This window comes from Acetonema longum DSM 6540 (assembly GCF_000219125.1).
In the GTDB taxonomy this organism is placed as follows: Bacteria; Bacillota; Negativicutes; order Sporomusales; family Acetonemataceae; genus Acetonema; species Acetonema longum.
The window spans coordinates 1-57,671 of record NZ_AFGF01000121.1 but is presented as its reverse complement, the minus strand read 5'-3'; the positions used below and the strand labels follow the sequence as shown (position 1 = coordinate 57,671).

At 49.3% G+C, this 57,671-nt stretch carries 49 protein-coding genes, 4 tRNA genes, 1 other RNA gene, 3 pseudogenes and 1 other annotated feature (1 of these 58 running past the window's edge); of the genes and pseudogenes, 5 read left to right on the top strand and 52 right to left on the bottom strand.

The features are described from left to right. The 25 genes and pseudogenes from htpX to ALO_RS13005 form a co-directional block, all read right to left on the bottom strand. Positions 1-549 carry the 5' portion of a zinc metalloprotease HtpX gene (gene htpX, locus ALO_RS13125; RefSeq protein ID WP_004096734.1) on the bottom strand. The gene continues 321 nt to the left of window position 1, outside the view, so the window shows 549 of its 870 coding nt (coding positions 1-549); its start codon is at positions 547-549; its stop codon lies off the left edge, out of view. A 180-nt stretch (positions 550-729) separates the two neighbouring features. Next, positions 730-1,170 carry a type II toxin-antitoxin system RatA family toxin gene (locus ALO_RS13120; RefSeq protein WP_004096732.1) on the bottom strand — a complete coding sequence of 147 codons (441 nt, stop codon included), beginning with the start codon at positions 1,168-1,170 and terminating at the stop codon, positions 730-732. A 23-nt stretch (positions 1,171-1,193) separates the two neighbouring features. Next, positions 1,194-2,447, bottom strand: coding sequence for an aspartate aminotransferase family protein (locus tag ALO_RS13115; protein ID WP_004096730.1), 1,254 nt, complete (start codon positions 2,445-2,447; stop codon positions 1,194-1,196). Between the two features lie 65 nt (positions 2,448-2,512). Further along, on the bottom strand, positions 2,513-3,451 hold the full coding sequence (locus ALO_RS13110) for a 3'-5' exoribonuclease YhaM family protein (protein ID WP_004096728.1): 939 nt from the start codon (positions 3,449-3,451) through the stop codon (positions 2,513-2,515). 57 nt (positions 3,452-3,508) lie between these two features. Next, positions 3,509-4,618, bottom strand: coding sequence for a Nif3-like dinuclear metal center hexameric protein (locus tag ALO_RS13105; protein WP_004096725.1), 1,110 nt, complete (start codon positions 4,616-4,618; stop codon positions 3,509-3,511). Further along, on the bottom strand, positions 4,609-5,298 hold the full coding sequence (locus tag ALO_RS13100; protein WP_004096723.1) for a tRNA (adenine(22)-N(1))-methyltransferase: 690 nt from the start codon (positions 5,296-5,298) through the stop codon (positions 4,609-4,611). Before ALO_RS13100 ends, ALO_RS13105 begins: the two co-directional genes overlap by 10 nt. Positions 5,299-5,431: 133 nt before the next feature. Further along, positions 5,432-5,506 (bottom strand) — tRNA-Glu (locus tag ALO_RS13095). 10 nt (positions 5,507-5,516) lie between these two features. Then, positions 5,517-5,591, bottom strand: a tRNA-Ile gene (locus ALO_RS13090). 50 nt (positions 5,592-5,641) lie between these two features. After that, positions 5,642-5,716: transfer RNA gene (locus ALO_RS13085), tRNA-Asn, on the bottom strand. Positions 5,717-6,066: 350 nt separating this feature from the next. After that, positions 6,067-6,801 (bottom strand): annotated as a pseudogene (gene rpoD / locus ALO_RS13080) (RNA polymerase sigma factor RpoD); the annotation flags it as partial. Positions 6,802-7,767: 966 nt separating this feature from the next. Then, a pseudogene (locus tag ALO_RS13075) lies at positions 7,768-8,172 on the bottom strand (RNA polymerase sigma factor region1.1 domain-containing protein); the annotation flags it as partial. Positions 8,173-8,228: 56 nt separating this feature from the next. Continuing rightward, positions 8,229-10,025, bottom strand: coding sequence for a DNA primase (gene dnaG, locus ALO_RS13070; RefSeq protein WP_004096716.1), 1,797 nt, complete (start codon positions 10,023-10,025; stop codon positions 8,229-8,231). Between the two features lie 201 nt (positions 10,026-10,226). Beyond that, entirely contained in the window at positions 10,227-11,222 is a 996-nt protein-coding gene (locus tag ALO_RS13065; RefSeq protein WP_004096713.1) for a deoxyguanosinetriphosphate triphosphohydrolase, read from the bottom strand. Between the two features lie 83 nt (positions 11,223-11,305). Continuing rightward, positions 11,306-12,154 (bottom strand): pyruvate, water dikinase regulatory protein, encoded by an 849-nt coding sequence (locus ALO_RS13060; protein ID WP_050807014.1) that lies wholly within the window; start codon positions 12,152-12,154, stop codon positions 11,306-11,308. Positions 12,155-12,310: 156 nt separating this feature from the next. Beyond that, positions 12,311-13,051 carry a DNA repair protein RecO gene (gene recO, locus ALO_RS13055; RefSeq protein WP_004096709.1) on the bottom strand — a complete coding sequence of 247 codons (741 nt, stop codon included), beginning with the start codon at positions 13,049-13,051 and terminating at the stop codon, positions 12,311-12,313. Between the two features lie 9 nt (positions 13,052-13,060). Then, on the bottom strand, positions 13,061-14,317 hold the full coding sequence (locus ALO_RS13050; protein ID WP_238528270.1) for a hemolysin family protein: 1,257 nt from the start codon (positions 14,315-14,317) through the stop codon (positions 13,061-13,063). A gap of 84 nt (positions 14,318-14,401) precedes the next feature. Beyond that, positions 14,402-14,989 (bottom strand): DUF502 domain-containing protein, encoded by a 588-nt coding sequence (locus tag ALO_RS13045; RefSeq protein ID WP_004096704.1) that lies wholly within the window; start codon positions 14,987-14,989, stop codon positions 14,402-14,404. 60 nt (positions 14,990-15,049) lie between these two features. Then, on the bottom strand, positions 15,050-15,958 hold the full coding sequence (era, locus tag ALO_RS13040; protein WP_004096702.1) for a GTPase Era: 909 nt from the start codon (positions 15,956-15,958) through the stop codon (positions 15,050-15,052). Between the two features lie 20 nt (positions 15,959-15,978). Next, a complete protein-coding gene (locus tag ALO_RS13035) occupies positions 15,979-16,338 on the bottom strand; it encodes a diacylglycerol kinase family protein (RefSeq protein ID WP_004096699.1) in 360 nt (119 codons plus the stop codon). Between the two features lie 4 nt (positions 16,339-16,342). Then, complete coding sequence (ybeY, locus tag ALO_RS13030) at positions 16,343-16,816, bottom strand: rRNA maturation RNase YbeY (protein ID WP_004096696.1); 474 nt, start codon at positions 16,814-16,816, stop codon at positions 16,343-16,345. Further along, positions 16,791-18,899, bottom strand: coding sequence for an HD family phosphohydrolase (locus ALO_RS13025; protein WP_004096695.1), 2,109 nt, complete (start codon positions 18,897-18,899; stop codon positions 16,791-16,793). Before ALO_RS13025 ends, ybeY begins: the two co-directional genes overlap by 26 nt. A gap of 36 nt (positions 18,900-18,935) precedes the next feature. Then, the gene (locus tag ALO_RS13020) at positions 18,936-19,910 is read right to left on the bottom strand and encodes a PhoH family protein (protein ID WP_004096694.1); all 975 of its coding nucleotides are present in this window, start codon (positions 19,908-19,910) and stop codon (positions 18,936-18,938) included. 51 nt (positions 19,911-19,961) lie between these two features. Beyond that, positions 19,962-21,131, bottom strand: a complete 1,170-nt coding sequence (gene yqfD / locus ALO_RS13015) for a sporulation protein YqfD (protein ID WP_004096691.1) — start codon at positions 21,129-21,131, stop codon at positions 19,962-19,964. An 11-nt stretch (positions 21,132-21,142) separates the two neighbouring features. Further along, the gene (gene yqfC, locus ALO_RS13010; protein WP_004096689.1) at positions 21,143-21,421 is read right to left on the bottom strand and encodes a sporulation protein YqfC; all 279 of its coding nucleotides are present in this window, start codon (positions 21,419-21,421) and stop codon (positions 21,143-21,145) included. A 131-nt stretch (positions 21,422-21,552) separates the two neighbouring features. Continuing rightward, positions 21,553-23,082, bottom strand: a complete 1,530-nt coding sequence (locus ALO_RS13005; RefSeq protein ID WP_004096688.1) for an ATP-binding protein — start codon at positions 23,080-23,082, stop codon at positions 21,553-21,555. Positions 23,083-23,197: 115 nt separating this feature from the next. Between ALO_RS13005 and ALO_RS22125 the strand changes: the two are divergent. Further along, positions 23,198-23,296: pseudogene (locus tag ALO_RS22125) on the top strand (IS3 family transposase); the annotation flags it as partial. A 482-nt stretch (positions 23,297-23,778) separates the two neighbouring features. Here the strand turns inward: ALO_RS22125 and floA are convergent. The 21 genes from floA to ALO_RS12895 form a co-directional block, all read right to left on the bottom strand. Further along, complete coding sequence (gene floA, locus ALO_RS12995; RefSeq protein WP_004096683.1) at positions 23,779-24,777, bottom strand: flotillin-like protein FloA; 999 nt, start codon at positions 24,775-24,777, stop codon at positions 23,779-23,781. Continuing rightward, entirely contained in the window at positions 24,777-26,108 is a 1,332-nt protein-coding gene (locus ALO_RS12990) for an NfeD family protein (protein ID WP_004096681.1), read from the bottom strand. The genes floA and ALO_RS12990 overlap by 1 nt, the downstream gene beginning before the upstream one ends. Positions 26,109-26,563: 455 nt before the next feature. Beyond that, on the bottom strand, positions 26,564-27,013 hold the full coding sequence (locus ALO_RS12985; protein WP_004096680.1) for a GatB/YqeY domain-containing protein: 450 nt from the start codon (positions 27,011-27,013) through the stop codon (positions 26,564-26,566). Between the two features lie 111 nt (positions 27,014-27,124). Beyond that, positions 27,125-27,304, bottom strand: coding sequence for a 30S ribosomal protein S21 (gene rpsU, locus ALO_RS12980; RefSeq protein ID WP_004096679.1), 180 nt, complete (start codon positions 27,302-27,304; stop codon positions 27,125-27,127). Positions 27,305-27,404: 100 nt separating this feature from the next. Continuing rightward, positions 27,405-27,752: a histidine triad nucleotide-binding protein gene (locus tag ALO_RS12975; protein WP_040293417.1), complete on the bottom strand. Its 348-nt coding sequence runs from the start codon at positions 27,750-27,752 to the stop codon at positions 27,405-27,407. A 123-nt stretch (positions 27,753-27,875) separates the two neighbouring features. Further along, complete coding sequence (mtaB, locus tag ALO_RS12970; RefSeq protein WP_004096677.1) at positions 27,876-29,168, bottom strand: tRNA (N(6)-L-threonylcarbamoyladenosine(37)-C(2))-methylthiotransferase MtaB; 1,293 nt, start codon at positions 29,166-29,168, stop codon at positions 27,876-27,878. A gap of 2 nt (positions 29,169-29,170) precedes the next feature. Further along, complete coding sequence (locus ALO_RS12965) at positions 29,171-29,905, bottom strand: 16S rRNA (uracil(1498)-N(3))-methyltransferase (protein WP_004096675.1); 735 nt, start codon at positions 29,903-29,905, stop codon at positions 29,171-29,173. Between the two features lies 1 nt (position 29,906). After that, the gene (prmA, locus tag ALO_RS12960; protein ID WP_004096673.1) at positions 29,907-30,851 is read right to left on the bottom strand and encodes a 50S ribosomal protein L11 methyltransferase; all 945 of its coding nucleotides are present in this window, start codon (positions 30,849-30,851) and stop codon (positions 29,907-29,909) included. A 30-nt stretch (positions 30,852-30,881) separates the two neighbouring features. Then, complete coding sequence (dnaJ, locus tag ALO_RS12955) at positions 30,882-32,021, bottom strand: molecular chaperone DnaJ (RefSeq protein ID WP_004096670.1); 1,140 nt, start codon at positions 32,019-32,021, stop codon at positions 30,882-30,884. Positions 32,022-32,047: 26 nt separating this feature from the next. After that, positions 32,048-33,910 carry a molecular chaperone DnaK gene (gene dnaK / locus ALO_RS12950; protein WP_004096665.1) on the bottom strand — a complete coding sequence of 621 codons (1,863 nt, stop codon included), beginning with the start codon at positions 33,908-33,910 and terminating at the stop codon, positions 32,048-32,050. A 23-nt stretch (positions 33,911-33,933) separates the two neighbouring features. Further along, positions 33,934-34,473, bottom strand: coding sequence for a nucleotide exchange factor GrpE (gene grpE / locus ALO_RS12945; protein WP_004096663.1), 540 nt, complete (start codon positions 34,471-34,473; stop codon positions 33,934-33,936). A gap of 31 nt (positions 34,474-34,504) precedes the next feature. Beyond that, the gene (locus ALO_RS12940) at positions 34,505-36,097 is read right to left on the bottom strand and encodes a TCP-1/cpn60 chaperonin family protein (protein WP_004096657.1); all 1,593 of its coding nucleotides are present in this window, start codon (positions 36,095-36,097) and stop codon (positions 34,505-34,507) included. Between the two features lie 95 nt (positions 36,098-36,192). After that, a complete protein-coding gene (gene hrcA / locus ALO_RS12935; protein WP_004096655.1) occupies positions 36,193-37,218 on the bottom strand; it encodes a heat-inducible transcriptional repressor HrcA in 1,026 nt (341 codons plus the stop codon). Positions 37,219-37,358: 140 nt separating this feature from the next. After that, entirely contained in the window at positions 37,359-38,537 is a 1,179-nt protein-coding gene (gene hemW / locus ALO_RS12930; RefSeq protein WP_004096654.1) for a radical SAM family heme chaperone HemW, read from the bottom strand. Between the two features lie 3 nt (positions 38,538-38,540). Continuing rightward, complete coding sequence (gene lepA, locus ALO_RS12925) at positions 38,541-40,337, bottom strand: translation elongation factor 4 (protein ID WP_004096653.1); 1,797 nt, start codon at positions 40,335-40,337, stop codon at positions 38,541-38,543. A gap of 88 nt (positions 40,338-40,425) precedes the next feature. Then, positions 40,426-40,890 (bottom strand): hypothetical protein, encoded by a 465-nt coding sequence (locus ALO_RS12920; protein ID WP_004096652.1) that lies wholly within the window; start codon positions 40,888-40,890, stop codon positions 40,426-40,428. A gap of 207 nt (positions 40,891-41,097) precedes the next feature. Then, positions 41,098-42,177 carry a stage II sporulation protein P gene (gene spoIIP / locus ALO_RS12915; protein WP_004096651.1) on the bottom strand — a complete coding sequence of 360 codons (1,080 nt, stop codon included), beginning with the start codon at positions 42,175-42,177 and terminating at the stop codon, positions 41,098-41,100. 136 nt (positions 42,178-42,313) lie between these two features. Continuing rightward, positions 42,314-42,928 (bottom strand): L,D-transpeptidase family protein, encoded by a 615-nt coding sequence (locus ALO_RS12910; RefSeq protein WP_004096649.1) that lies wholly within the window; start codon positions 42,926-42,928, stop codon positions 42,314-42,316. A 207-nt stretch (positions 42,929-43,135) separates the two neighbouring features. Then, on the bottom strand, positions 43,136-44,107 hold the full coding sequence (gene gpr, locus ALO_RS12905; RefSeq protein WP_004096648.1) for a GPR endopeptidase: 972 nt from the start codon (positions 44,105-44,107) through the stop codon (positions 43,136-43,138). A gap of 120 nt (positions 44,108-44,227) precedes the next feature. Next, positions 44,228-45,613: a C40 family peptidase gene (locus ALO_RS12900; protein WP_004096647.1), complete on the bottom strand. Its 1,386-nt coding sequence runs from the start codon at positions 45,611-45,613 to the stop codon at positions 44,228-44,230. A gap of 3 nt (positions 45,614-45,616) precedes the next feature. Continuing rightward, positions 45,617-46,375: a C40 family peptidase gene (locus tag ALO_RS12895; protein ID WP_040293421.1), complete on the bottom strand. Its 759-nt coding sequence runs from the start codon at positions 46,373-46,375 to the stop codon at positions 45,617-45,619. A 219-nt stretch (positions 46,376-46,594) separates the two neighbouring features. Between ALO_RS12895 and rpsT the strand changes: the two genes are divergently transcribed. Beyond that, a complete protein-coding gene (rpsT, locus tag ALO_RS12890) occupies positions 46,595-46,855 on the top strand; it encodes a 30S ribosomal protein S20 (RefSeq protein ID WP_004096644.1) in 261 nt (86 codons plus the stop codon). 49 nt (positions 46,856-46,904) lie between these two features. Here the strand turns inward: rpsT and holA are convergent, their stop codons facing one another. The 4 genes from holA to leuS all read right to left on the bottom strand — a co-directional run bounded on the left by holA (position 46,905) and on the right by leuS (position 53,522). Next, entirely contained in the window at positions 46,905-47,945 is a 1,041-nt protein-coding gene (gene holA / locus ALO_RS12885; RefSeq protein ID WP_004096641.1) for a DNA polymerase III subunit delta, read from the bottom strand. Positions 47,946-47,952: 7 nt separating this feature from the next. After that, positions 47,953-50,316 carry a DNA internalization-related competence protein ComEC/Rec2 gene (locus tag ALO_RS12880; protein WP_004096638.1) on the bottom strand — a complete coding sequence of 788 codons (2,364 nt, stop codon included), beginning with the start codon at positions 50,314-50,316 and terminating at the stop codon, positions 47,953-47,955. Beyond that, complete coding sequence (locus tag ALO_RS12875; RefSeq protein ID WP_004096636.1) at positions 50,316-50,909, bottom strand: ComEA family DNA-binding protein; 594 nt, start codon at positions 50,907-50,909, stop codon at positions 50,316-50,318. Before ALO_RS12875 ends, ALO_RS12880 begins: the two co-directional genes overlap by 1 nt. Positions 50,910-51,041: 132 nt before the next feature. After that, positions 51,042-53,522 carry a leucine--tRNA ligase gene (gene leuS, locus ALO_RS12870; RefSeq protein WP_004096634.1) on the bottom strand — a complete coding sequence of 827 codons (2,481 nt, stop codon included), beginning with the start codon at positions 53,520-53,522 and terminating at the stop codon, positions 51,042-51,044. Between the two features lie 65 nt (positions 53,523-53,587). Further along, positions 53,588-53,787 (bottom strand) — a binding site (T-box leader). A gap of 128 nt (positions 53,788-53,915) precedes the next feature. On the opposite strand from leuS, the gene ALO_RS12865 reads away from it, so the two are divergent. Continuing rightward, positions 53,916-54,314: a hypothetical protein gene (locus tag ALO_RS12865; protein WP_004096632.1), complete on the top strand. Its 399-nt coding sequence runs from the start codon at positions 53,916-53,918 to the stop codon at positions 54,312-54,314. 112 nt (positions 54,315-54,426) lie between these two features. Further along, positions 54,427-55,122 (top strand): metallophosphoesterase, encoded by a 696-nt coding sequence (locus ALO_RS12860; protein WP_004096630.1) that lies wholly within the window; start codon positions 54,427-54,429, stop codon positions 55,120-55,122. Positions 55,123-55,420: 298 nt separating this feature from the next. On the opposite strand, the gene rnpB is transcribed toward ALO_RS12860, so the two are convergent. Next, an RNA gene (rnpB, locus tag ALO_RS20955) (RNase P RNA component class A) lies at positions 55,421-55,771 on the bottom strand. A 158-nt stretch (positions 55,772-55,929) separates the two neighbouring features. Between rnpB and ALO_RS12855 the strand changes: the two genes are divergently transcribed. After that, positions 55,930-57,540: a peptide chain release factor 3 gene (locus tag ALO_RS12855; RefSeq protein WP_004096628.1), complete on the top strand. Its 1,611-nt coding sequence runs from the start codon at positions 55,930-55,932 to the stop codon at positions 57,538-57,540. Between the two features lie 52 nt (positions 57,541-57,592). Here ALO_RS12855 and ALO_RS12850 read toward each other — a convergent pair. Then, positions 57,593-57,667: transfer RNA gene (locus tag ALO_RS12850), tRNA-Asn, on the bottom strand. Positions 57,668-57,671: the final 4 nt, after the last annotated feature.

The window sequence follows — 57,671 nt, the reverse complement described above, 5'->3', positions numbered from 1 at the left end:
AAGGATGCCGCCAATGCCGTTATCCTCGTTGTCATTGCCTCGCCCGAGACCGAATATGGCCGCCCATTGGGCAATATTGGCAATCATGGTGATGACACCCGCAATGGTGGCCACCACCGTACTGATTAAGGTGTCTCGATTTTGGATATGAGCCAGTTCGTGAGCCAGCACCCCTTCCAGTTCCTCGTAAGTCAAGGCGCGCATAATACTGGTGGTAACCGCCACTGCCGCATGCTCTGGATCCCGTCCGGTGGCGAAGGCGTTGGGAGTATCCGTGTTAATAATATAGACTCGCGGCATAGGCATACCCGCGGTTTGAGTCAAACGGTCCACCATCCGTACCAGGTCAGGCGCCTGATCCATGGTAACCTCTCTGGCCCCATACATCTTTAGTACGATTTTATCGCTATACCAGTAGCTGAAGAAATTCATCAATACCGAGACCAAAAGCATAAAGGTCATACCTTGAGTCCCGCCAAATAAATTCCCGATGGCCAGCAAGAGACCGGTTAATGCAGCGAGCAAAACAGTCGTTTTCAATGAATTCAACCGCTGAACACCTCCAAACAAGTGATGTCTGTCAATTTATCAAAAGCAAGGTTTAGCAACTCGTCGGTTTCGCAGCTATCCCTCCCATCTGTGTACGTATTTCAATTATAAGTGTTTTACTCAGATTTCACAAGACTCCACAGGATAAATATCCGCTCAAAATTCGCCTTGGCAACCATTTTAGATAGTCTGTTCCATTCTTTCTTTGATAGCAACGAGCATGTTCATGCTATTATCCCTTACCTTTTTTTTGAGAATGGGGTTTAACAGACCGGCAATCATCGGGATGCCAAACTCAAAATCCACGGTCAGCTTGATCTCGGTTCCGTCGTCAATGGGGGTCAAAACCCATTCTCCTTCAAATTTATTAAGGTCTCCTTCAATTTGGCGATAGGAGATATGCATATTAGGATCATCGAAAACATCCTGTTCCGTCCAGCGGATAATCCGGCCATCCACATTGGAAACCCATTTGGTGAGGGTGGTGTTGTCTTTTCGCTCCAAAACCTCAACACTTTCCAGGTCCTTCATGAATTGAGGGTATTTCTCCATATCTTTAATGATCGGGTAAATTTTTTCCCGATCGCACCGGACTGGCAGGGTAACTTCCACATAAGGCATTGTCCTCACTCTCCCTTCTGGCACTATAAGTCTTCTAACATTTGATCCGCCAATCCCGCTGTGGCCGCAAGAGCTTCCGCGACAAAATCAATTTGTTCGGCTTGAATGATTAAAGGTGGTTCAATTCGTATCACCTTGGGATTATTTAAGGTATATGCCACCAGAATGCCGCGATTAACCATCTCAGACATGACCAACCCGCCAATCCCTTCTTTGGTGAGTTCAATGCCGATCATCAGCCCTTTACCGCGAACTTCTTTAATAACATTGGGATATTCAAGCTGCAGCTGTTTCAGTTTAGCGGTAAAATAGTCTCCCAGCCGGGCGGCCCGTTCCGACAAGTTTTCATCCTGCAGCACCTGAAGGGTAGCGCAGGCAGCAGCACAGGCAAGAGGATTGCCGCCGAAAGTCGACGTGTGCAGGAACGGACTGACAATCAGGCGATCCCAGACTGCCGGACGAGCGGTAAAGGCGCCAATCGGCATGACTCCGCCCCCCAGGGCTTTGGCAGTAGTGATAATATCCGGAACAACTCCATAATGTTCGGAAGCAAACATCTTGCCAGTACGCCCTAAGCCGGTCTGAACCTCATCACAAATCAATAGCGCGTGATAGTGGTCACATAATTCTCTGATGCGGGGAAGATAATCATCCGGGGGAACAATAATGCCGCCTTCACCCTGAATGGGTTCCATAATAACCGCAGCCGTTTCCTTGTCGATGATCTTCTCGAGCGTCTGAATGTCACCGAAAGGCGCATGACAAAAGCCCTGCATGAGAGGCTGAAAAGGCTCCCGAAACAGGTCCCGCCCGGTAGCGCTTAATGCGCCGAAAGTTTTGCCGTGAAAGGAGTTAACTGTAGCGATCACTTTGGAGCGGCCTGTGTGCAGCCTGGCCAGTTTCAACGCTCCCTCCACCGCCTCGGCGCCGCTGTTGCAAAAGAAGCTGTACTGCAGGTCTCCCGGTGTGATAGCCGCCAGCATTTCAGCCAGATCAGCCATGGTTTTGCTGAACAATACTTTACTGGACAGGGGCATTTGATCCAACTGTTCCCTGACCGCCTCCACCACCTTAGGATGCCGGTGTCCCAGACTAAAAACGCCATAGCCGCCTAAACAATCCAAAAATTGTTTTCCATCTGTATCTCGGATGAATACGCCTTCCGCTTCCCCCTCCACTGAATTTAAGCCCATGAAGCGAAACAGTCTCGCCAGTGAGGGATTAATATACTTTTCGTATTTCTCAATGGTCAATTCAGTTTCATGACTGACACTCATTTTGATTCCCCTCCTGCTATTCCATTGTTTCATTATCTCCATGATACTGCCCATTTTATTCCATTTCAAGTTTTCTCTTGCGAGGTGACTCTAAGATACCGGTTCAACATCTTGCTGTACTGCCAATTGGACCGGTCATCGGACACATCAAATTGAGTCATGATGGCATTCAATTCATCCGCGTAGTGTACCACAAAACTCTCTTTCGTGGCGCAGGCCACTGGCGACCCTTTGTCCTGACTGCCGTGATGAGACAACAAAATATGCAGGAGACACAGGGCGTCCTCCTGGGGAAAATCCTTCTCTTGGGAGATGAACCGGTTCAACATCATGGTTCCCAGTGATAAATGGCCTAATAATTTGCCTTTTTCGGTATACTCAAAACCAAGAGCCGGGGATATTTCATGCAGTTTGCCAATATCATGCAGCAAACCTCCCGCCACTACCAAATCCACATCGATATTGCCGATTTCCAGGGCAATGACTTTGGCCAGTTTAGCCACATCCACGGAATGTTCCAGCAGACCTCCCACGTAGGCGTGATGAAGCCGCATAGCCGCTGAATGAACTACATATTTTTCATAAAGTACACCGGATAAAATCGTACGCAGCAGAGATTTCAAATGGGGTTTGGCAATCCCTACAAGCAATTCCTCCAGATATTGTTTGTATTGGTTTAGATCTTTGGGGCTGTAGGGGAGCAGATGCTCCAGCGAATCCTCTTTGGCCGGGTGCTCAGCTTTTGATATCACCACTTGCAGCGTTCCCTCATTGGCGTAACGATCGGCTTGTAAGACGCCGTGAATCCGTATGGCACTGACATTAGGCAGGCTTTTTAAAAAATCCACGGTTTCCCGTTCAAAGCAAATAAAGTTTAAGGTCCCGCTGTTGTCCTGCAGGCTGCCACGGGCGAATACCCCCCCATTAGAAGATGCTCCGGTTTTCTGCACGCGCAGTATAACGCAATGTTGTATTTCGTCGCCCATTCGATAGCTCATTAACATAAAAGTCCGCCACTCCCATAACATGCCGCAAACCGGCAAAAATTCATTTAATCACAATCAAACATATGTAAAAATATCGTTTTGGACAGCCGGTACGATTTGTACATCCCATTTCTTTTCATGGGCCAGCCGGCGTAATCTTCCGGTCAGATCCTCTACCACCGGATACTCGGTCCCAAAGTGGCCGGCGTCAATTACCGCTGCCCCCTGCTCCAGGGCTGTCAGAGCGTCATGATAATCCACATCTCCGGTTACCAGTACGTCAGCGCCGGCCTGTACTGCTTGGGTCAGCAGGCTGGCACCGCTGCCGCCGCAAATGGCAACCTTGTACACCGTTTTGTCAGAGAGACCGGCTACTTTTACCGCCGCTGCCGCCAAGGCCTGTTTTACCTGTGCGGCAAATTCCGATAAAGGAACCGGTTTTGCTAACGTTCCGATTCTACCCAAGCCTCCGGCCTGTTCGTTGGCCAGACAATATAAATCATAGGCCACCTCTTCATAGGGATGGGCATTGAGCATGGCTTTCAGCACGTTTGACCGCAGCCGGGCGGGAAAAACTGTCTCCAGTCGGCATTCAGCCACAGACTCTATTTTCCCCGGCTCGCCGATAAAGGGCTGGGTGCCGGGCAGTGGCTTAAAGGTTCCTGTCCCATGGATCTGGAAGGAACAATGACTATAGTTTCCGATATGTCCCGCCCCGGTTGCCGCAATGGCTTCCCACACTTGTGAAGTATGAGATTCCGGCACACATACCGCTAATTTATAAAGGATCTCCTTATTATTACTAAGAGCCTCACAATGTTCCAGACCCAGCTTGCCGGCTAAAACGTCATTCACTCCGTCCGGCGCTGCGTCCAGTGTGGTATGAGCGGCATAAACGGCAATATCATTCTGAACCAGACGGCAAAGAGTCTTTGTCCCCGGTAAATCGCCGCGAAGCTGCTTGATCGCTTTAAACAGCGGCGGATGGTGGGATATAATCAGTTGAGCGCCCTGTTCGATTGCACTTTCGAGGACCTGGGGAGTCACGTCCAGCGCCACCATGATTTTGTGAATAACCTGTCGCGGGTCGCCAACCAAAAGCCCCACATTGTCCCACTCCTCTGCATACTGGGACGGCGCGATTTCTTCCATAAGTTCAATGATTTCAGAACAAATTACAGGCATTGATATGCTTCCTCCAACATGCGAACTTTATTTTCATATTCCGTTATTTTGTCTGCAGCAGCCATTTGCCTGCTCTGGGATAATTGGGCGAGAATGCGCCGGTCATGTTTGATCCGCTGCCGTAAATAAGGCTTTAACAAAGAGTGGCGTTTTTGCCAAAGAACCGGACCGATCTCATATTCCGTCGCTCCCAGGAGTTGAGCGATGCCAGGCTGAGCCGCAATGATCTCATACAGTCGATCTTCTTCCGCTACCAGCTCTTCATTCACAATCGCCAAGCCATGTTCCTGCAGCCAGCGCCGCAGCAGGGGTGCGTCGACCATGGGCTGCAGAATGAGGTGGTTTAATTGCCGCACTAGCGTAATGTCGGCTTCCAAAATTGAAATCATACTGCCGCCCCCCATGCCGGCAATTACGACCACATCCACCTCACCCGGCGACAATACTGCTAATCCGTCGCCAAACCGGACAGAAATTTGCTGGGATAAGCCAGCCAAACACACTGCTTCCAATGCAGTCTGGTAAGGCCCTGAATGTACGTCACTGGCGACAGCATAAGATATCCGGTTACTGCTGACCAGATAAATCGGCAGGTAGGCATGGTCGGTCCCAATATCGGCGATCCGGGCCTGCTCCGGCACCATGGAAGCAATGGCTGCGAGGCGCTCTCTCAGTTTCAAACCCCAACGACTCCTATCCTCTTAATCTAATTCCATATCTCATTATCCAGTATTCCTCTAAAAAGACAAAAAATCCTTTTTAAGAATCAAATAGAAAAACCGGAGTTAACAACTCCGGTTTATACGACAGATATGGTGACCCGTGGGGGATTCGAACCCCCGTTCTCGCCGTGAAAGGGCGGTGTCTTAACCACTTGACCAACGGGCCATATACAATATGGTGGGCCCACCTGGGATCGAACCAGGGACCAGCCGGTTATGAGCCGGCTGCTCTACCGCTGAGCTATAGGCCCACAGATGTGAAAACAGGTTTTCCGAAGAAAGCCTGTTGTAAAAACGGAATTGGCTCCTCGAGTAGGACTCGAACCTACAACCACTCGGTTAACAGCCGAGTGCTCTACCATTGAGCTATCGAGGAATAACGTCAACGAAATATATTATATAACATCGATATATGTTACGTCAAGACTTTTTTTATTTTCAGACCTTCGCGGAGATCAATCTATTTCCTCGAATCTGGGACCGCTCAAAGGGTCCAGATACCAGGTAAGAGCAACGCCTGCGTTGCCATACTGAAAAATGCAGGTGACTTTTCGGCGTATGAGAAACCATCCGCTACTACCGCTCTCCCGAAAAGTCACAAATTATGATAGCACACGAGGATGCGCGTGAGATTGTACCTTCAGAAAGGTGCGTCGATACTAGAAAGATGCGCAGCATGAATGGCGCGCCCGCAGGAGCAACGACGTAGATGGGCCGATCCCCTGGTTACTCTAAAAAGTCCTTCAGTTTCTTGCTCCTGCTGGGATGGCGCAGTTTGCGCAGGGCTTTAGCCTCAATCTGACGGATCCGTTCGCGGGTCACGCCGAAATGCTGTCCTACTTCCTCCAGGGTGCGGGCGCGTCCGTCATCCAGTCCGAAACGCAGCCGAAGAACTTTTTCTTCCCTGGGAGTCAGAGTCTCCAGCACTTCCTCCAGCTGTTCCTTGAGCAACATGAAGGAAGCCGCCTCCGCCGGCGCCGGCGCATCCTGATCTTCAATGAAATCTCCCAGATGAGAATCTTCTTCCTCTCCAATAGGAGTCTCCAGTGAAACAGGCTCTTGGGCAATCTTCATGATCTCCCGCACACGTTCCACGCTGATATCCATGGCCCGGGCGATCTCTTCCGGAACTGGCTCACGGCCCAGTTCCTGCAGCAATTGACGGGATACCCGGATCAGTTTATTGATCGTTTCCACCATGTGAACAGGAATGCGAATGGTCCTTGCCTGGTCGGCTATGGCTCTGGTAATAGCCTGACGAATCCACCAGGTTGCGTAGGTGCTGAACTTATAGCCTTTATTATAATCGAACTTTTCAACAGCCTTAATCAGTCCCAGGTTGCCCTCCTGAATTAAATCCAGGAACAGCATCCCCCGGCCCACATAGCGCTTAGCGATGCTGACCACCAGACGAAGATTGGCTTCCGACAGGGATCTTTTCGCCATCTCTCCCTGTTCGATATATTTATGCGTCAATACATCCAAACGGGAAATGTATTCGTCGATTTCTCCGGCAACTTCCGGAGCGACAGCATCGCACCGGGCGCATAGAATATGACATTCAGCCAACATTCGCTGGATCAGCGACAGATAGCTGCCGTCAAGAATTTCCACCCCGGCTTGATCCAAACCTTCGGTTACGGCGGAAAACCCTTTAGGCGTAAGCTGAGCCCGTTTTACGACTTCTTCCACTTCTTCCAGCGTCAGTTTGGCAAATCGCTGATAGGCCAGCTTGATCAGTCCCTGGAGCATCCCCCCGGCATCCTGTAAAGCAGTCGTAACCGCCTGATCCAGCAAGGATTCATTAGATCCCGTATCCCAGGTTCGACCCAGTTCGGGAACTTCGAGTTTTTCCGCAGCCAGAACCTTCATTAGCGATTTAACTTCTTCCTGGGTTAATTCGCGCATATTTTTTTGGACGAATTCAACCGTTGGCTTGCCGGATTTTGTGATAAACCCCACTAAGGACCGGAATACCTTACTGCTATCACGTAAAGAACCCAGCGTTTCTTCCTGCGCCAGATAATGTTTGACAAAGGATAACCTCTGTTTTACCTGCTCTGCCGGATTTCCGTTATCTATATGGATATTAGCGGCTGACAGCCGTTTATAAACTATATCCATTTCTTCCTGGGTAAGTTCAGCAAAATGACATCCTATCCGGATCTCGCCGTCTTCGATATGTCCGCCTGATTGCTTGGCCCGCAGAATCAAAGTATCAAGAATGTTGGTCTCAATGACTTTGACACCAGCCGTCTCCAAACCGGCGTCCACCTGCTGCATTTCATCCTCTTCCAGTTGAGCCAGCCGATAGTAATTACGCACTTCTTTGGCGGTAAGCTTTCCTCCCCGCTCTTTGCCGCGGCGAGTGAGGAATTCCAAAAGGTACTCGGTATCGCCCACTTCCACTTCCGCCGACCGTTCATTGGCCAATCGTCTGGCTTCGTTGCCTTTGCCCATCCTCTTAGCCAGTTTTATTTCATCTACGGCCGTAAGCAAAGAGACCCGTCCGATTTCCTTCAGGTACATCCGGACCGGATCATCAATGCTGATCCCTTCAGGAATACTCAGGTCAAGATCTACTTCTTCAGGCGCAGATTCAATTTCCGCGATATCCGGTCCCTCGATATTTTCCATATCCGGGACTTCATCCACAATTTCAATCCCTTTGGTCGTGAACATTTCGTACATATCGTCTATTTCGTCAGGAGACAAATCCTCGCCCTGGAAGGTATCCATTATTTCGGAGTAGGTAAGTACACCGCCCCGTTTTTTACCTTTATGCAAAAGTTCATTAACATGCTCAGTCGGTAGATTTTTCTTTTCTGTCATAATATCCCCCCTCCACAGCAGGATCCCCGTATTTAATAAAGTTAAGGTGTGTCTCGTTATTGATACAGTTTGCTAATTTCATCTTTAATTCGCTGACTTTCTGCTAATTCCTGCAGAGAGCGACTATCTCCTATACGCTCGAATTCAATTGCCTGCAATCGATGTTTTTCATACAGGTCTTTTAATCGGGAAAGGCGCAAAAATCTCAGGCAATCATCGGCTATACGCAACGGGTCGTCCACCTTAGACTCCATCACCATGATGCCGGATAATTCTATATGAGCCTGTTCACTCAAAAGCGGCGTTAAGACAGTGGGAAGATTCTCTCCCTTATTATAAGCATCAACCAGCAGCTGGATCAGCTCCCAGCGATGCGGATGCTGAAAATCTTCCGGCAGTAATCGGGGCTGTATCTGAGGAATTAACCCCGGATCATCCAGCATTAACCGGATCAGCTGCTTTTCCGCCGTCGAAGACGCATTGTTTACAGGGCTTGAAACCAGATGAACACTACTAGTCTGCCCAGGAATTACATTTTTATCCTTTTTGCTGAGACGTAAATATTTTGATAGTTCACTGCGAATCGCCGTTTCATCAATTGCCAGTATCTCGGATAAGCGGGAAATATAGCCGTTCATTTCCACAGCATTGTCCAAATCCGCTAAAACCGGAACGATTTGCGATACAGCCGCTATTTTTCCTTCCAGGCTGGCAGTATCGACAGCCTCTAAAACCCGCTTCATTTGATAATCCATGAGCAGTAAAGCATTCGTAACCTGACCGCGGAATTCATCCACGCCGTGTTTGCGAATGTATTCATCCGGATCTTTACCGTCCGGTAAGGACACAATCCTTATCTTGGCTCCTAATCTGCGGACAATAGTCAAAGCCCGCAATGTGGCATTCTGCCCCGCCGCATCGCTGTCGTAGGCAAAAACGATTTCTTGTCCCAGCTTCAGGAGCTGTTTGGCCTGTTCCTGCGTAAACGCCGTCCCCAGCGATGCAACAATGTTTTTTACGCCGGCGCTGTACGCTGTTATCAGGTCCAAATATCCCTCCACAACGATGGCTTGGCCGGTTTCTTTGATGTATTTATAGGAGTTGTGGAATCCGTACAATACGTTTCGTTTATTGAACAGTATTGTATCCGGGCTGTTAAGATATTTAGGCTGACTCTTTTCCAAAACTCTGCCGCCGAAAGCTATGATACGTCCCCGGACATCCCTGATGGGAAACATGATTCGCTGGCGGAACCGGTCATAGACTCCGCCTTGGGACCGGCTGACTGCCAGTCCTGCCTGCAGGAGATGTTCTTCCAGCACCCCGCGCTGCCTTAAAGCTTGAGATAATTTATCCCACTGCGGGGGGGCATAGCCTAGCTGGAATTCACGGATAACGTTCTGATCGATGCCCCGATTGCTTAAATACTCTAACGCCTGCTTGCCATGAGCTGTTTTAGTAAGGCAAGCGTGAAAAAAATTCCCGGCCAGTTCGTTGACCCGGTACAAAATAGCCAATTCCCGGGCACGCTGTTTATCGTATTCTGATTGTTGTCTTTCCGGCAGAGAAATATTCATTTTTTGCGCCAGGAGTTTTACTGCATCAATAAAGGATATTTGTTCAACTTTCATTAAAAAATAAAAAATATCTCCCCCGGTCTGGCAGCCAAAGCAATAGAAAAAACCTTTTTCTGCCGCAACAGAAAAAGATGGTGTTTTTTCCTGATGAAATGGACAGCAACCCCAATAATTTCTCCCTTTTTTTTGCAGCGATACGTAGTCGGATATAACGGCGACAATATCACACTCTGCGCGCAACCTGTCGATAAAGTCATGATCATACTGCTCTTTCATATTTCACCTATGATCCTGCTTATGGAACCTCAGTTGATCCGCCTGACATCTTATGCTTTTAAAGCAAAGTTTTGTTTTTATTCTACATATTCTAATCATAATCCTGCTTTAAGAATCGCTCCCTTAATCCATTCTCAGGATTTTAAGACTATTATTCAATAAAGAGAAGAAATATCCTCTTTTCTTCTTGACAAACTGCCGTCAGCTGCCTCCCCAGGTAGACGGGATAAACAAGTTTTTAAACAGATGAATCGCATACAAGTCGCTCAGTCCTGCCACGTAATCCACCACAATTGTTTCAAGGCTCCAGCGTTCGATCCGTTCCTGAAATTCCCGGGGCAACTTGTCGGGGTTGGTATAAAAATACTCGAACAGTTTTTTGATAACATGTTTCGCTTTTTTGCGTTCCTGTTCCAATTGAGGAGAACGATACACCGTTTCAAACATAAAGTGACGGAATTCGTTCATGGCGTCGGTAATCGGCTGCGACATTCGTATTTCATTGACCCCATCCGATTGGGTGATCATGTCCGCCACCATGGCCGTAATCATGCTGGAGGGATGAACGCCGAAAGTCCGGACGACATTTTGCGGCAAATCCTGTGCTTTCAGCATGCCCGCCCGAATCCCGTCATCATAGTCATGGCATAAATAAGCAACCCGATCGCAAATGCGGACAATATTACCTTCCAGCGTAAAGGGTTTCTGGCTGCCGGTATGGTTGAGAATGCCGTTTTTTACCTGAACCGTCAGGTTTAGGCCCGCTCCGTCTTTCTCCACATGTTCGAGAACCCGTAAGCTTTGTTCGTTATGATCAAAATGACCTAAAACTTCGCGCAAGGCATCCTCACCGGAGTGACCAAACGGAGTATGACCCACATCGTGGCCCAGAGCAATGGCCTCTGTCAAATCTTCATTCAGCACGAGACCTCTGGCCACGGTACGGGAAATCTGGGCTACTTCCAAACTATGGGTCATCCTCATGCGGTAGTGATCGCCAGGAGAGATATAGACCTGGGTCTTATGCTTGAGCCGCCGGAAGGACTTACTGTGAATAATCCTGTCCCGGTCACGCTGAAAAGCAGTCCGGAACAAGCAGGGAGACTCCGGCATTTCCCGCATTGCATCCCGGCTTTTTGTGGCAAAAGGGGACAAGAAATCTACTTCCCTCTGTTCAAATTTCTCCCGAACGGTCATGTTACCGTCTCCTCCCGCTAATCGGAACCGTTGAAAAAGGTCTGCGGATTCACGACTGCAGATTTATGGGACAACCGATGGGCCTATCGTTTGGAACGAATGATCTCAATAATGCTATTGGCGGTTTCTTCGATAGCTTTATTGGAAACATCGATAATCGGACAGCCGATTTTGTTCATCACTGACCTGGCATAGGACAATTCCTCGATAATTCTGTCCACAGCCGCATAGCTGGCTCCTGGGGCCAGCCCCATGATCCTCAGCCGTTCTGCCCGAATTTCATTGAGTTTGAGAGGGTTGAGAACCAGCCCCACAATCCGGTCAGACGGCATCTCAAACAATTCCGGCGGGGGACATATTTCCGGTACAAGGGGGACATTAGCTGCCTTGAATCGTTTATGGGCCAAATACATGCTTAAGGGCGTCTTGGATGTCCGGGAAACTCCAATCAATACAATATCGGCTTTCAGCAATCCATTGGGATTCTTTCCGTCATCATATTTAACGGCAAATTCAATCGCTTCTACCCGTTTAAAATATTCCTGATCCAGTTGGTGAATCAAGCCTGGTTTCAATTTGGGGATGAATCCGGTCACTGTCTGGACACTGTCGATCATCGGGCCCATGATATCCACCGTAGTGATGCTCATCTTGTCCGCCAAGTTTTCCAGAGCTACTCTTAAATCCGGCGAAACAATGGTATGACAGATAAGCGCCGGCTGCCCCGCTGCCGCTTGAAATATATTTTCGATTTGTTCGATGGAGCTAATATAGGGAACGCGTACAATGTCTATTTCACCGGATTCAAACTGGCTGGCGGTGGCTCGCGCTACTAATTCGGCAGTTTCACCGATCGAATCAGACAAGGCGTAAATAACCGGCCCCTTTCTCACAGCTGTTCCTCCCTTATAAAATGCAAAAAATACATCCATGGCTATCGCTAAATCCTCATATATAAGAATTCTGCATCCATGTTGCTTGTCCTCCAGTGGATTCTTTCCAGAAAAACAAAAAATCTCCCCACCGGTAACACAGGTTACAGGCACGAGAGATGCAAGAACCCCCTGGGCCTTTTTCAACGGTCCTTCCTAAACTGTTGAGATGGTCCGGATAAACGCTAAGGACTGCAGGGGTTTTTCTAAATACTGCAGCAAATAGTTTAACAATAATTTTTCCGCTTGCAACAGCACCTCCGCAGAAACGGAAAATCGTTCCGGTTCTTGCAGGTTTAATGTAAGCATACGCTGAATAAAGCGACTTACCGGCTCGTCCATCATACTCATACCGCTGTCTCTGCCGCAGCGTTTGCAGACCACACCGCCTGCCTGACTGTCAAAAATAGCAGGATAAACAATGGGAGAGCCGCACACAACACAATGTTCTGTTTCCGGACGATATCCGGCCATAGCCAAAAGCTGCCAAGCTGTCGCCATGGCTGCAATTCTGGCGTTTCGTTCCATAATCAGGTGAAAGGAATTCAGGAGCAGGTCAAAAACCAAAGGCTCCGGCTCCCGCTCCGGATACAGTTCAAGGGTTAACTCCGCTACCAAAGACGTATAGGCCAGACTGGTCAAATCTTCCCGGATAGCGCGAAACGAAGTCCGCACCTCACACTGTTTCAAGGTCTCATAGCTTCTCCCTGGCTGCAGGATCACATCCACATGAGAGAAAGCCTGAGTTCCGGCAGCCAAGCGATTCTTCGAATATTTAGCGCCATACGCAATGGCCACGATTTTACCGAATTCCCGGGAAAATAGGCTGACTTGCTTGTCGGATCCGTTCCATTCATGGACATGTAAAATGACTGCCTCTGCCTGGTATGGTTTCATAATATGTTTCTATTCCTCCGGCGGGTCTTGATCTGCCGGAGGAATCATGGTTGCCTTCACTCTTACGACCCGGAATCCGGCAACTTTGAGCACCTCAAAGCGATAATTATCGATGGCCAACTGATCGCCGATCTCCGGCCGGCGTCCCAACATGCCGAAAATATAACCGCCGATAGTGTCTTCCTCATGTTCCTCTAACTCCAGGTCCAATAGTTCCACCAAATCATCCAGCAGCACCCGGCCGTCGAATTCGTAGCTGCCATCAGAAAACCGCTGTATCTCAGTTTCTTCCATGTCATGTTCGTCCTGGATCTCGCCGACAATTTCTTCAAGAACATCCTCAAGAGCCACTAACCCTGCTGTGCCGCCGTATTCATCGGCCACTACCGCCAGGTGAGTCCGCTTGCGCCGCATCAGCTGCAACAGTTTGGCTACTGACATCCCCTCAGGCACCACTAAAATCTCCCGCATAATTTTCTTCAGGTCCTTTGTGCCAGAGCCGCTAAGATCCACTAAATCCCGGATATGAACCATTCCCAGCACGTGATCCTTATCCTCCAGACAAACCGGATAGCGGGTATGGCCGGACTCATGCACCACCTGCATATTTTCTTCGTAGGAATCGTCTAAAAACAAGCAAACCATATCCTGGCGCGGTACCATGATTTCCCGTGACAAGCGGTCAGCGAAATCAAATACATTATCAATGAGTTCACTTTCCATTTGATTTAATATTCCGCCCCTCTGACTGGCGCTTACAATCATCCGCAGTTCTTCTTCCGAGTGGGCAATTTCAGCTTCTTGAGCCGGATCAAAGCCCAAGAGCTTCAGCACGGCCCAAGCAGTACGGTCGAAAATAGTAATGATGGGATAACCGACCTTGTGGAAAATATAAAGGGGCCAAACAGCCAAAAGCGTCATCCTCTCGGCCTGCTGGATGGCGATAGACTTAGGAATCAGCTCACCCAGAACCACATGCAACAGAGTAATGATCGAAAATCCGACCGCTACGCTGATCGTATGCAACAACAAAGTAGAACCCGGGAAGTAATACATGACCGCCGGTTCGATGAGCGAAACGACCGCCGGTTCGCCGATCCAGCCCAATCCCAGGGATGTCAAAGTAATTCCTAATTGAACAGCGCTAAGATAGCTGTCCAGTTGGGCTTCAATCTTTAACGCCAGCTCGGCCCGCCCTTCTCCTTGCTGCGCCAGTTCTTCCAGACGGGTTTTGCGCACTTTCACCATGGAAAATTCAGCCAACACAAAAAACCATTCAAAAAAACAAGCAAAAGGGCAACGAATACTTTTAAGAGACTGTAGAAAAGCGAATCGATAAGACATCTCTCCCTATGATTTGGTCACATTATGACACTGGGGCATAATGGTCCCGGCAGTAATAACATATTGCAACGCACTCTCACTGGTGACATCTAAAGGTATTATATCCCGTTTGGGAACGATAATATTGACACCGGACGTTATATTCAGACTCCAGGGTATAAACACGCATATATGGTCTTCCGGCAAATGTTTCGTGATCGCCGGCGAGAGATCAGTCATGACGAAACCCAGGACTTTGCTTTGAGGATGAGGATAGGGTACGAGAACGGCATTTTTCAATAACTGATGCGATTGAAATACCGCCGTAGAAATTTTTTTAACACTGCTGTAAATCACTTTAATAACCGGGATAGACTCGACGATTTTTTCCCCTACCTCAAAAATTTGTTTCGCCAGCCAATGAGTCGACAGCCAGCCAATAATGATAATGAATGTAAAAACAGTAATCAGCGCAATGCCGGGAAAATCCAGCGGTATATACCGCCCAATAATCTTGTCGGTAATGGAAAAAATCTGTTGAATGACAAAAAAGGTAATGGCAATCGGTACAATGACAATCAGGCCATTGACGAAGTATTTAGAAACCCACTTCATAGGCCAATTCTCCTTCGTAAATAATACCATCTTCCAAGATGGCCGGTCAATAAAATGCAGTTACTGATAGCCAAACTCTCTGAGAACCCCTTCTTTATTCCGCCAGTCCTTTTTCACCTTAACCCAGAGATCGATAAAGACTTTTGACCCTAACAGCTTTTCAATGTCTTCCCGTGCCGCCTTGCCAATCTCTTTCAAGAGGCCGCCGCCATGTCCAATCACAATTCCCTTTTGGGATTCTCTTTCTACATAAATTACGGCGCGGACATATAGATCGCCGTTATTGCGGGTAGTAATTTCCTCCATATCTACGGCAATGGCATGAGGAATTTCCTCCCGGGTCATATGCAGGACTTTTTCCCGGATTAATTCGGCCATGACTAGCCGTTCCGGCTGGTCTGTTACCATATCCTCCGGATAATATTGAGGACCGGCCTCCAGATATTTTTTGATTTCACCAATCAGTCCTGGAAGATTATCCCGGTTTAAAGCCGAAATGGGCACGACAGCGTTAAAAGAGTGAGCGGTGTTGTAGGTCTCGATAACCGGCAGGAGGTCGGTCCGGGAAACCAGGTCGATTTTATTGATCGCCAAAATCACCGGTGTGTTTACAGCGGCAATACGTTCCAGGATATATTGCTCGCCCGCGCCCATCTTCTGGGTGGCATCCACCACAAAAAGAATTACGTCCACTTCCCGCAAGGTGCTTTCAGATGCGCGCACCATATATTCGCCTAATTTGTGTTTCGGCTTGTGTATACCAGGGGTATCAATAAATAAAATCTGTGCGTCCGGCTGCGTCAGAACACATAGGATCTTATTCCGCGTTGTTTGGGGTTTATCCGACATAATAGCGATTTTTTGCCCGATCAGACTGTTTACCAAGGTGGATTTGCCTACATTGGGACGTCCGACCACAGCCACGAAACCGGATTGATGTCCGTGGGGGGGATTCATATTTGTATTCATGGTTTAGCCACTCCTGTGTCCTATTTTATGAACGAAAGAATTTTCGGCACAAATAAGGCCCAGCCGATAAAGGCCGCTGCAACTGCCGCAATGAATACTGCTCCGGCCGCAACATCCTTGGCGACTTTCGCCAAGGGATGAAAACCGGGAGAAATCAGATCGATCACTGCTTCAATCGCTGTGTTAACCATCTCCGCCGCCAATACCATGGTGACGGTTAACACTAATATCCCTTTTTCAAGAGGAGAAAAATTCAAATACCAGCCCAACACCAAAACCGCTATTGCCGTCAACCCATGCAAGCGCATGTTTGGCTGTGTTTTCAGGCAATACACAAGACCCTGCCAGGCAAAACAAAAGGACTGAAAAATGCGTCCCATAGGATTATTCCTGCCTGACGATATCCAGACGGGACAGGATGCTTTCTTCCTCCTGACGCATGAGGATTTTTTCCGCTGCCTCTTCATGGTCATACCCCAGCAAGTGCAGCATGCCGTGGACCGTAAGGTAGGCAAGCTCCCGCTCCAGGCTATGCCCGTACTCCCTGGCCTGAGACTCAGCCATTTCTAAGGAAATAATAATATCGCCCAGCAGTGTTGCAATTCCGTCCGGCCCTGCTAAAATTTCCGGTTCATCTCCCTCATTCAAAGCAAAGGATAACACGTCTGTAGGCCTGTCCTTGCCGCGGTACTCCCGGTTTAACTCCTGGATGTACTGATTGTCAGCCAAGGTTACGCTGACCTCATGTCCCGGCGTCAGTTGGTAAACTTCCGCTGCCATCGCCAGGACCGAGGAAATAACCTTCGTAACCGAGGCAGGAACCGGGCTGTCGTCAAAACTGCTTATGATTATTTCCATTCTTTTTCCTCTTTTCCAACTCTTTCATATCAGGATACTCAATCCGCTTATGGAACATGCTCGATAATACTCTAATGAATACGTCTCCGATAGTCTGGAGATCATGCAGCGTCAGATTGCAGTCATCTAGCTGACCATCATGCAACCGCTCCCGGATCATTTTTCGCACGGTAGCTTCGATCCGGTTCACATTGGGTTTAGCCAGAGATCGTACGGCCGCTTCGCAGACATCTGCCAGCATGACCAAGGCGACTTCTTTCGTCTGAGGTCTGGGACCCTCGTAGCGAAAATCTTCCTCCACGATACATTCACTGTGCTCATTTTCCGTGGCCAGTTTATAAAAATAAGAAACCAGACTCGTTCCATGGTGTTGTTGAATCATATCAGCAATCACCTGAGGCAGTTTATGTTCCCGGCACAGATCCAGCCCGTCTTTCACATGAGAGGTAATGATCAGGGTACTGAGGGTGGGTGCAATCTTATCATGGGGATTTTCCGGATCCGTTTGGTTCTCAACAAAAAAGTAAGGACGCTTAATTTTGCCGATATCGTGATAATAGGCGCCAACCCGGGCAACAACAGGGTCCGCTCCGATCACATCGGCTGCCGTTTCGGCCAGGTTTCCCACCAAAATACTATGGTGATAGGTTCCCGGCGCTTCTAATAACAGCCGCTGCAGGAGGGGATGATTGGGCTTGGCGATATCCAGCAATTTAATCGGAGTGGTAATATGAAAGGTATTTTCCAGATACGGCAGGAGACCGGTGGCAATTACCGCCGCAGCGATGCCGCTAAACACACCTTTTGCCGCTTCACGCAGGACCAGCGCCGAGTCAATTTGTTCGATGCAGCCGGTTGCAATAATGATCAAGCAATTGATTCCTGCGATCCAAAATCCGGCTCGGGCTAGACTATAGCCGTGAGCGGTAAACCGGGAAACACTGAATACGCCGGCCACGCTGCCCATAAGGGCAAAGGTAACCACCCGCAGATCTTGGTCGGCAATCACGCCAAAGAGCACCGATAAGGCCACGCTGATGATCAGACCTACCCGAGGATTCACCAAAAGAGCCGTCAACACGCCGCCGACAGCTATTGGCGCCGCAAAGTCGCTATAGTAGTGAGCGACTTTCACCAGCAGCAAAGTAACCCAGGAAATCAATCCAATCAAAAGAAGCTTTGCCTCACTCTGATAGACCGGGTTGGCAAATTGGTAAAAATAAAAAACCAGCAAGGTAATGAGAACCAGAACCAGCACGGCCAGACCCGCGATCCGGCTTAGCTGGAGTTCTCCCTGGTGCAGACCCAGTTCTTCCATGATCTGAATCTGCTCCGCTGTTACAACGTCTCCCTTGCGGACCAGAACCTGCCCTTTCTTCACCGTCTCCCTTACCGGCTCTACACTGGCCAAAGCCGCTTTTTTCCGTTTATCGGTTTCCCGTTCATTGAAAATGAAATTTGGCTGCAGCAGATTTTGCGTCATACCGGCCACCACAGCTTCCTCTTTTGACGCCAATCCCAATTGCCCCACTTCCGCCGGAATCTGCTTGCGGATGATCTCTATCTCATTGTCGCGGATGCCTCGCTGCAGATATTGTCGCAAGAGGTTTTTTACGGCCGGTTCCGTTCCGTCCAAATCCCCGTGGCTCAGCTGCGCCAAGTCAGCAGCCAGCGTTCGCGGCAAAGGAACCGGAATTCTGGCGAGAATACTCTCGGTTTTTTGGGCTAATGTCAGACCGGCCTCGCCGGTTTGCTCCCGGACAACGCGATAGACTGCCGTCACGGTTTCTTCCTGTCTGGCGATAACGGATACATCCAAATCATATACAGCGGAAACTCCGGCCAACACTTCCGTCTCTAGCTTTTGGGTTTTGGCAGGATTCACATAGGACATGGTGCGAGAAGCAACAATATCCCGTTCGCTGACTTGTCCGATATCCACCGATACCTTCTCTGTAATCAAATCCGCAGATAAGACCATAACAAATAAGCAAAAAAAGACAGAGCCAGCCAGCCCGCGTCGTACAGCGGGAATTTGCAAAAGATTGGATACCGCAGGAATTTTTTCGAGATTTAGATTCATGCTCTTGTCATCTCCAAAATATCCCGAAAATATGGGTTATCCTTTAGTTTCCCGTTTATCGTATTCTTCATAAGCTTTGATGATTTTTCCAACCATTTCATGCCGTACTACATCACTTTCGTTAAGGTATATTGCATCAATCCCGTTAATGCCTGAAACCACACTAATGGCCGTCTTAAGACCGGACCTATTGCCATGAGGCAAATCAATCTGCGTAATATCGCCGGTAATAACCATCTTGGAACCGAATCCCATACGGGTTAAAAACATTTTCATCTGTTCCGGAGTGGTATTCTGAGCCTCATCCAGGATGATAAAAGAGTCATCCAAGGTTCTACCTCGCATATATGCCAGGGGAGCGACTTCAATAATATTTTTGCTCATATATTTTTGGAAGGTCTCACTGCCCAGGATATCATATAATGCATCATAAAGAGGCCGCAGATAAGGATCTACCTTTTCCTGCAGATCGCCGGGCAAAAATCCCAGCTTCTCGCCGGCCTCCACTGCCGGCCTGGTCAGGATAATCCTCTCCACTTCCTTATTTTTCAAGGAAAAAACTGCCATCGCCACGGCCAGATAAGTTTTCCCGGTTCCGGCAGGTCCTATCCCAAAGGTAATATAATTCTGGCGAATGGCTTCCAGATAGATTCCCTGTCCAATGGTCTTGGGACGAATTTGGCGCCCCTTGGCTGTGACCAAAACCAGGTCGGCAAGCATCTGATGCAAATGTTCTTCGCGTCCTTCCTTGATGGTCCGTATACTGTAACGCACATCATGGGATGTAACAGGGTTTCCTTTACGGTACAGATATAAAAGCTCGGTAAAAACCCGGTGCACTTTCTGAACATCATCAGCCGATCCGGTAATGGCAATTTCATCGCCCCGGGTTACCACCCGGCTGTCGAAATGCCGGTTGATGATCCCTAAGTGTTCGTCATTGCGCCCCAGGACCGCTATTGCTTCCTGATGATCGTTGAAAGAAATGCGTTTTTCCTCTTCCTGCAGCAAATAATGTCCTCCCGGTTGATTTTTTGCTTTGACTTCATCTAAGCCATCGCGTCATAATGGCGCTTTACTGGTGACTCCGATATCCTCCATTGCTTCCATAGTCACCTTCACCCGGATCAGATCGGTTTCCGGCGTTTGCAGCACGGTAACGGTACGGGTCAATATTTCGGCCGATTCCGGCAGAGTTTGATTAATGACCGCCAGAGCTTCGGCCTTGGCATGATCCTGTACTTGTTCCTGGGTATAGGTTATTACTGTGGCTGTAAGTTCATGATAGAGTTTTATAGTACATTCGACAGCTAAGGAGCTATTCCTCCACTGAGGCGCTTTTTTCCGGATGAACTCGGTTTCATAGAGAGCGAAAGGCTGATCCGCAATCTTATTGAAGATGATCTCTCTGTCCCCGCAATGTAGTATAACAGAAACCAGCCGTCTACCGGTCCGTTCCCGCTTCTCCTCCACGAATCCGGCCTCACTGTAACTTTCATACCAGGTGCGGGCTTTGATGATGCCTTTGGCGCGAACCGGCTGCTGCTCGGTCATGCCCCGAATCAGGACATCGCCTTTTCTGACGGTGTCTCCTTTTTTTACCATGGGTTCTCCAGTCAGCACAATGGCTTCGGTCACGATACCGTCCCTGAGGGCTACGATATCAGCGGGAGATTTGTCTTCCTCTTTAGCCGTCGTCTTTTCTACAATCTCGATCATTGCCCGGGTCCCCTGAAAGGTCAGTCCCACCCAGGCCACTTCCGGAATACTCGTCTCAATAGCATTTTCAACCGCTTTAACCTGAATATGATGTTTTACCGCGCCAATCCGTAAACCATTGGTAGTGAGAACGTTCTGCAGGGCCTCCCGGGATACGGTTTTCACGCCGGTTATATCAATAAACCAGATATAGGACGTGAGAATCTGCAAGACAGTCAGGAACAAGACAAAACCAACCACCATCATCTTGCGGCGTTTGATTCGTTTCATGAGAAAGGGCAAACCGCGATAACCCAGTACCCGGATACGGCACTGGCTCTTTTTTACCAAGGGCCGGATGCGGAAAAAATCAGGCAATAGCACATAGGCATATAATTTGTTCTCAGTTTCTATTATGCCCCATAAATAAATTTCCTGCGCCATGCATAAATTAATGAATCGTTCAGGCATCCTGCCGACAATTTCGATGCGAACCGAACCATTAGCATACATCCGCAATTTATGCAATAACACAGGCGCCCCTCCTAATCCCCATAGTGTAATTCCTTAATGCATCCCTCTATCAGCAATTGGTCATACTGGAGATTGCTTAACACCAGATCATTCCCTCGAATAATTAACCCTTCCTGGTGTAGTTGTATGCGGACCAGGGAAGGTGTATATTCCACAATTCCTTTATGATTCTCCACCAACAACTGCATGTTGCCCACCAGGGTGATCCGTGGCAGATCCAGCAGAATGTCCTGAGGAAATTCAAGAAGTCTGGCGATTTGCAGCAATCTTTTTTTATTATGGAATTGCATAACACTCCCCCTTATACACGAATATATGAATCTCCCCTTTAATTCATCACCTTTCCTTACATTATGCAAAAAGACCATCATATGCGATGGTCTTATCTCATCTATCTATTGCTTTTCTGCCATTATAGCCGCTATAGCGGCGCGTTTCCGGAAACGGCCGGCATGGCCTCCTGAGTCCACCTCTCCAGATAATCTTCCAGTTTATGCACCTTCACCGGAGCAGCGAACCGCATATAGTTTGTGGCTACGATCATTTCGCCGCAGTCCAGATTCTTTATCTCATTGCGCTGCTGCAAAATGTCTTTGCGGCACATAGCCTCCAGTTTATTGCGGTCGCCTTTGGCCGCCAGGCCCAGAATAAATAAGGTATTCAGCTGGGACAGCACTTTGTCGGCTAAGAGCCGGGGCTGCTGATCCACCACGCATAATCCCACGTTAAACTTCCTAGCCTCGCTGACTAATTGAGCAAAAGTGTTATTGCTGGTATACTCTTTTTTCCCTAAAAAGCGGTGAGCTTCCTCCAGCACGATCAATACCGGTTTGGCCTGGTCTTTTTCCTCCAATCCCATAGCGGCGCTGTGCTGAAGGATTTTGCGGGACAGAAGCGTCGATAAGGCTTGTTCTCCCACATTGGAGACATTTTTGAGTTCAACCAGAACCACTTTCCCCTGCCGCAGGTCTGCCAGAATAGAACCGACCGAGGACGGCCCCTCCGGCTCCATTTTAAACTCCTGCTGCAGATTCCAACAAACACTTTTAATCTTGCTCAAGGTTCGGGACTGAAATTTTTGCCCGGTGCATCCGGCCAGTTCGTCGGCAATATCCGCCACATCATACTGCAGCACATTGGATACCCACTGATCCTGCCAGACCGAGGATAATTTATACAATGCATCCATCTGGGGCTCCGTAAAAGAAGCGCAGGCAGTAATATCCTCCGGCTCAATGTCGGCAAAACCGACTCCCAGCTTCATTTCATGAGGGGAGTAAGGATTGACGTTATATACCGACAGGCGTTCCTGGGCCATGGGATGCTTGATTAAATCCTGAAAATATTCGTTATGCACATCAAAAATCAATAAACCGTAAGCGCCATTGCCTAACAGTGAACTGGCCAGTACTTTTACCAAGTTACTTTTTCCCGATCCGGTAGTGCCGAAAATCCCCATGTGTTCCGGAATGGATTTGGCCCCGTAAATACCCACCGGCAGGGAAATCACCCCGCGGCCGCTCTTCAATAAGCCAAATTCCAGATCTCCCTTTAATTCCGAAAGCAAAGCCGAGTCATCGCTGTCCAGCCCCCTTACTTCACAGAAGAAGTCAGGGCAGGTTTTGGGATTAAACAGGGAACCTGCGGCATCAGAATAGCACAATTGTTCCGCCATAGCGATTTTAACGGTATGATTGCCTCCCAGATAAAAGGCAAGCTCTTCCTGATCAGCCTGCCCGTTTTCATCCAGCTTGCTCATCAGATAATTGACCCCGTTAATGCCGGACCAGCGGGACTTAACCTTAAAATCATGAGCCCGAATATAGAACCTGTCGCCGTTTTTCCCTTCTACCACCAGTATATCGCCAAAATCAACCTCTTGATCAGGAGCAACGACAAATTCTACATAAGTACCTTTAGCGTAAGTCAGACGCCCTTTGTACCCGGTCATGCGCTCGCCCCCTTTTATTTTGCGGTCGGATGCAAATTACAGGCAATTATTTTTAGTGTGTGCAAAAAGATAAAAAAAATAACGGGGAAACCCCGTTATAGAAATGGCAGAAAAATTTCAAACGCGTGAACAGGCCCGCTCCGCAGTATTTGAATATGTGGAAATCTTTTATAACCGCCAGCGGATTCATGCCACCAACGGCTACCGAATTCCTGAAGGTACCTCATTACTTTTTACGGCTTTCATCTCACTATATCCAAAAATCATAATCACTAGCCTAAGCCTCTCTTACCGCTTCCGCCAATCACCCCGTGCCCGAAACGGCTTTATCGCCCGGGGCGCGGCAAGGATTTCAGCGTACATGACCGCATTGATCAAGGTTGCCCGGTCCATCTTTCCTGACCGAGCCGCATCCGACACTGCAGCGTCCTGTGGGTTGAATACAGGAACTTCAGGGGCGGCGGGCAGCGGCGAAGCCATGGGAATTGTGTGAGGTTCCGTGGATGTTCTGCTGTGTATTTTGACAGCATACCTCTCCCTAACTATTTCAGGGCTTCTGTCTGGCCGATCAGGCGCCTGAGGTCGGGGGTGAGGCTGGGGAGTTTTTTTCTTTTTGCCCAACCGTAAGAGTTCCGGCAGGATGTATAAGACAAACAACAGTAACAGTAGAAAATTTAAGTCCATAGAATCACCGCATTATGGCTTGGGCGGCGTGATTGTACTAGTCGCTGGCCCTTCCTTGGCAAGTGTTTCCCGCATTTTTGTATCGGCCAGTATGTTATTCATGTTGTAGTAATCCAATACTCCCATGCGGCCTTCCTGCAGCGCCATGGCCAATGCGTGAGGGATCTCAGCTTCCGCTTCCACCACTTTCGCCTGCATTTCCTGAGTGTATGCCTGCATTTCCTGCTCACGGGCAACCGCCATAGCCCGGCGTTCCTCGGCTTTTGCCTGGGCAATCCGTTTGTCGGCCTCAGCCTGGTCAGTGGTCAATTCTGCACCGATATTGCGTCCTACGTCCACGTCGGCAATATCAATGGACAGGATTTCAAATGCCGTGCCGGCATCTAAGCCTTTGCCAAGGACTGTACGGGAAATGTCGTCAGGATTTTCCAAAACGTGCTTATGATCTTCCGCCGAACCGACGCTGGTGACGATACCCTCGCCTACCCGGGCGATAATCGTCGCTTCACCGGCACCGCCCACCAGGCGATCGATATTGGCCCGTACCGTTACCCGGGCCTTCACTTTTAGTTCAATGCCGTTTTTGGCAACAGCGGATACTACCGGTGTTTCAATGACTTTGGGATTTACGCTCATTTGCACGGCCTCTAAAACATTACGGCCGGCCAGGTCAATGGCGGCGGAACGCTCAAAGGGAAGCGGTATCTGTGCGCGGTGAGCCGCGATCAAGGCATCTACCACCCTGTCCACGTTGCCGCCGGCCAGATAATGAGCCTCCAGCTGATTGACATTGACCTGCAGGCCGGCTTTATTAGCCTTAATCAAAGGCAGAACGATTTGAGAAGGCGGTACCCGGCGCAGCCGCATACCAACCAGATCAAAAATCCCTACGTGCACCCCGGCGGCAATAGCCGAAATCCACAGTCCGATGGGAACAAAATGCAAAAAGAGCGAAACACCGATGAAAAATAAGAATAGAATCACCACACTGCCGATTAAGCCACTTAACATTAATTCTGCTCCTCCTCATTAATAGTATTAGTATGGGGCAAAGGTTTAACCACGATTCGGTTTGCTGAAACATCCACCACCTTTACTATAGAACCGGGGTTAATAAATTGCCCCCCGGATATGACATCCAGCTGTACACCGTCAATTTCAACGGTGCCGGCCGGGCGCAATAATGTCAAAGCCTTGCCGGTGCGTCCGAGGTAAATGCTGTAATCAATGCCGCTCACATAGCCTGATTGAGTATCTTCTGACTCTTTCAGCACCATTTTGGCCCAGAGCCGGCTCGAGGGCAGAAATCGCAGGATCAGCAAAAATAAAAGCAAAGAGATGATAATGCTGACAGCCAGAATATTCAAGGCGCCGAGCCCTCCACCCAGAGTTAGGAACAAACTGACCAAAATGCAGCCAACGCCGGTTATACCGAACAGTCCCAGGCCGGGCGTATACAATTCAAACAGCACAAAGACAATGCCGAGTAAAAACAGTAAGATTTCCAGCCAGCCAGCCAGGCCAGTGATCCATTGACTGCCAAAGAACAGACCTGCCGCGACCAGGCCGACAATCGCCGCAACCCCCATTCCGGCTGTTTTTATTTCCGTCATGACGGCTAAAAAGAGAACAGACAGCAGCAAGGATTTAACTGTAGGGTTGGACAGTAACCCGGCCGCCCTCTCCTGCCAGCCCAGGACATGCTCTATGACCGGAACATCGCCTAATGAATAGTGAGCCAGGACAGTGGCTCTTTCGCTGGCGATCAGATCAGCGTAACCCACTTCTTTGGCCTGATAGTCGGTTAATGCCAATATCTTGCCGGGTTCTACATAGCCGGGATAACCCAGGGATTTGTCAACCATGGCTTCAGCAACTTGGGCATTGCGACCGGTTTTAGAGGCGGTGGCCGCAAATTCCGCCTTGAGGGCAGCAACCGTTTTTTCGGTGGTCGGAATCGGTTCTGCCGCGCCAATACTTCCTCCCGGCGCGATGGCGATATGTTTGTGGGAGAGAGAGATCAGCGCACCAGCCGACCATGCCCGGTTTTTGATATAAACAATCGTCTCAAGGGGTGAATCGATCACTACATCGCGAATCTGAACCGCCGCATCTACTGCCCCGCCAAATGTGTCAATCTCCATCAGCACAGCCTGGGCATTTCGGTCTTTGGCCTCATGGTAGGCGCGTTGCACGAGGGCTGCCTGCCCGGCATCAATTTCTCCCTTGATCTGAATGACGATGACCGGCCGCTGCTCCGCATAACCGGGATATGGCAGAAACAATAGGGCTAACCATAGAGAGACAAGAGAAAAGAATCGCAGAAATCGTTTTATTCTCAACGGTTGACACTCCTTGTTATCAACTTACAAGATTGCAATATATCCTATTTCGCCGCAAAATATACCATTCCCTTTCCCTGTTGAAGAAAAAGAGTACCTACAGCTTAAAAATCATGTAATGAATTATTTTGTCTTGACTTGTCGAAATACGTATGATAAACTGTTAATGAGGTTAAGTGAAGTTTGTCATTTCTAATATCCAGCTAATGTACTATCAATAATAGTTCTGTTCACACACTTTCTTGATTGCACTTGACAACCTTTCATACAGACTAAACAAAGCAATTTATGCGGCACGCCCATAGTATAACATCTTTAGCAATTATTACTCATGTATAATCTATGCTTCTACTTAACTGTTATAAGACAAGCTTCGGCTTGTCTTATATTTTTTTATTTTCCGCTAAATCAAATGATAACAAAATCCGGCGCCTATGCGGCGCCGGACCCGGAGTTTAACCTAACAATTCTTTTACTATGGAGTTGACCAGTTTGCCATCCGCACGGCCCTTGATTTTAGACATGAGCACGGCCATGACCTTGCCCATCTCTTTAGCGCCCTTAGCCTGGGTTTCCTGGATCGCGGCCGTAACCGCCTGACGCACTTCCGACTCAGTCATTTGCTGGGGGAGATATTGCATCAGGACCTGAACTTCCTGTTCCAGGTTTTCCACTAAATCAGGCCGGTTCCCTTTCCGAAACTCTTCCATGGCGTCCCGGCGCATTTTGACTTCTTTGGCCAGGACTTCAATGACTTCCTCATCGGAAAGCTCTTTTTTGCGGTCAATCTCAACATTTTTTATACTGGCTCTTGTCATGCGGATGACTGATAAGCGGAGTTTCCCCGCCTCTTTATCCTTCATGGCCTGCTTCATATCTTCGATTAACTGCTCTTTTATCGACATAGATACCTCCGAACCCTGAATCAGTATTATGAGGTAGGACAGCCCCTCAGTCCGGCGCCGGGATATGCGAAGGGATAAAGTTACCGTGTGTATGAACTATAGGAGATGCAATTATGCTTTGAACTTACGTTTACGAGCTGCTTCGGATTTCTTTTTGCGCTTTACACTGGGTTTTTCGTAATGCTCGCGCTTCCGAACCTCAGAAAGGACGCCAGCCTTCTGGCAGGTCCGTTTAAACCTGCGGAGCGCACTGTCTAATGACTCATTTTTTCCCACTTTGACTTCTGACATCTGATATCCCTCCCTCCACACAGACCTAGGGGAGCATATTTGTAACAATATACTCAAAAAATTATACACGATAGTGCCAATCATTGTCAACCGGAATCGCTCAGCCTGGCGGCCATTGCATAAATCTTCCACCCAGAATATGATAGTGTAAATGATGAACCGTCTGTCCGCCGTTATCTTTCGTATTAATGACCACGCGAAATCCATCCTGGGCAATTCCCAATTGTTCAGCGATCAGCGGGAGCTTTAGCATGATATGTCCAACAAGGGATTCATCCCCCGACGATAATTCCGTAAGATCGGCCACATGCCTTTTGAGTATTACCAGCACATGAACCGGCGCGGCGGGATTAATATCGTGAAAAGCCAGAATCTGTTCGTCCTGATAAACAATCTTAGCTGGTATCTTTTGGGCTGCGATTTTACAAAATAAACAGTCCTGCACCAGAGCACCTCCCTCCGTTCCGGGATATGCACGACCATGTATTATCTACATTCTGTTTCAAATGAAATTTTCCTGCCAAAATATTGTGAAAAAGATAGAGCCCGACTATACAGATCACGCTATAGGCTATAATTGACCCCATATCCCGTCCTGGAACGTTCTTGTCAGGCAAACTTTATCTACTCTGCCAGGCATAGAAGAATGACCGTCAGCATAAACCCGAATATAGTTGCCGGTCAGGCCCTCTAGTATACCATCCGTACAACCTTCCCACAGAACCTTCTCATGCTGTCCGATAAAAGTCTGGCGAAATTCAATGGCTATCTGCTCGGATGCCTCTTGCAACGCCAAAAAGCGGCATTTTTTTTCCGCTTCCGAAACCTGACCGGTAAAGTTCGCAGCCGGAGTACCCTTGCGGCGGGAATAGGGGAAAATATGGACTTTGGCGAAAGGCATTTGAGTAATAAAAGCCAGGGTCTCCCGAAAGAGTTCCTCAGTCTCACCGGGAAAGCCGATAATGACATCAGTGGAAATAGCGATATCCGGAACCTGCCGCTGAATCTGTCTGATCAGTTGAGCATATTGTTCACAGGTATAATGACGGTTCATGCGCCGTAAAATCTCATCACTGCCGGATTGAAGAGGCAGGTGCAAATGACGGCATAACCGCTCATCCTGCAGCATCAGATCAATCAGGGGCTGGTCAGCTTCAAGGGACTCCAGGGACCCCAGCCGTAAACGCGCCAATCCCTCCACGCCTAAAATCGACCGCACCACATCAGTCAAAGAAACATTCTCTTCCAGGCCTTTTCCGTAAGCTCCCAGATGGATGCCGGTTAAAACGATTTCCTGAAATCCGGCTGCCACCAGTTTACGGCACTCTGCCAAAATACTTTCCAAAGAGCGGGAGCGAAGGGGCCCCCTGGTATAGGGAATAATGCAATAGGTGCAGTAATTTCGGCACCCTTCCTGTATCTTAAGAAAAGCCCGCGTACGGTTTTGTTTAATATGGAGGGGAATATCCTCAAAATGGTCCGCTTCCATGATGCTTCTTACCGCATTGATCGGCAGGCTGGTTTTCACATGTTCTTCCACGATATCTACTATCTTCTGCCGGTCCTGGGTGCCCACCACCACGTCCACGCCGGGGATGCCGGCAATGGTTCCCGGTTCAATCTGAGCGTAACAGCCGGTTACCACGACTGCGGCAGCAGGATTCTGTTTACTGGCCCGCCGGATCAATTGGCGGGATTTTTTCTCGCCGATATGGGTCACGGAACAGGTATTGATGACATAGACATCCGCATAGTCCTGAAAAGCAACTAGTTCATACCCCCGGCTGACAAAGAGTCCTTCCAACGTTTCAGTTTCAAATTGGTTGACTTTGCAACCCAAGGTAGCAAAAGCGACGGTCGGCACTATTACCCTCCCAAATCTCCGCACTCATACATCACTGCGGTTATACCAGCTAAGGCAGCCGTTTCCGTACGCAGGGTCCGTGGCCCCAGAGTGGTTACATTCACATTGTGCTGGCGGCATAAATTCAGTTCATCGGCGCTAAAGCCGCCCTCCGGTCCCACCAGCAGTAAAAAGGAGTTTCGTTTCTGATCTGATAACACCTGCTTAAGGCCCAATACCCGTTCCTGTTCATAAAACATAATCTTTAGGGTATTCCGGTCTGCCTGCGCCAATATATCCGCTAAAGTCTGCACTGGTTCAACCGCAGGAATACGATTCCGTTTGCATTGTTTAGCCGCTTCGGCGGCGATTTTCTGCCATCGGCTGACTCTGCCGGCTTCCTTGTCCTTATTGTACTGCACTACACTATGCTGTCCGGTCCAGGGGATGATTTTGCCAACCCCCAGCTCGACAGTCTTTTGTATGATGAAGTCCATTTTATCCCCCTTAGGCAGACCTTGGGCCAATATGACTTCCACGGATGGTTCATGAGACCCTGCCAGTCTTGCCCGGAGCTGAACCTCCACTTCCTTGGGGTCGGCAGAAGCAATGGATCCTAACGCCGCTTCTCCGTCCCGGCCAACTATTTCGATGGTATCGCCGGGACTCAGGCGCAGCACTCGTGTGATATGGTGTGCATCTTCCCCATAAATATACACGGTGTCAGCCAGCAAGCTCTCCAGAAAAAAACGGTGCATATCAGCCCTTCCTCTGACTGGCGACAATGGCCGCCCATCCACCTTCTTCGATCACTTTTTCCATTTGAAATCCTTGCTCCTGCATGGCCGCAGTCACATCCGCCAGCCTTTCGACAATAATGCCGCTGGCGACAAAGAAACCGCCGACAGTTAACTTTTCTCTCACCATGGGCAGCATGTGAATAATCACATCGGCAATGATATTGGCGACAATCAGGTCAGCCTTGCCGCTGACGCCGGACAGCAGGTCTCCAGCCAATACAGTGACACGGTCCGTCACATGGTTGGCCGCGACATTCTCGGCGGCAACCCGCACGGCCACGGTGTCAAGATCGACTGCCTGAACCATTTTTGCGCCTAATTTGGCGCAGACAATGGCCAATACGCCTGAACCTGTGCCTACATCGAACACAGTCATGCCGGCTTCCGGCTTGACCAATTCTTCCAGCGCCCGGATACACATGGAGGTAGTGGCATGGGTCCCGGTGCCAAAAGCCATTCCCGGGTCCAGTTCTACCACGATATCATCAGGCAGCGGCTCTAATTCCTCCCAGGACGGTTTGATGACGACTTTTTCCCCTACTTTGACCGGATGAAAATAATTCTTCCAGGAAAGAGCCCAGTCCTCATCCTGGACTTCCCGGCGTTGAATCGTGCCTTGCCCTTTGTCAATATCATGCAAAGCTAACTCATTCACACGGTGCTCAAAGAGGCGAAGTTTGTCGTCCAATAAGTCGTCATCCGGCAGATACGCCTTGACAACCACATTTTCCGTGTCCTCGCTTTCGGGGATATCGCAATACTCCCAGGTCCCCGAACGTCGGTAGGAGTTGATCAGTTCCGGGTCTTCGATCACAACTCCGCTGGCGCCAATGTCGTGAAAAATATTGGCTACTGCTTCAGTAGCCTCATGGGTTGTCTGGATGCTGATTTCAGCCCATTTCATGCACATGCCCCCCTGTAGACCCGGTTCTCGCTACATCGACCCAAAAGCATCCTTCATTTTTTTAAAGAATCCTTTTTCTTCAGGGTTGATATTCTCGCCGCCGGCCTTCCCCAATTCCATAAGAAGTTCACGCTGGCGATCATTTAATTTTTGAGGGGTTACCACTTTGACCTTTACCAGCTGATCACCCCGTCCATTGCCTCGCAGAAAGGGAATTCCTCGCCCTTTCATCCGGAGAATGGTTCCGGATTGTGTCCCTTCCGGAATGCGCATAGTTACTTTTCCGTCCAGAGTGGGAACATCCATTTCGTCGCCCAAAGCAGCCTGCACAAAGCTGATAGGAACTTCACAGATCACATCGGCGCCTTCCCGTGTAAACAGTTTGTGCGGCTTAATGAAAATATAAACATATAAGTCACCGGAAGGACCGCCACGCAGTCCGGACTCGCCTTCGCGAGGAACTCTCAGCCGGGAGCCGGTATCCACGCCCGCCGGGATTTTTACGGAGATTTTCCGGTTGCGGCGCACTTTCCCCTGGCCGCGGCATTCCTTGCAGGGACTCGATACGATTTTTCCTTCGCCGTGACAGCGATCGCAGGTTTTTACATTCACCATACGGCCAAAAATCGTGTTTTGAACGACCTGTGTCTGTCCGCTGCCATGACAGACAGGACATGTCTCCGGATGAGTACCGGGCGCCGCGCCGGTTCCCTGGCAGGACGGGCAATCCTCGGTCCTGGGGAGCTGAATTTCAATTTCTGCGCCAAAAGCGGCTTGCTCGAAGGTAATTTCCATATCAAATCGCAGGTCAGAGCCTTTTTCCGGACCTTGTCGCCGGCCGCCACCGCCAAAGGGGGATTGGCCGCCGAAAAACATATCAAAGATATCGCCAAAACCGCCGGCATTCCCGCCGAACCCATTAGCGCCGCCGCCCTGAGACGGGTCAAACGCAGCATGACCAAACTGGTCATACTGCGCGCGACGCTGCGGATCGGACAAGACTTCATAGGCTTCATTGACTTCTTTGAATTTTTCTTCTGCTTCCTTTTTATTGTCAGGATTCACATCAGGATGGTATTGCCGGGCAAGCTTGCGATACGCTTTTTTCAATTCGTCGTCAGAAGCCTGCTTGGATACGCCTAATACTTCGTAATAGTCTCGTTTACTCACAGTATGCACACACCGTCCCAAGCGAATTATTTCTTGTCGTCATCCACCACTTTATATTCGGCATCAACGACTTTTTCGCCTTTGGCCGAGTCTTGCCCTTCGGCGCCGGCGCTAAACCCCTGAGACCCGGCCGCGTCGGAACCAGCGTTTGCGCCTTCGGCATTTTTATACATTTCCGCAGCCAATTCATACAACGGTTTGGACAATTCTTCGGTTTCGGCTTTGATCTTTTCCAGGTCGCTGCCTTCCATGGCTTTCTTCAGCCGGTCAACAGCTGTCTGAATGCTTTCGATTTTTCCCTTATCAGCTTTGTCGCCCATTTCTTTGATTGTTTTTTCGGCCTGATATACCAGGGAGTCGGCGTTATTGCGGACCTCAACCTCTTCTTTGCGTTTCTTGTCCGTCGCCGCGTTGGCTTCGGCTTCCTTGACCATGCGTTCTACTTCATTTTTATCCAAACCGCCGGAAGAAGTGATCGTAATCTTTTGTTCTTTGCCGGTACCGAGGTCTTTGGCGGATACATGCACGATACCGTTGGCATCGATATCAAAAGTCACTTCGATCTTAGGCACGCCCCGGGGAGCGGGAGGAATGCCGCCCAATTCGAACCGCCCCAGAGTTTTATTGTCGCGGGCCATTTCCCGTTCGCCCTGCAGCACATGGATGTCTACCGAAGGCTGACTGTCAGAGGCAGTGGAGAAGATCTGGCTCTTGGCCGTAGGAATAGTGGTATTTCGGTCAATGATCTTGGTAAATACCCCGCCTAGCGTCTCGATGCCCAAAGACAGAGGCGTAACATCCAGGAGCAGTACGTCCTTCACTTCGCCCACCAGTACGCCCGCCTGAATGGCGGCGCCCACAGCGACGCATTCATCCGGGTTAACCCCTTTAAAAGGCTCTTTGCCCAAAAACTTTTTGATAGCTTCCTGGACGGCCGGAATTCGGGTAGAACCACCTACCAGAATGACCTTATTAATATCTTTGGGCTCCAGACCGGCATCACGCAGGGCCTGGCGGGCAGGTCCCATGGTAGCTTCCACCAGATCAGCCGTAAGTTCTTCGAACTTAGCCCGGGTCAAATTCACGTCCAGGTGTTTGGGTCCGGTTTGATCCGCGGTGATAAAGGGCAGATTGATGTTGGTGGTCAGCACGCCGGACAGTTCAATTTTCGCCTTTTCCGCCGCTTCCCGGAGTCTTTGCATGGCCATACGGTCTCCCGACAGGTCCATACCGGTTTCCTTCTTAAATTCGTCAACCAGCCAATTCATAACACGCTCGTCGAAATCGTCACCGCCCAAACGGTTATTGCCGCTGGTAGCCTTCACTTCAAACACGCCGTCGCCCAGTTCCAGGATGGAAACGTCAAAGGTCCCTCCGCCTAAGTCAAAGACCAAAATGGTATGGTCTTCGCCTTTATCCAGGCCGTAAGCCAAAGCCGCCGCCGTAGGCTCATTGATAATCCGCAGCACTTCCAGACCCGCAATGGCGCCGGCATCTTTGGTGGCCTGACGCTGGCTGTCGGAGAAATAGGCCGGTACGGTAATAACCGCCTGGGTTACTTTCTGTCCCAGATAGTTTTCCGCGTCGGTTTTCAGCTTTTGCAGGACCATCGCCGAGATTTCCTGGGGGGTATATTCTTTGTCATCTATCTTTACCTTATGGCTAGTACCCATATGCCGCTTAATGGAACTAATGGTCCGGTCCGGGTTGGATACAGCCTGACGTTTGGCCAATTGCCCCACCAAGCGTTCACCGGTTTTGGAAAATCCTACAACGGAAGGAGTCAGGCGGCTGCCTTCTGTATTAGCGATGACCACCGGCTCGCCACCCTCCATAAATGCCACCACCGAATTGGTAGTCCCTAAATCTATTCCTATTACTTTTGCCATAAATTGTTCCTCCTTAATGTGCCCTAGTGGCCGACTACTTTTACCATACTGGGTCGAATAATTTTTTCTTTTACCATATATCCTTTTTGCAGTTCCTGAATGATCATGCCATCAGGCTGAGCCTCATCTTCCACTCGCATCACCGCTTCATGCAGCTTGGGGTCAAATTGTGTTCCTACAGACTCAATCAGTTTTACTTCCAGCTTTTCCAGGACGGCTTGAAGCTGGCGGTAAATCATCTCTATCCCGGACCGGATGCCGGCGGCATCCTGGCTTTGCCCTGCCGCCAAAGCTCTGTCAAAATTATCGATGACGGGCAGCAACCGGAAAACCAGGTCTTCTGTAACCACTGCCGACAACTCTTCCTTTTCTTGACGCGTTCGGCGTCGGAAATTATCGAAGTCGGCCTGAAGCCGCATATATCGATCATTCCAATCTGCCAGCAGACGGTCTTTTTCCTCGATTACGGCTGTCAACTCCGCCGAGTCGGTAACACTACCGGTTTCAGGGGGACAAGTATCAGAGCCTGCCGCCTGTTGCACTGTCTCTTCTTTTTCTGTCAAAGTTCTTCACCTCGTTATACAAGTTAAGAAGTCAAAAGTCCGGCATGCCGGTTTCTTTCATCTCGCTGCCCGCGCCTTTGGCCGCGTTAGCGCCTTCTTCCCGCTTTTTAATAATGGTATCAATGCGCAGGATGGCCACGGCCACCTCACCGGCCGCTCTCACTGCATGGACCTTTACTAATGTGGGATCTACCACCCCTGTTTCCAGCATATCAATAATCTGCCCTGTATCGCAGTCCACTCCCAGACTGTCCTTGCCGGATCTGACCTGGGAGACAGTTACGTCTTCCACTTTTTCCAGGGGATTGTAGCCGGCATTTTCGACGATCTGCGATAAAGGCTGCTTCAAAGCGTTTACGACGCAATCCACGCCATAAGCCGCCATGCCTTTCACCTGTTCCCGGTGCTTTTCCACCTCATGGGCCACCATAATCTCTAAAGCGCCTCCCCCGGGAACATAACCAGCCTTTACGGCTGCCTGCACACTGGAAGCCGCGTCTTTGGCGATTCGTTCCCGCTCGCCGACGATTTCCTGAGTTGCCGCCCCTACCACAATCGTGGCCATGGGCTTGCCCTTGCCGCCCAGGATGCGGATCTGCTCCAGTTTTTCATCTTCAAACACCTGGGAGGCATAGCCCAGATATTTTTCCATATCCTCCGGATCTTTCTTGAGACCGGTTCGTTTTACCATGCGGGCGCCGGTATGGTCCGCCGCCCGGCGCAAATCTTTGGCTGCCACTCGTTGGACCACCAGAACCCCTGCATCAGTCAGGATTTCCTCGGCCGCGTCATGGACGCCCCGGTCCACCAAAACCGCTTTAATCCCCATATCCACTATTTTACGCATATTGGCTTTAAATTCTTCCTGTAATTCTATGTAACGTTTAAATCCAGACTCCGTACCTAAGGCTTCATCGCTCATTTCTTCCGGCTCCAGCGCGTCGTCAATCAACAAAACCTTAACGTCGGTCAGTTTCACCGGCATTTCTTTATTCATTCTTTCCTTATCAATGACGACTCCCAGAAAAACTTCATTTTCCGCCCCTTCTTCCGCGGTAATGGTTTCTGACAGACGGAAGGCAGGCTCGGCTAATTTCTCTCTGCCGACCAATCGAGCAGCTTCCACCACCAAATCGGCGATATCGGTATGTTCCCGCCCGGCAATCATTGCAATCTGTCGCAGCACCAGACTGTTCAAATCGTCCATGGGCCGGCTGCGCGTTCGAATTCTTTCCAGAGCGGCCGCTACGCCATGTTTTACCCCTTCGATCACACGGGCTACCGGAACGCCGCGCATCACTTGATTTACGCCTTCCGCCACCAAACTTCCGGCCAGGAGAGTGGTCGTGGTTGTGCCGTCTCCCACTTCGGATTGCTGTGCCTTGGCAGTATTAATCAACATCTTGGCTGCCGGATGGTTGACATCCATTTTGTCAAGGATGGTAACACCGTCATTTGTGATGATCACTTCGCCGAAACGGTCTACCAGCATGGTATCCAGACCCTTGGGGCCTATCGTTCCTTCAATGGCAGCAGTGGTTGCTCTCACCGCATTGGCATTGGTCAGCAATGCCGCTAGCCGCTCATCAACCTCCGCTCCACTGCCGGCTTGCTTTAAGTTCATACTGTCATCCCCATTCTATGAGCTCAGCTGCGCCTCGAATCCAAGAACCGTTCATAGTTGAAGTACGCTGATGAGTCTTTCTCAACGGTTCCCTGCTATATGCCATATTTTTTGAGCACCTCCCCCAAATGACTATGCATAAAGTCTAATACCGCCATAATTTTAGCGTATTCCATCCGGGTAGGTCCCAAAATAGCCACAGCCCCCACGACCTGCCCATCAATCCGGTAAGTGGCCTGAGCCATGCTGCAGTTCTGGATGCCGCTGTATTTATTTTCGCCGCCAATGGTAACGACGACACCATCACTGTCATGCATTTGAAAGATGTCAAACAGTACTTTTTCTTCCTCTAAAGTAGCCAGCAGATTCTGCACTTTATCTACGTCGCGGAACTCAGGCTGATTGAGTAATTGGGCTGCGCCTCCCATGTAGACCTTTTGGTTTTTTTCACTCACTATCTGGCGAATGACTTCCAAGGCACCGTCCACCACCGCCGGATCAGGCAAAATATGCTGCTGGATTTCCTGAAACAGTGATTTTTTAATCTGATCAAAAGAGACTCCGTATAAGCGATCGTTAAAAGCGGCAGCAATGCGCTGCAGGTCTTGCAGCGAGGTGCCTTCCGGAATTTCCATCAGCTTGTTTTCTATTAAGCCGGTATTGGTTACAATCAGGACAATTACTCGCTGCTCATCAAAGGGCAGAAACTGGAGATATTTGAACGTACACTGATCCACAGGCGGCGCCAGCACCAAAGACACGTTACGGGTCATCCGGGACAATATTTTGGCAGTCTCTTGGAATACCTCGTCAACCCGTCTGGCTTTTGCCTGATACCAATGATTAATCATCACAATATCATTTTCTGAGATGCGATGGGGGGACAGCAGGCAGTCTACGTAAAAACGGTAGCCCTTGGCGGAAGGAATGCGTCCCGCCGAGGTGTGGGGCTGTTCCAAATAGCCTAAAAGTTCTAAATCCGCCATCTCATTCCGGATGGTTGCGGGGCTGATGCCCAATTCATATTTCCGCGCAATAGTACGGGAGCCTATCGGTTCGGCAGTGGAAACATAATCTTCAATAATCGCCTGCAAAATCTTGCGTTTTCGTTCATCGAGCATATTACCCACTCCCGTGCGCTCATTGTTAGCACTCAACTCAAACGAGTGCTAACGCCTATTAAAAAAATACCATTTGTTTGGGTCGATGTCAAGGATATTTCCGCAAATTCAATGGGTGCCCATTCTAAAGGCTCTTTGCGCTATTCTTCCGGCAGAAAATCGGCAAAAATTTGATTGCTGTATTTCAGTCCGGCGGATGATAAAAAAGCACTTCGGTCTGTTAGAATCAATAATTGTTTATTGATTAGCTTCGGCAGTACATCCCGGTAATATTCTTGAAAATCCATGCCAAAACGATCGGAAAAATCAGAGAAGCAGAGGCCCTGTATTGTTCTCATCGCCAAAAAGGTATATTCGGCAATCGCTATCGGGTTGGGAATGATTTCTGTCTCCGCCACCGGCGATGCCCCTTGGCGAATTCGTTCAATGTACTCCGCCACATGATCGTTATTGGCCATTCTTTTATCTCCCAGAAAGGAATAAGCGGCAGCACCTATACCGATGTAAGGTTGATAATGCCAATACTTCAGATTATGCCGGCATTCGTAATCGCTCTGGGCGTAGTTGGAAATTTCATAGCGATTATAGCCCAGCTGAGGTAAGACTTCCGTAACATACTCATACATGTCGGTTTCCGCCTCTTCTGCCGGAAGATGCAGTAGCCCCCGGCTGAGCTGGTTCGCCAGGATAGTGGTCGGTTCGACTGTTAAGGAGTAGGCTGATATATGCCGGACACCCAGACTGCAGGCTATGGCAATGCTATCCTTCAGATCGCTCATCACCTGCCCGGGCAATCCAAGCATCAGGTCAATATTGATATTATCAAAGCCGGCTTGGTGCGCCCAAACAACTGCTTCCCGTCCTTCTTGAGCTGTATGAATTCTTCCCAGCATCTTGAGCAAACGGTCCTGAAAGGCCTGTACGCCAAAGCTGATTCGGTTGATGCCCAGGCTGCGCAGGAGTTTTAATTTTACTCGATCAACCGTACCCGGATTGGCTTCCATAGAAATTTCCGCATTGTTTGTTAAATGAAAATGGCCGGAGAGAGTCTCCATGATCTGCGTCACCAAAGAATCAGTCAATAACGTCGGCGTACCGCCGCCAATATAGACAGTGTCAATCCGTCGGTGCGTGAAAAGACCGCCCTGGTCGGCGATTTCCCGACACAAGGCGGCGACATAATCCGGAAATATTGCCTCACTATCTGTATATGAAACAAAGTCACAGTAATAGCACTTTTGACGGCAAAATGGGATATGAATATAGAGTCCCAGATTGTTTTGAGCCGCTTCCATTGAATTTAGAATTTCTGCATTCATAGATCAATCCATTTTCAGGATGGCCATAAAGGCCTCCTGGGGTAGTTCCACGCTGCCCACCTGTTTCATTCGCTTCTTGCCTTCCTTTTGTTTTTCCAGCAATTTGCGCTTACGCGTGATATCGCCGCCGTAACACTTGGCCAGCACATCCTTGCGCATGGCTCTTACCGTTTCACGGGCAATGACCTTATTGCCGATAGCTGCCTGAATAGGTATCTCAAACATTTGGCGGGGAATTATTTCTCTAAGTTTTTCGGCCAGCATGCGTCCCCGGAAGGCCGCTTTGTCGCGATGGACAATAACACTAAGAGCATCCACCGGCTCACCGTTCAGCAAGATGTCCAGTTTAACCAAGTCAGATTTAAAATCACCGATCAATTCATAATCCAGGGAGGCATATCCCCTGGTAGAGGATTTCAGCCGATCAAAATAATCGTAAATGATCTCGCTCAAAGGGATATGATAGGTAATCATCACACGGGTCGTATCCAGATATTTCATATCTTTAAATTCGCCCCGTTTTTCCTGGGACAGTTCCATGACCGCTCCCACGAAGTCATTGGGTACGATGACAACAGCCTTAACATAAGGCTCATCGATATGGTCAATTTCCTGAGGAGTGGGCATCCGGGCCGGATTGTCAATATCCAGCACCTCGCCGTCAGTTTTATACACTTTATAAATAACACTGGGAGCAGTGGTGATCAGGTCCAGATTATATTCCCGTTCCAAGCGTTCCTGGATCACGTCCATGTGCAATAATCCCAGGAAGCCGCAGCGAAAGCCAAAGCCTAACGCAATGGAGGTTTCCGGCTCATAGACCAGAGAAGCATCGTTCAGTTTCAGCTTGTCCAAGGCATCCCTAAGAGTATCATAGTCTGTGCTGTCAACCGGATACAAGCCGCAATACACCATGGGAGTAATTTTCCGGTATCCTGGCAGAGCCGCTTGTGTTGGATTGTCAGCATCAGTCACCGTATCCCCGACCCGGGTATCCTTGACATTTTTAATGCTGGCGGCCACAAAACCTACTTGACCCGCTTCCAATTCATCCACATTCATTAAATATGGACGGAAAATACCTACTTCAGTAACCTCGAATCGTTTGTCAGTGGCCATAAATTTGATGGTCATACCGGGTGCAACTCGTCCTTCAAAGACGCGCACATAAACAATGACTCCTTTATAGGCGTCAAAGTGAGAGTCAAAAATCAAGGCCTGCAGGGGGTTGTTGACTTTACCGCCGGGAGGCGGGATTTTTTTGACAATAGCTTCTAAAATTTCTTCAATGCCAATCCCAGTTTTAGCACTGGCAAGAACCGCATCCGAAGTATCCAAGCCGATGACTTCTTCAATTTCATTTTTTACCTTTTCCGGTTCGGCGCTGGGCAGATCGATTTTATTAATAACGGGAATGATTTCTAAATCATGATCCAACGCCAGATACACATTAGCCAGGGTTTGAGCCTCAATGCCCTGTGCTGCGTCAACGACCAGCAAGGCGCCTTCACAGGCCGCCAGACTGCGGGATACTTCATAGGTGAAGTCCACATGCCCCGGTGTATCAATTAAGTTCAACATATAAGTTTCGCCGTTTTTAGCGGTATATGTGAGCCTTACGGCCTGGGCCTTAATGGTAATGCCCCGTTCACGCTCCAGGTCCATTTGATCTAAGATCTGATCTTCCATTTCCCGGGCCGACAAAGTACCGGTATACTCCAGCAACCGATCCGCAAGCGTGGATTTCCCATGATCAATATGGGCAATAATACAGAAATTGCGAATATGCGACGTATCCAACAGCCACAGACCTCCGTTTTAGCATTCAATACACTAATGAATTATACCATTTGCTGGACAAGGTCTGCAAGCATTGCCGCAATAAAATTCAGAGGCTTTTAAGCCAGACGGCGAAATTGAAGATCGCCTGCTCTATCACTGGTTTCAATGGACAGGACCATTCCCAGATATATTCCGCACCGGCGCGCATCTGTTTTTCGCACCAGCGAATGCCGCGTTCCAAGCCAGGCAGCCAATCAGAACTATCCAATGTTACTTTTGTGGGTATGAATATCCGATAGCCGCCGGCATCTACAATCAAATAAGAGTCCTGCTGGGTTAATCTCGCCATCTGATAAGAAACATGCACATCATAGTAATTGCCCAGCAGCCAGGCCGCATACCTCCCCATCACATCCCGTTCCACACGGCAGACTCTGACCGATTCCTGCCAATGGGTCAGGTTATTGATCTGCATTTCCGTCACAATCAGTCCCAGAATGACCACACAGAAAAAAATCGCTATCCCCCGGCCAAACATATTTAAATCCCGCATGTCCAAACGAACAAACAATAAAAGTCACTCCAATCGTTCTAGGAGTTTGTCCTATCCACAGCCTCGAAACAGGAATCGTTCAAAAAGGTTCAGATGTCAGGTAAGAGAAACGATGCTTGCGTTTCCGTACAGTGAGAATTCATATGACTTTTTACTTATGAAAGATCATCTACTATTACCACTCTCTGAAAAGTCATGAATTCTGATGCGCCTTTTAATGATTCCCTACCGAACGCCGTAATTTTTATTTTCCGCCAGTATATCTGCCAGCACATCCCCTAGCATTGCCATACTGCGCTGGGCTTCCTCCAGGGAAGTTTCGTGGCTCCCGACCTCAAGCAGTAATGCCCTGGGATGAAGATGCTGATTATATCGCCATTCCTGTACCTGGATTCCCCTGGACAATCCGGGAAAGTGCTTGTTCATTTTGTCATTTATGATTTTAGCAAAAGCATGATTTTCTTGCCAATGGGGTTGGACTAGATCTTCTTGTCCACGGGCAACAATGATGCCGATCCGGGCCACATATACCCCATCGATCTGGGCGACGGAATTTTCCCGTTTTTCTGCATCCCGGTGAATGTCAAATACCATTTGGATGCTGGGATTATCCGCCAGCATTTTCTTCAGGGTGTTTTCCGACGGAGTATAGGCTCTCATGAAGCTAGGGTAGTCATGCGCCTTTTTGCTTTGAATCGCCTGTATGCCGTGTGTAGCCAGACGATCAGCCAGAGTCTCGCCTACCGTTACGATGTCGCCCTGCTCCCCGGCTTTAGCGTGAGTGACTCCGGAGGTAGGAATAAATGACTCGGAAGTATGAGTGTGATAGATGGCAACCAGCGGCTTTCCCACCGGACTTGGCCGCTGAGGCTTAAAGTGCACAATGCTGGAACGAGGTATCCTTCCCTTGGAATCGCCGCTATCTTTCAATATATTAAGCAGCGGCAATTCCGCCCGAAACAGAGACCGTATGTCCGATACATCAATACGGGTCAGAAATAAAATACTGCGTCGAAGGGCCTGTTGCCAGGAAAATTGCTCGGTAATTTCCACAGAATGCTTATTGTTTTCCACAGTAGCCGCCAATCCCGGTATGCCGGCAAAAAGCGCCTCCCTCCACTGGGGAATCAGGTCCGTTTGGGGTTTCATCGCCTCCAGGCCAGCCACTGGCACGGCCTTCTGCCGGACAACAGTTTGCAGTCCGAAAAACAGCCCCAAAAGGGTTAAGCACACAAGGCTGAAATACAACAATCTGCGCACAAGCCGGTAAGGCGCTTTTCTGAACTGCCATCTCCTAATTGCCATTACTGCCTCCTGCCAGCCATCCGGAGGGATGACCTCCTTTTTGGTTACACATACAATGTATATGCCAGGCAGTATGAGGGTATGACCACCAAGGAAGGGCTGTTAAAAAAGCTTGGTTGTGAGATTGCCGGAAGGGTTACCCCGGGTATCCGAGAATGATCTGTGGCTTGTTATTTTTATCCAGCCACCGCAGCAGTTTCATCATGTCAGCTTCCGCCATCGCCACGCATCCTGCTGTGGGGGACGAAGGATCCCGCCACAAGTGAATAAAAATGGCGCTGCCTTTGCCGGCAATTACAGGGCGCGTATTATATTCGATAACGATACCATATCGATAGAGATGATCCTCCCGCAGCATTTTTTCAAAGGATTGGGCGGCAGGCGCGCCGCTTACCCAGGTATTGTACTGGGGAGAGACGCTGTCATCCACCCAGTAGTCCTGCGCGGTGCTCTGCCGGTAATCCAGTCCGGTATCAGCGGCGGCAGAGTAGCCGAAGGCAATACCTAACGGGAAAATGCCGATCGGAGTTTTCCCGTCTCCTTCTATCTTTTGTTCTAAGGGCGTGAATCCGTTGCGGCCAATTGTCACCGGGACCGAAGCGCCGGAAAATGCCAGAACCCAGTCAGCATCTTTTTTTTCGTAGGCGGCTAAAACAGCGCGATAGTCGGCCGGGTCTTGATTATAAACTACAAGCACCTGTCTGGAATCCGTATCTTTCATTAGCACCATGCCGCACCTCACAATAAACATTTTTTGTTCCTATTCTGTGCGGCGACGGCCTTTCCTGCTCTAGGAGACCGTTGAAAAAAGGCTCATCTGCGTCACTTCAGCCTCCTGCGGGCGCACGCCGTACCCTGCGAACGTACTGTCTGCGCGCGCGTCCTCGTCGCGCCTAGCATCTGAACCTTTTTGAACGGTCTCAGATTCGAGACTGCAGATGAGTTTTGCAACAGCCTCCTAGTGCAGGTACATATGGATATTCTCATAGTCTATGTTAGGATGCAGCGCTTGATTGATTCCTCCGGCGACTACATCGGCGACATCATCGATCATCCGGTCTACTTCTTTCGGAGTGACCATCAGATCACCTAGCGTCTCGGGCAGTACCTGATTGATAATTGTTCTCCTATCCACATCAGAAATATTCTGCAAGGACTTAAAATATTTTGAGAACGGAGAGTATTTCTGCAGAGTGTCAAGGGTATCCATAGCAATCGTGGAAGCATGGACCACGGTGGGAACACCCACAGCAATAACCGGTACGCCAAGAGATTTTTGGGTGAGGCCGAACCGTTTGCTGCCAATACCGGAACCGGGATGAATGCCGGTGTTAGCGATCTGTACCGTAGTTACCACCCGATGGGTGGATGCTGCGGCTAAAGCATCAATAGCAATGACCAGACTCGGCTGAACCTGCGATACAATGCCATGAACGATTTCGGCAGTCTCCATGCCTGTTATGCCAAGTACACCGGGAGAAATGGCGCATACCGCCCGGACTCCGTCTTGTAATTCAGGCGAAATCATACTTTTCAAATGACGGGTAACAACTACCTTTTTTACAGCCCGGGGTCCTAAAGCATCCGGCGTTACATTCCAGTTGCCCAGACCAACTACCAGAATGGTGGAATGTCGCGGTAGATCAATGATCTGTCCGAACTCCTGCGCGACAGCATGCATCATCTTTTCTTCCAGCAGCGCATTTTTGTATCGCATCCCCGGTGATTCAATCGTGACATATTTGCCCCGTTCCTTGCCCATCATTCGCTCGGCTTCCGGCGTGGAAATCTCCACCCGCGTAATGGTCAATTCCTCATCTTTCAGAGTTTCGACCCGCACACCGGGGACATCTTCCTTAACCCGCCGTGTCAGCATTTCCCGTGCCTCTACTGCCAAGTCGGTTCGCGGCGTCATATCATACTGCTCCATATTGTCACTTCACTCCCATTATTAAAGCTACTACTCATTCTAACCTTCCAGAAGATTTCCTATGCAAATGCAAACAGGAAAAATAAAAGAAGTTCCCGATGGAGAACTTCTTTATTCGTTCTATTCATATTGCTTGGCAGACGTAAGCACATCAATAAATGAGTAGCCGCCCGGGAGGGGCAAGGCCAAATCGGTCACCATGACTCCATTCAGGGTTTTACGTTCGGCGGAACCGCGGCTGCCTGTGGCGGAGAAATTGCCGGAACCCGAAACATCATGAATAATATAATGCCGGCCGTTATATTCCCCTAGATACAGCATAACATGCCCTTCCTTGAACAATACCGCGCCAGCAGCCATTTTCCCCAACGCAGCGTAACGAGCCGTTGCCGGCTGCCCGGATCCGAACACCAGGGTGCGTCCTGGTGCCGTTTCCTGCTCATCGGCATTGCGCGGCAACATGATCCCAAAGCTGCGGAAAATGTCTGTCACAAAGGCGGAACAATCTCGTGCGCCAAACATGCCCCCCCAGCCATACCGTTCCCCCTGCATTTTAAAGGCCTGCCTGATAATATTGGCCCTGGTATAAGGCAAATACCCTTCTGAAACATCACTGTAGATAGGAATCAGCGCCAGGTGAAACTGAAGTTCACGGTTTGCTCCCTGAACCGGAATCCGTACCACATAATTGCCGGCAGGCGATTGATGATCAACCAGCTCTGGAATTTGCGACGCATCAGCCAGCGCCAGTCTCGTTCCCATACCCAATTCCAGTCTGGATACAGCCGGAGAATAAGGGTTGTACCCCAGTTGCATTTTATTACCGGTTATTACTAGAAATTGTTTGGACCGAATATAGGCAGCCCATTTTTGTTTATCCTTTGTCACAGCCAGATCGTTCGCTTTCACCCAGCCCCGATAATTACCCGTCTGCACGAAATACCAACGGTCATCGCTGCTTCCATGCAATATCAGAAGCGGTTCTGCCGCCAGGACAGCCGTCTCCTGAAACCGGTCGAACTCCGTGTCCTTGGGCGTCTTGGTCACAATCTCGGCGGTGGGAAATGCCCGCAGATCTGTCCTGCGAACAGCAAAAGCATAGTGCACAGGATTTGTCGCCGCAATTTGGCCAGCATTCATGATTCGGTTAAGTTCCGCATAAAAACTGCTCTGAATCAATTGCCCCCGCAGATATCTGTTCTCATGGGGAAAAGGCCTTTCATTTAACAGCGCCTGTAACTCGCTATGGGACAAAACAGCGGGATAGTCCAATACATTATATACTGTCCTGGGTAAGTCCCTGATAACCGACTGATTATAGGCTGCAATTTGCTGATTGCTCAATATCACTTTATCAGGCTGAGCCAGCTTAACAATCCAAAAGTAGGCCGTCTGCATCGCCGCATGAACGGTGGGAAACGGACTTTGCGGCAAAGCAGCGGCTGTCGGCAAAAATGCCGTAATGCACAGACTGGCCAGCGTAAATAAAATCAGTACCCGTCGCATTGTTTAAACGACCCGCCTCGCTCCCAGGTAACGGGGTTTCCAGTAGGACTCATCCAAGCGGCTGATCATAACGCCTTTACTGGAAGAGGCATGAATAAACTGGTCCTTGCCGATATAAATCCCGTTATGGGAAGCTCCCGGTGCATATGTAGTAAAAAACACCAGATCTCCCGGGATTAACTGCTGGCGCCGTATGGCTTTGCCGGTCCTATACTGTACATCTGCCGTCCGCGGCAATTGTGCGCCGTGTTTGGCAAAGACAAATTGAACATATCCTGAACAATCAAACCCTCGCGGGGTTACCCCGCCAAATTTATAGGGCACGCCAATATATTGTTTGGCGGTTTGAATCAAGCCGCCGGTTTTCTTAGAAACCGCCTGTTTAGGCGGCGCTTCTCTGGCAGACGCAAGTCCAGGTCCCTTCTTTGGGATAGCCTCAGCAGCGGATTTTCCCAAGACTTTTGCTTTCCTGTCAGGAACTCTCTTTCTGGCCGCGAATAAGGCTTTATGGGTTCTGGAATCAACCATCCCGGTTATTTTTAACCGGTGAGCTTTTTGAAAACCTTCCACTGCCTCAGTGGTTTTAGCGGAAAAAACTCCGTCCGGCTTGCCGTGGAAATATCCTATCTCCTGCAATTTTTTCTGAATGTTAAGTACTTCCACACCTTTATCGCCCTGCTTATAGGTGTATTCCGCTGCCTGAGCAAAGGAACAGCTCGTGATTACCAGAAAAATAACCGCAATGCGTAGGAATCCCAGCATAAAATCCACCCTTCCCGATGAATCAGCTTCACCGACAATTTTTATCATTATTATAGTTTTTATTCCTCTCGGATTCGTTTTTTCCTGCCGTCAGTGCAGCGTAATTGTTCCCATTTTCTACAGCTTCAAGGATAGAATTTCAAAGAGCGGGTACTTGCTTTTTTCTTGGCGCCATGCTAGAATATTTTAGGTAAATGATTGTATTAGGAGGTGAAGCATTTGCCAAACATTAAATCATCGGAACGCAGCGTAATTACCGATGCTCTTCGTCGTTCCCGCAACACTTCCACCAAATCGGAAGTACGTACAGTAGTCCGCAAAACCGCAGAATCTGTACAGGGCGGCAACAAAGCTACGGCTGAGAACCTTCTTGTGGCTGCTTACAAAACCATTGACAAAGCTGTAGCCAAGGGCGTTATCCATAAAAATGCCGCAGCGCGCAAAAAATCCCGTTTAGCCAAAAAAATTAACGCACTGTAAAAACAAGGCTTCCTTCCTAACCAATAGGATTGAAGCCTTGTTTTTTCATCTACCCGCACATATTGATAAACAGCGTTTCTACCGCCGCTATGCCGGCGGTTCCGTTTTTTAGGCCCCTGTCGATTTCTGCCAAGTCGACTAAAGCCTGGCGCAAAGTGGTCCTGGAAAACCCTTTGGCCTGGTTAATTATTTTTTCGGCGATAAAGGGCGGTACACCCAGTTTCTCCCCGATGTCCCGGCTATACCCTCCCACCGCCTGCAGGTCTTTGGCATATAATAGATGGCGGAGCTGGCGAGCCAGCAGGGCGACAATACGCAACAGATTTTCCCCCGCATTCACCTGCACGGCCAAAAGCTGCAGGGCTTCCTTCACCCGTTTTTGACTTAAGGCTTCAATCATGCTGAAAATAGACACTTCCGGACTAGCGGATAAGACCGACTGGAGATGGCGCGGAGTAATCTTGGCTTCTTGTCCGGCATATAACAAGAGCTTATCAATCTCATTGTCGAGAAACCCCAAAGATATTTGCGGCATCAGAGATAAGGCGGTCATCATCTCTTCCATAGCGGCAGATGAGAAAACTTTGCCGCTGCCGCTCATTTTCTCATCAATCCAGACTCGTGCCTCCTTCGGTTTTAACGGCGCTGCCTCGCAAACCACGCCCACCTTCTCAAGGACCTTATACAGCTTCCGGCGCTTGTCCACTTTGTCGCCGGCAGAAAAAACAATGTGGCTGAAATCAGGCATATTCAACAGACACCGGATTATTTTTTCGTCCGGGTCCCGCCCCGGATTATCGGAGATTTCCTCATTTGATTTATTGCTCGCCCGGAACAGCCGGGTGTCCCGGATTAAAATTAAATTTTTAGACCCGAAAAAAGGCGGAGTATCGATACGGTTGACCAATTCTGTTGCGACTGGGTCCTGATCATAGATAAACAGGGAACTCTCCCGGTCTTCTTCCGCTAACAGATGGCGTACCGCCGCTTGCTCAATTTGTCTTATGAGAAAAGGTTCTTCCCCATATAAGAGATAAACCGGAGCGATCTCGCCGCGCTCCATATCTTGCAATACCTGATGATAATTCATAGTTGCCTCACTTTACATACGTATCAAAGCCTATGTCCTGTCCGTCAGAGGTGACGGAAAAGACAACCGCTCCCTGCAAATCCGTGCGCAACACGGTAGAGCCAGCGTCCGCCAGGCGGATGAGAGTCTCCTTGTGGGGATGCCCGAAACGATTTTGAAACCCGGCGGATATGACCGCATACTCTGGCCCTACCTGTTGAAGAAAAGAAAGAGTGGTCGATGTTCTAGAGCCGTGATGCCCTGCCTTCAAAACCGTATTCTGCCGGATAAGACCTTGCGTTACCAAATTTATTTCGCCCTTGCCGTCTAAATCCCCTGTAAACAAAAAATTATAATCGCCGTAACCAACCTCTATAACGATAGAACTTTCATTCGCCGTTTGCTGGCCGGCAAAATTGGGCATAGCATCAATCACCCGAATGGTTATGCCGTCAAGGTCGATCTGCTGCCCCCGATAGGCCGGAATAACCCGGCCTCCACCGGATTTTTGCAACAGAGCTTTAATTGGCGGGGAATAAGCTTCTCTTGCCAGGATGATATTCTTCACCGGAATACCGGCGGCGATGGCTGCGGCACCTCCGGCATGGTCGGCGTGGCCATGAGTCAGGATAAGGTACTCCAGAGAAGTCACGCCATAATGCCGCAAGTAAGGCATGACAACATATTCGCCGGTATCGAAACCGCTGTCTTCTCCTCCGCCGCCGGCATCAATTAATATATTACGACTGTGGGCCGTCGTAATCAAGGCAGCATCGCCCTGACCAACATCAATGTAATGAACCCGGACCGGGTGCGGCAAATTAAGATAAATCACTGCGGCTACCACGAGCAAAAGAACTGCCGCCCCGGCCAGTCGGGGGAATCTTCTATACACTATCCAGGGACGGGTAATTCCCTTCGGATAACCATAAATCCAACCCAGAATGCAATAATATAAGGCGCTGCCATAGAGGCCAAAAGGAGGGATTGGCCATAAGTTGCCCGGCATTGCCGCCAACCAGGCAGCCATCTGATTGGCCAGGCCAACCGCCAAACTGGCCAGGACGAATAATGTCTGGCTTAGCCATGGCAGAATCAGGCTGACCACACTCCCCACCAGGGCTAAAATCAGCACCGCTTCAATGACGGGTACAATGATCATATTGGCTGCTATAGAACTGGCGGGGAGCTGGCTGAAATACCAGGCTAAAAACGGCAGAGACCCCAGTTGGGCCGCAACCGTAACCCCCAATGCAGCCGCCGCTATTCCCGGCAAAAAACGGCTGAAAAACTGAACGGTCTGGGGATATAGATAAACCAATCCCGCCGTTGAGGCGAAGGAAAGCTGGAAGCTGATATCATAGATCATCCCGGGCTGATATACCAACATCACCAAAGCCGCCAAACCTAATGCCGAAGACGCATGTTTTTCCCTGCCTGCTGCAAACGCCAGCAAGGCAGCCAGCCCCATGATCACGGATCGCACCACCGGCGGAATCAGTCCTGCCACCAAAGCGTAAGAAAGCACCGCAACCGTTGCCGCCATCGCCGAAACCGGCTCCCTGATTTTTAATCTCCGGCCAAGCCAATGAATAAACCCGATCAACAGAGCAATATGAGAGCCCGACACTGACAGAATATGGATGATGCCGGTAGCGGCATAGTTTTTAATGACTTCCTGAGAAATTCCCTGATAGCCTCCGAATAAAAGTCCCTGGATCACCGCGGCATCCCCGTCCGGCATCACCTTCAACATGGCCTCGGCCACAGAACCGCGTATGGCAGCCACCGTCCGCAGATATGCCCCTGTTTCTCCCCCTGGCAGAATCCGTACCCCGCCGTTCGGAGCAATCCGTGCCTTAACGCCCTGACGCTTCCAGGCAGCCACCATATCAACCGCCCCCGGATTATTATAGCCATGAAGCGCCCGGACCTTGCCGGTCATTGCGATTCTTTCCCCCGGCAGGGCAACCGCTTCTTTCGGCTGCTGTCGGACAGTGACCAGAACTTCTCCACTTACGGCTCGAAGTCGGCCATTCTGTTTGATTTGTTCCAGCCTCACCCGATAGCCGATTTTTACGGTTTGCTCATCCAAAGGCAGCCGGCGGGGAATATCGCTGATAATGCCCTCGACATAAACCCGTTCCCCCACCAGACGGCCGATATCGGTCAGGGGTATCATCTCTGCCTGAATGGAGCGAATCATGCCGACCAGCATAAACAATAAGACCAGATAATATTTGACCCGGCCACCGCCGGCGATCCGAAGCTGCCAAACCGTTACTGCCAGCATGAGCAAGGCAGCGTTTCCCAAAAACCATAATGACCAGGCATAGAGACCGCTGAGCCATATTCCCAGAATAAAGGCCAGAGCCAAAATCGTGAGATTCATTATATAGTAATTCTGTCTTTTAACTGATTAAATTTAGCGGCGCCCACGCCGGACACCTTCTGGATATCTTCAATCGCTGAAAACATGCCGTTTTCCTGCCGGTATTGGATAATGCGGTCAGCCAGGGCCGGGCCAATGCCCGGCAGTGAGTCTAGCTGATTTTTGTCGGCTGTGTTAATATTGATTTTGTCCCCGGAAACAGCCGTTCCATTACTGCCGCCTGTCGCTGCCGGAGCCCCGGGTCCACTGGGGACATAACTTCCCGGCACCTGAATGTGCATGCCGTCTTTTACTTTCTGGGCCAAATTCACTCTGGAGACATCAGCGCCGATCGCCAAACCTCCCGCCGCATTGACGGCGTCAATCACCCGGGAGTTTTCGGCGATCCGCATGACTCCCGGTTTGACCACAAAACCTGATACATAGACCACCGGATCTGCATCAGGCATCTTGGCTATTGCCAGCGGGCTCTCCGTAGCTATGGAGGCTTGATGCGGCAAGGTTGACTGCTGCCAGTAGGAATAGCTGCTCCCCAGCAGTATCACTGCCGCAACGACAATGACCAGCAAATATTTTCGCCGCCGCTCATCCATTTTGCATCCTCCGTTTTTAATTCCATAATCATATTAATTTTACTGAAAATGTTAAAATCCTCCCAAACTTCAACATTTTCTTATGCCAATTAAAATCCCGGGATCATCTCCCGGGATTTTTACTCTCTACGGTTATTTCACCACGATATTGACTAATTTCTGCGGTACTGAAATGATCTTAACCACTTGTTTGCCTTCCAGCATCAACTTAACCTTGTCTTGCTCCAGTGCCAATTTCTCCAGTGCGTCCCCGTTGCAGCCAGAAGGTACAATGATCTTGTCTCTGACTTTCCCGTTGATTTGCAGCACAATTTCAACCTCATCCACCTGCATGGCATCCGGGTCACAGACAGGCCACCTCTGCTTATGCACGCTGCCCTTACCTATGACTTCGTGCCAAAGCTCTTCGGTAATATGCGGCGCAAAGGGGGACAACAGCCGTAACAGAGCGCTGGCAGTCTCCCTCAACAGGCTGGGATTAGGCTTACTGACCTGTTCCCTTACCAAGTACATGGCATTCACCAGTTCCATGATCGAACTGATCGCTGTGTTAAAGTTAAACCGTTCGCCAATATCCGAAGTCACCTTTTTAATGGTAACATGGAGGATCCGTCTCAAATCCCGCTCTTCTTTGCTTAAATCAGCCGGCGAGTAGGTAGGAGAGGCTGTTTTAAGCAGTGATTGATATTGTCCCAGAATGCGCCATAAGCGTCCCAGGAAACGATATGCCCCTTCCACTCCCTGGTCACTCCAGTCCAGATCCCGCTCAGGCGGGGCGGCAAACAGGATAAACAGACGGGCTGTATCGGCACCATACTTTTGAATAATTTCCTCGGGGGAAACCACGTTGCCCAGGGATTTGGACATTTTGGCCCCGTCTTTGATGACCATGCCCTGAGTGAGCAAGTTTTTGAAAGGTTCGTTAGCCTCGATCAACCCCGCGTCTTTCAACACTTTGGTGAAGAAGCGGGAGTATAACAAGTGCAAAATTGCATGCTCAATACCGCCGATATACTGATCCACCGGCATCCAGTAATTGACCGCTTCGGCATCCAAGGGTGCGGTAGTGCTGCCGGGGCTGGTATAGCGGTAATAATACCAGGAGGAACAGATAAAGGTATCCATGGTGTCGGTTTCCCGTTTAGCGTCATTGCCGCAATGCGGGCACTTGCAGTTTACAAAGTCTGCGACCTGGGCCAAAGGAGATACCGAGCCGGTATCAAACCGGACATTTTCCGGCAGCCTGACCGGTAAATCTTTTTCCGGCACAGGCACTGCGCCGCATTCAGGGCAATACACAATAGGAATGGGTGCTCCCCAGTAACGCTGGCGGGAAATAAGCCAATCCCGCAGCCGGTAGTTTACCCGCACCTTGCCGATTTTTTGGCGTTCAAACCATTCGGCAACCGCTTTTTTTCCTGCTTCGTTGTCCATACCGGTAAAATCGCCTGAATCCACCATTTTACCCGGTCCGTCATAGGCTGCGGCCATGGAATCCAACGCAAGGGGATTACCTTCCGGTTGAATCACGATGCGTTTGGGCAAACCGTATTTAGAAGCAAACTGCCAGTCACGCTCGTCATGAGCCGGGACCCCCATCACAGCGCCGGTGCCGTATTCATACAGCACATAATTGGCCACCCAAATAGGGACCTTGGCTCCGGTAAAGGGATGGACCGCATAAGCGCCGGTAAACATGCCTTCTTTTTCGGTATCGGTAGAGGTTCGGTTAATCTCGCTTAAATTCCGGACCTTTTCCACAAAATCACGGACAGCCGTGGCAGCAGACTTGCCGGCAATCAATTTTTCCACCAAAGGATGCTCCGGCGCCAAAACGATGTAAGTAACGCCAAAGACCGTATCCTGCCTGGTGGTATAGACGGCAATGCGTTCCCTGATTTCCGGAACTTCAAAAGAAAACTCAGCCCCCACACTGCGACCGATCCAGTTTTCCTGCATAATTTTTACCCGGTCCGGCCAGCCGGGCAATTCATTCAAATCTTCCAGCAGACGATCGGCATAATCGGTAATTTTTAAAAACCATTGTTCCAGTTCCTTCTTGACTACGACAGAATCACAGCGCCAGCAATGACCGTCAATGACCTGTTCATTGGCCAAAACAGTGTTGCAGTCATGGCACCAGTTTACCGCAGCCTTCTTTTTATAGGCTAAGCCACGTTTGAAAAACAATAAAAACAGCCATTGGGTCCAGCGGTAATAGTCCGGATGGCAGGTAGCGACCTCCCGGTCCCAGTCGTAGGACAGTCCCAGTTCCTGCTGCTGGCGCCGCATGTTGGCGATATTGTCCCAGGTCCATTTGGCCGGATGGATACCGTTTTTGATAGCTGCATTTTCCGCCGGCATTCCAAAGGCATCCCATCCCATAGGATGGAGCACGTTAAAGCCCTGCATGGCTTTAAACCGGGCTACCACATCGCCAATGGAGTAATTGCGGACATGGCCCATATGCAAGTTTCCCGAAGGGTATGGAAACATTTCCAAAACGTAATATTTCGGACGTTCTTTGTCCATTTGGGTCGCAAAAGACCGGTCCTGGCTCCATTGTTTCTGCCATTTTTTCTCTAAATCATGGGGCAGGTATTTCTCGTTCATATACATCCTCCTGCATTAAAGTGTACGATTTTTTCTAACAACATGAAAAGTCCCCGGCATTCAATGCCAGGGACGATTTGCACGCGGTACCACCCTGCTTGACGGGGAAAAACCCGGTCCTCTCTCACCAGTAACGCCGGTCAGCGTCAGTTGTTTTCGCAACTGCTCCTCCGCAGCGAGTTCGGCCGTGTTTCGTATTGGCTTGCATCAACCGCCAACTTTCTGAAAACCGACAGGGCGTACTACTCTGCTTCTATGGATTTGCAAATTTTATTATAAAGCACCCAGTTTGAAAAGTCAACGTTTGCCAGAAGAATTCAAATCTTTGCCGTTCTTGTTCTATCTGAGCATGACCAGCATAAATATCTGGTAAGCAGACTCAGGAGGTGCGTTATGTATAAGTTAATTATTGGAAATATTAGAATCAGTGTACTCAATGACCAGCTGGAGCGGCAGCAGGCTATTCATGCAGCCAATGAGGCAATTAACACCGCCAAGCGTAACGGAAAGCTTCTCAGCCATATCGAAATAGATGCAGATGAAACCGGGTGTGTGGACGTAAAAATTACCGAGAAAGCCAATCTGCGCAGTTCAAGGAAAACCATCAGGCAAAGTATGCTGGATGGAATACAAGCTGCGGTTCACGAAAAACTATATCCGGCTGCCAATTCATTTGCGAACTCAGAGATTTGGTTTGACGACGAAACCGGCCAGCAGTGGCATGGTTCCGAAGTCGAAAATGCCCGGGAACAGCTCATGGCTCACTTTGCAGATTGGGTAAAGACCATTTGAGCCGGCAAATCGCGCCTTGCTTTCTTCCTGATTTTTCTATAAGATGGAGATAATCAGACGAATCCCGTATAAACCATGTTCAAGGATCTCAGACCATAGAAAGGAACATTCGATGAAACTCTTTGCAATTGCTGACACTCATTTATCGGGCAACCCGCCGCTAAAGCCCATGGACCAATTCGGCGCACAATGGCGCAGCCATTGGAAAAAAATAAAAGACAGCTGGCTTTCCAAGGTTACAGATCAGGATGCAGTGCTGCTGGCAGGCGACATTTCCTGGGCCATGAGACTGGATGAAGCTTTAACCGACCTGCAGGCAATCGCTTCTCTTCCCGGCCAAAAGATTCTCATCCGGGGCAATCATGACTACTGGTGGCAGACCGTCAGCAAAATGTCCCTGGCGGTAAATCATCAGCTCACTTTTTTACAGAACGGACATGTAGCTCTGGAAGATATCGCTGTATGCGGCAGCCGCGGTTGGACATCGCCTGCTGACCCTATGTTCACGGCAGACGACCTGCCTATTTATCAGCGGGAACTGCACCGGGTCCGTCTTTCTTTGAATTCAGCCAGACAAGCCGGTTTTCGCCGTATTTTGCTGATGCTGCATTATCCGCCGGCATACACTCCCTCACTCACTGGCGGCTTTATGGATCTCATCGCCGAGTATGCCGTAGAAACCTGTATCTTCGGGCATCTTCATGGTGAGGCGGCTCAGTTCGCTCCAACCGGAACTATCAACGGCACTAGGTTTCATCTGGTGGCCTGCGATGCTGTCGGCTTTGAATTAGTTCCTATAAACATTTGACCGTAATATTCCTGTCCGCGGGAGCATTTTTAGCCAGTACATTGGACTGCGGCATACATTAGCAGTCCGATCACCGTTAGTCCAGCCGCAGCATAAGGCAGGGATATATTAGGCTGTCCCTATTCATTCCCCATTATAAAATAAAAAAGCGGGACCTCTTTAGTATAACCTTATACAAGTCATACTAAAGGTCTCGCTAATTGGTATTGCCAACGACAGAATCAGGCTTCCAGCCTGTAGTTAACTCTGTCCCGCAGCCACTCCCTTTAGAATCTATATGAAAAATAAATCACTGTAATGCTCAAGTCCTCATTAAGCCGAGTTCTGTCCCACACCGCACGGCGTGGTAATGATCATCTATCTCGGCCGTCAGTTGCCTGCCGGCTCTAGCGACACACCCGGAAGGCTCAGCGGGCCGCCTCATCCCTTCCCTATTTGGTCTTGCTCCAGGTGGGGTTTACCTAGCCAGCCAGTCACCTGACTGCTGGTGCGCTCTTACCGCACCGTTGCACCCTTACCGGTTCCCCGGCGGTTTTTTTCTGTGGCACTTTCCCTAAGGTCGCCCTCGCTGGACGTTATCCAGCACCCTGCCCTATGGAGCTCGGACTTTCCTCGATGCAGCATGCATCGCGATCATTTTTCAGACTTGAGCATTACAGCAATATAGATTATTATGATAGCACACAGAATTTGATTAGTCAATATATACATAAATCTCGCATAAAATTCTCGTAATTTCTTGCAAAGATAGACAATATGCCGTAATATAAAATATTGTATGATTGTTTTCAAGAGTGGAGGTCAAGCATGTCCGAGCTTCAAAGGCAACTATCTCAAGAAATTCTTCGTCGTCGAACTTTTGCTATCATTTCTCATCCTGACGCCGGTAAAACAACATTAACCGAAAAACTTTTGTTATACGGCGGAGCCATCCGTCTGGCTGGCTCCGTCAAGGCACGAAAAGCGCAAAAGCACGCTATTTCCGACTGGATGGAAATTGAAAAACAGCGGGGTATTTCAGTTACCTCCAGCGTACTGCAATTTGATTATGACGGGTATCGGGTCAACATTTTGGATACTCCCGGCCACCAGGACTTTAGCGAAGACACCTACCGTACGCTAATGGCGGCCGACAGCGCCGTAATGCTGATTGACGTGGCTAAAGGAGTAGAAGAACAGACAAAAAAACTATTTCATGTCTGCAAGCAGCGGGGTATCCCAATTTTTACCTTTGTCAACAAATTAGATCGATTCGGAAAAAATCCTTTTGATCTGATGGAAGAAATCGAAAACGTGTTAGGCATCCGCTCGTATCCCATGAACTGGCCTATTGGAGTGGATGGGAATTACACAGGGGTATATAACCGCAAACTGGCTCAAATTGAGCTTTTTGAAGAAGACAGTGCCCACGGGCAGCGGATTATTCCTTCATCCCAGGGCAGTGTGGACGACCCCGCATTTGCCAAAATGATCGGTGCAGAGACTCATCAAGCGTTATGCGATGATATCGAACTGTTGGATACAGCCGGCGATGCGTTCGATATTCAGAAAGTATTAAGCGGTGAATTGACGCCGATGTTTTTCGGCAGCGCCATGACCAATTTTGGCGTTCGCCCCTTTTTGGAAGAATTCCTGGAATTAGCGCCGTCTCCTTCTCCCAGGGAAACAGAAGACTCTGTTATTAAACCTGATCAGGAAGGGTTTTCGGCTTTTGTCTTTAAGATCCAGGCCAATATGAACCCGGCCCACCGTGATCGGCTGGCGTTTATCCGCATATGCTCCGGGAAATTTACCCGCGGTATGGCAGTGCACCATATGCAGACAAACAAGCCGGTCAAACTCGCTCAACCTCAGCAATTTCTGGCCCAGGAACGCACCATTGTGGAAGAAGCCTATCCAGGAGATATTATCGGCCTGTTCGATCCGGGCATTTTCAGCATCGGTGATACGCTGTGCGAATCCAGCAATCTATTTCGTTTCAAGGCTTTTCCCATATTTCCGCCTGAACAGTTTTCCAAGGTACAGGTCAAGGATACTATGAAACGCAAGCAATTTTTAAAAGGCATTGAGCAACTGGCCCAGGAGGGCGCTGTCCAGTTGTTCCGGCAGCCAGATGTCCCCGGCGAATTTTTCATTGTTGGCACTGTCGGTGCGCTTCAATTTGAGGTGCTGGAATATCGCCTGAAAAATGAATACGGCGTAGATATTCTCATGTATGGCCTTGCGTATGGTCTGGCACGATGGATGCAGGGCAAAGATGTAACATCTAAGCCAATAAAAGGCGTAGATAAGAATGCGATTGTTTTTGACAAGAATGACCTGCCGGTAGCCCTATTTTCAAATGAATGGGCATTACGCTGGGCCGTCGAACAAAATCCTGATATTCAATTTTTCGAATCACCGCAACAGTTGCTGTAATAAACCTAAATAGATATAAAATAAAACCACCCCAAAAGGGTGGTTTTAAATTTGGCTCCTCGAGTAGGACTCGAACCTACAACCACTCGGTTAACAGCCGAGTGCTCTACCATTGAGCTATCGAGGAATAT

Excerpts from the sequence above, each read along its gene's own strand:
- ALO_RS13120 (WP_004096732.1), bottom strand. The coding sequence starts at position 1,170 with ATGCCTTATGTGGAAGTTACCCTGCCAGTCCGGTGCGATCGGGAAAAA.
- ALO_RS13115 (WP_004096730.1), bottom strand. The coding sequence starts at position 2,447 with ATGAGTGTCAGTCATGAAACTGAATTGACCATTGAGAAATACGAAAAG.
- ALO_RS13110 (WP_004096728.1), bottom strand. The coding sequence starts at position 3,451 with ATGTTAATGAGCTATCGAATGGGCGACGAAATACAACATTGCGTTATA.
- ALO_RS13105 (WP_004096725.1), bottom strand. The coding sequence starts at position 4,618 with ATGCCTGTAATTTGTTCTGAAATCATTGAACTTATGGAAGAAATCGCG.
- dnaG (WP_004096716.1), bottom strand. The coding sequence starts at position 10,025 with ATGAAAGAGCAGTATGATCATGACTTTATCGACAGGTTGCGCGCAGAG.
- ALO_RS13065 (WP_004096713.1), bottom strand. The coding sequence starts at position 11,222 with ATGACCGTTCGGGAGAAATTTGAACAGAGGGAAGTAGATTTCTTGTCC.
- ALO_RS13060 (WP_050807014.1), bottom strand. The coding sequence starts at position 12,154 with ATGGATGTATTTTTTGCATTTTATAAGGGAGGAACAGCTGTGAGAAAG.
- recO (WP_004096709.1), bottom strand. The coding sequence starts at position 13,051 with ATGAAACCATACCAGGCAGAGGCAGTCATTTTACATGTCCATGAATGG.
- ALO_RS13045 (WP_004096704.1), bottom strand. The coding sequence starts at position 14,989 with ATGAAGTGGGTTTCTAAATACTTCGTCAATGGCCTGATTGTCATTGTA.
- era (WP_004096702.1), bottom strand. The coding sequence starts at position 15,958 with ATGAATACAAATATGAATCCCCCCCACGGACATCAATCCGGTTTCGTG.
- ALO_RS13035 (WP_004096699.1), bottom strand. The coding sequence starts at position 16,338 with ATGGGACGCATTTTTCAGTCCTTTTGTTTTGCCTGGCAGGGTCTTGTG.
- ybeY (WP_004096696.1), bottom strand. The coding sequence starts at position 16,816 with ATGGAAATAATCATAAGCAGTTTTGACGACAGCCCGGTTCCTGCCTCG.
- ALO_RS13025 (WP_004096695.1), bottom strand. The coding sequence starts at position 18,899 with ATGAATCTAAATCTCGAAAAAATTCCTGCGGTATCCAATCTTTTGCAA.
- yqfC (WP_004096689.1), bottom strand. The coding sequence starts at position 21,421 with ATGCAATTCCATAATAAAAAAAGATTGCTGCAAATCGCCAGACTTCTT.
- ALO_RS13005 (WP_004096688.1), bottom strand. The coding sequence starts at position 23,082 with ATGACCGGGTACAAAGGGCGTCTGACTTACGCTAAAGGTACTTATGTA.
- floA (WP_004096683.1), bottom strand. The coding sequence starts at position 24,777 with ATGTTAAGTGGCTTAATCGGCAGTGTGGTGATTCTATTCTTATTTTTC.
- ALO_RS12985 (WP_004096680.1), bottom strand. The coding sequence starts at position 27,013 with ATGTCGATAAAAGAGCAGTTAATCGAAGATATGAAGCAGGCCATGAAG.
- rpsU (WP_004096679.1), bottom strand. The coding sequence starts at position 27,304 with ATGTCAGAAGTCAAAGTGGGAAAAAATGAGTCATTAGACAGTGCGCTC.
- ALO_RS12965 (WP_004096675.1), bottom strand. The coding sequence starts at position 29,905 with ATGCACCGTTTTTTTCTGGAGAGCTTGCTGGCTGACACCGTGTATATT.
- prmA (WP_004096673.1), bottom strand. The coding sequence starts at position 30,851 with ATGAAATGGGCTGAAATCAGCATCCAGACAACCCATGAGGCTACTGAA.
- dnaK (WP_004096665.1), bottom strand. The coding sequence starts at position 33,910 with ATGGCAAAAGTAATAGGAATAGATTTAGGGACTACCAATTCGGTGGTG.
- ALO_RS12940 (WP_004096657.1), bottom strand. The coding sequence starts at position 36,097 with ATGAACTTAAAGCAAGCCGGCAGTGGAGCGGAGGTTGATGAGCGGCTA.
- hrcA (WP_004096655.1), bottom strand. The coding sequence starts at position 37,218 with ATGCTCGATGAACGAAAACGCAAGATTTTGCAGGCGATTATTGAAGAT.
- hemW (WP_004096654.1), bottom strand. The coding sequence starts at position 38,537 with ATGAATGCAGAAATTCTAAATTCAATGGAAGCGGCTCAAAACAATCTG.
- spoIIP (WP_004096651.1), bottom strand. The coding sequence starts at position 42,177 with ATGGCAATTAGGAGATGGCAGTTCAGAAAAGCGCCTTACCGGCTTGTG.
- ALO_RS12910 (WP_004096649.1), bottom strand. The coding sequence starts at position 42,928 with ATGTTTATTGTGAGGTGCGGCATGGTGCTAATGAAAGATACGGATTCC.
- gpr (WP_004096648.1), bottom strand. The coding sequence starts at position 44,107 with ATGGAGCAGTATGATATGACGCCGCGAACCGACTTGGCAGTAGAGGCA.
- ALO_RS12900 (WP_004096647.1), bottom strand. The coding sequence starts at position 45,613 with ATGCGACGGGTACTGATTTTATTTACGCTGGCCAGTCTGTGCATTACG.
- ALO_RS12895 (WP_040293421.1), bottom strand. The coding sequence starts at position 46,375 with ATGCTGGGATTCCTACGCATTGCGGTTATTTTTCTGGTAATCACGAGC.
- holA (WP_004096641.1), bottom strand. The coding sequence starts at position 47,945 with ATGAATTATCATCAGGTATTGCAAGATATGGAGCGCGGCGAGATCGCT.
- ALO_RS12880 (WP_004096638.1), bottom strand. The coding sequence starts at position 50,316 with ATGAATCTCACGATTTTGGCTCTGGCCTTTATTCTGGGAATATGGCTC.
- ALO_RS12875 (WP_004096636.1), bottom strand. The coding sequence starts at position 50,909 with ATGGATGAGCGGCGGCGAAAATATTTGCTGGTCATTGTCGTTGCGGCA.
- leuS (WP_004096634.1), bottom strand. The coding sequence starts at position 53,522 with ATGAACGAGAAATACCTGCCCCATGATTTAGAGAAAAAATGGCAGAAA.
- ALO_RS12865 (WP_004096632.1), top strand. The coding sequence starts at position 53,916 with ATGTATAAGTTAATTATTGGAAATATTAGAATCAGTGTACTCAATGAC.
- ALO_RS12860 (WP_004096630.1), top strand. The coding sequence starts at position 54,427 with ATGAAACTCTTTGCAATTGCTGACACTCATTTATCGGGCAACCCGCCG.
- ALO_RS12855 (WP_004096628.1), top strand. The coding sequence starts at position 55,930 with ATGTCCGAGCTTCAAAGGCAACTATCTCAAGAAATTCTTCGTCGTCGA.